At 42.6% G+C, this 57671-nt stretch carries 42 protein-coding genes (1 of these 42 cut by a window edge); 29 read left to right on the top strand and 13 right to left on the bottom strand.

Annotated features, from left to right (window positions below):
* Positions 1–101: 101 nt before the first annotated feature.
* The 3 genes from FHS24_RS09755 to FHS24_RS09745 all read right to left on the bottom strand — a co-directional run bounded on the left by FHS24_RS09755 (position 102) and on the right by FHS24_RS09745 (position 3769).
* Complete coding sequence (locus tag FHS24_RS09755; protein WP_183620957.1) at positions 102–1265, bottom strand: tetratricopeptide repeat protein; 1164 nt, start codon at positions 1263–1265, stop codon at positions 102–104.
* Positions 1266–1521: 256 nt separating this feature from the next.
* Entirely contained in the window at positions 1522–2160 is a 639-nt protein-coding gene (coq7, locus tag FHS24_RS09750) for a 2-polyprenyl-3-methyl-6-methoxy-1,4-benzoquinone monooxygenase (RefSeq protein ID WP_183620974.1), read from the bottom strand.
* A 268-nt stretch (positions 2161–2428) separates the two neighbouring features.
* Complete coding sequence (locus tag FHS24_RS09745; RefSeq protein WP_183620956.1) at positions 2429–3769, bottom strand: MFS transporter; 1341 nt, start codon at positions 3767–3769, stop codon at positions 2429–2431.
* A 324-nt stretch (positions 3770–4093) separates the two neighbouring features.
* On the opposite strand from FHS24_RS09745, the gene FHS24_RS09740 reads away from it, so the two are divergent.
* Entirely contained in the window at positions 4094–7645 is a 3552-nt protein-coding gene (locus FHS24_RS09740; RefSeq protein WP_183620955.1) for a BamA/TamA family outer membrane protein, read from the top strand.
* A gap of 105 nt (positions 7646–7750) precedes the next feature.
* The gene (locus tag FHS24_RS09735; RefSeq protein WP_183620954.1) at positions 7751–12760 is read left to right on the top strand and encodes a translocation/assembly module TamB domain-containing protein; all 5010 of its coding nucleotides are present in this window, start codon (positions 7751–7753) and stop codon (positions 12758–12760) included.
* A 118-nt stretch (positions 12761–12878) separates the two neighbouring features.
* On the opposite strand, the gene hemP is transcribed toward FHS24_RS09735, so the two are convergent.
* Positions 12879–13037 (bottom strand): hemin uptake protein HemP, encoded by a 159-nt coding sequence (hemP, locus tag FHS24_RS09730; RefSeq protein ID WP_227672156.1) that lies wholly within the window; start codon positions 13035–13037, stop codon positions 12879–12881.
* Between the two features lie 238 nt (positions 13038–13275).
* Between hemP and FHS24_RS09725 the strand changes: the two genes are divergently transcribed.
* From FHS24_RS09725 to FHS24_RS09635, 19 genes are all read left to right on the top strand, one after another.
* Positions 13276–14430: an NUDIX domain-containing protein gene (locus tag FHS24_RS09725; RefSeq protein WP_227671783.1), complete on the top strand. Its 1155-nt coding sequence runs from the start codon at positions 13276–13278 to the stop codon at positions 14428–14430.
* A gap of 515 nt (positions 14431–14945) precedes the next feature.
* Positions 14946–16358 (top strand): lipocalin family protein, encoded by a 1413-nt coding sequence (locus FHS24_RS09720; RefSeq protein WP_183620953.1) that lies wholly within the window; start codon positions 14946–14948, stop codon positions 16356–16358.
* 442 nt (positions 16359–16800) lie between these two features.
* Complete coding sequence (locus FHS24_RS09715; protein WP_183620952.1) at positions 16801–18246, top strand: glyceraldehyde-3-phosphate dehydrogenase; 1446 nt, start codon at positions 16801–16803, stop codon at positions 18244–18246.
* 349 nt (positions 18247–18595) lie between these two features.
* Positions 18596–19807, top strand: coding sequence for an Obg family GTPase CgtA (gene cgtA, locus FHS24_RS09710; protein ID WP_183620951.1), 1212 nt, complete (start codon positions 18596–18598; stop codon positions 19805–19807).
* Positions 19808–19946: 139 nt separating this feature from the next.
* Entirely contained in the window at positions 19947–21119 is a 1173-nt protein-coding gene (proB, locus tag FHS24_RS09705; RefSeq protein WP_183620950.1) for a glutamate 5-kinase, read from the top strand.
* 272 nt (positions 21120–21391) lie between these two features.
* Entirely contained in the window at positions 21392–22528 is a 1137-nt protein-coding gene (gene hemE, locus FHS24_RS09700) for a uroporphyrinogen decarboxylase (RefSeq protein ID WP_183620949.1), read from the top strand.
* 202 nt (positions 22529–22730) lie between these two features.
* Complete coding sequence (gene argC, locus FHS24_RS09695; protein WP_183620948.1) at positions 22731–23798, top strand: N-acetyl-gamma-glutamyl-phosphate reductase; 1068 nt, start codon at positions 22731–22733, stop codon at positions 23796–23798.
* 103 nt (positions 23799–23901) lie between these two features.
* Positions 23902–24798, top strand: coding sequence for a hypothetical protein (locus FHS24_RS09690; RefSeq protein WP_183620947.1), 897 nt, complete (start codon positions 23902–23904; stop codon positions 24796–24798).
* A 160-nt stretch (positions 24799–24958) separates the two neighbouring features.
* Complete coding sequence (locus tag FHS24_RS09685) at positions 24959–25366, top strand: ATP-dependent Clp protease adaptor ClpS (RefSeq protein ID WP_183620946.1); 408 nt, start codon at positions 24959–24961, stop codon at positions 25364–25366.
* A gap of 691 nt (positions 25367–26057) precedes the next feature.
* Positions 26058–28622 carry an AAA family ATPase gene (locus FHS24_RS09680; protein ID WP_183620945.1) on the top strand — a complete coding sequence of 855 codons (2565 nt, stop codon included), beginning with the start codon at positions 26058–26060 and terminating at the stop codon, positions 28620–28622.
* A gap of 115 nt (positions 28623–28737) precedes the next feature.
* Positions 28738–29475 carry a uracil-DNA glycosylase gene (locus FHS24_RS09675; RefSeq protein WP_183620944.1) on the top strand — a complete coding sequence of 246 codons (738 nt, stop codon included), beginning with the start codon at positions 28738–28740 and terminating at the stop codon, positions 29473–29475.
* A 91-nt stretch (positions 29476–29566) separates the two neighbouring features.
* The gene (gene tadA / locus FHS24_RS09670; protein ID WP_183620943.1) at positions 29567–30118 is read left to right on the top strand and encodes a tRNA adenosine(34) deaminase TadA; all 552 of its coding nucleotides are present in this window, start codon (positions 29567–29569) and stop codon (positions 30116–30118) included.
* Positions 30119–30305: 187 nt separating this feature from the next.
* Entirely contained in the window at positions 30306–31064 is a 759-nt protein-coding gene (cmk, locus tag FHS24_RS09665; RefSeq protein ID WP_183620942.1) for a (d)CMP kinase, read from the top strand.
* Between the two features lie 302 nt (positions 31065–31366).
* Entirely contained in the window at positions 31367–33058 is a 1692-nt protein-coding gene (gene rpsA / locus FHS24_RS09660) for a 30S ribosomal protein S1 (protein WP_183620941.1), read from the top strand.
* A gap of 254 nt (positions 33059–33312) precedes the next feature.
* Complete coding sequence (locus FHS24_RS09655; protein WP_183620940.1) at positions 33313–33618, top strand: integration host factor subunit beta; 306 nt, start codon at positions 33313–33315, stop codon at positions 33616–33618.
* A 278-nt stretch (positions 33619–33896) separates the two neighbouring features.
* Positions 33897–34307, top strand: a complete 411-nt coding sequence (locus tag FHS24_RS09650; protein ID WP_183620939.1) for a lipopolysaccharide assembly protein LapA domain-containing protein — start codon at positions 33897–33899, stop codon at positions 34305–34307.
* Positions 34308–34382: 75 nt separating this feature from the next.
* The gene (pyrF, locus tag FHS24_RS09645) at positions 34383–35081 is read left to right on the top strand and encodes an orotidine-5'-phosphate decarboxylase (protein ID WP_183620938.1); all 699 of its coding nucleotides are present in this window, start codon (positions 34383–34385) and stop codon (positions 35079–35081) included.
* A gap of 215 nt (positions 35082–35296) precedes the next feature.
* A complete protein-coding gene (locus tag FHS24_RS09640; protein WP_183620937.1) occupies positions 35297–36091 on the top strand; it encodes a metallophosphoesterase in 795 nt (264 codons plus the stop codon).
* A 103-nt stretch (positions 36092–36194) separates the two neighbouring features.
* The gene (locus FHS24_RS09635; RefSeq protein ID WP_183620936.1) at positions 36195–37031 is read left to right on the top strand and encodes a histidine phosphatase family protein; all 837 of its coding nucleotides are present in this window, start codon (positions 36195–36197) and stop codon (positions 37029–37031) included.
* Positions 37032–37204: 173 nt separating this feature from the next.
* Here the strand turns inward: FHS24_RS09635 and rpsT are convergent, their stop codons facing one another.
* On the bottom strand, positions 37205–37471 hold the full coding sequence (gene rpsT, locus FHS24_RS09630; RefSeq protein ID WP_010200097.1) for a 30S ribosomal protein S20: 267 nt from the start codon (positions 37469–37471) through the stop codon (positions 37205–37207).
* 575 nt (positions 37472–38046) lie between these two features.
* On the opposite strand from rpsT, the gene FHS24_RS09625 reads away from it, so the two are divergent.
* The 6 genes from FHS24_RS09625 to FHS24_RS09600 all read left to right on the top strand — a co-directional run bounded on the left by FHS24_RS09625 (position 38047) and on the right by FHS24_RS09600 (position 48454).
* On the top strand, positions 38047–38748 hold the full coding sequence (locus FHS24_RS09625) for an NAD-dependent epimerase/dehydratase family protein (protein WP_183620935.1): 702 nt from the start codon (positions 38047–38049) through the stop codon (positions 38746–38748).
* Positions 38749–38840: 92 nt separating this feature from the next.
* Complete coding sequence (rraA, locus tag FHS24_RS09620; protein ID WP_227671787.1) at positions 38841–39356, top strand: ribonuclease E activity regulator RraA; 516 nt, start codon at positions 38841–38843, stop codon at positions 39354–39356.
* Between the two features lie 238 nt (positions 39357–39594).
* Positions 39595–43332: a transcription-repair coupling factor gene (gene mfd / locus FHS24_RS09615; RefSeq protein ID WP_183620933.1), complete on the top strand. Its 3738-nt coding sequence runs from the start codon at positions 39595–39597 to the stop codon at positions 43330–43332.
* 251 nt (positions 43333–43583) lie between these two features.
* Positions 43584–44018 (top strand): HIT domain-containing protein, encoded by a 435-nt coding sequence (locus tag FHS24_RS09610; protein WP_183620932.1) that lies wholly within the window; start codon positions 43584–43586, stop codon positions 44016–44018.
* Between the two features lie 342 nt (positions 44019–44360).
* A complete protein-coding gene (locus tag FHS24_RS09605; protein WP_227671782.1) occupies positions 44361–46601 on the top strand; it encodes a neutral/alkaline non-lysosomal ceramidase N-terminal domain-containing protein in 2241 nt (746 codons plus the stop codon).
* Between the two features lie 425 nt (positions 46602–47026).
* Positions 47027–48454, top strand: a complete 1428-nt coding sequence (locus tag FHS24_RS09600) for an adenylate/guanylate cyclase domain-containing protein (protein ID WP_183620931.1) — start codon at positions 47027–47029, stop codon at positions 48452–48454.
* Positions 48455–48632: 178 nt separating this feature from the next.
* Here FHS24_RS09600 and fdx read toward each other — a convergent pair whose 3' ends face one another.
* The 8 genes from fdx to FHS24_RS09560 form a co-directional block, all read right to left on the bottom strand.
* A complete protein-coding gene (fdx, locus tag FHS24_RS09595) occupies positions 48633–48971 on the bottom strand; it encodes an ISC system 2Fe-2S type ferredoxin (protein ID WP_183620930.1) in 339 nt (112 codons plus the stop codon).
* A 99-nt stretch (positions 48972–49070) separates the two neighbouring features.
* Entirely contained in the window at positions 49071–50948 is a 1878-nt protein-coding gene (hscA, locus tag FHS24_RS09590; RefSeq protein ID WP_183620929.1) for a Fe-S protein assembly chaperone HscA, read from the bottom strand.
* Between the two features lie 290 nt (positions 50949–51238).
* Positions 51239–51832, bottom strand: a complete 594-nt coding sequence (hscB, locus tag FHS24_RS09585; protein WP_183620928.1) for a Fe-S protein assembly co-chaperone HscB — start codon at positions 51830–51832, stop codon at positions 51239–51241.
* Between the two features lie 140 nt (positions 51833–51972).
* On the bottom strand, positions 51973–52293 hold the full coding sequence (gene iscA / locus FHS24_RS09580) for an iron-sulfur cluster assembly protein IscA (RefSeq protein ID WP_149489769.1): 321 nt from the start codon (positions 52291–52293) through the stop codon (positions 51973–51975).
* A gap of 297 nt (positions 52294–52590) precedes the next feature.
* Positions 52591–53001, bottom strand: coding sequence for a Fe-S cluster assembly scaffold IscU (gene iscU / locus FHS24_RS09575; protein WP_183620927.1), 411 nt, complete (start codon positions 52999–53001; stop codon positions 52591–52593).
* 230 nt (positions 53002–53231) lie between these two features.
* On the bottom strand, positions 53232–54458 hold the full coding sequence (locus FHS24_RS09570; RefSeq protein WP_183620926.1) for an IscS subfamily cysteine desulfurase: 1227 nt from the start codon (positions 54456–54458) through the stop codon (positions 53232–53234).
* Positions 54455–54967: an Rrf2 family transcriptional regulator gene (locus tag FHS24_RS09565; protein ID WP_183620925.1), complete on the bottom strand. Its 513-nt coding sequence runs from the start codon at positions 54965–54967 to the stop codon at positions 54455–54457. Before FHS24_RS09565 ends, FHS24_RS09570 begins: the two co-directional genes overlap by 4 nt.
* A gap of 529 nt (positions 54968–55496) precedes the next feature.
* Positions 55497–56144 carry a hypothetical protein gene (locus tag FHS24_RS09560; RefSeq protein WP_183620924.1) on the bottom strand — a complete coding sequence of 216 codons (648 nt, stop codon included), beginning with the start codon at positions 56142–56144 and terminating at the stop codon, positions 55497–55499.
* 641 nt (positions 56145–56785) lie between these two features.
* Between FHS24_RS09560 and FHS24_RS09555 the strand changes: the two genes are divergently transcribed.
* Complete coding sequence (locus FHS24_RS09555) at positions 56786–57058, top strand: HU family DNA-binding protein (RefSeq protein WP_068404475.1); 273 nt, start codon at positions 56786–56788, stop codon at positions 57056–57058.
* A 481-nt stretch (positions 57059–57539) separates the two neighbouring features.
* Positions 57540–57671: the 5' end (the start) of a SurA N-terminal domain-containing protein gene (locus tag FHS24_RS09550; RefSeq protein WP_183620923.1), read on the top strand. 1743 nt of this gene lie beyond the right edge of the window; only the first 132 of its 1875 coding nucleotides appear in the window; it begins with the start codon at positions 57540–57542; its stop codon lies off the right edge, out of view.

Here is a 57671-nt window from a genome sequence, read left to right as displayed (position 1 = left end):
TTGAGCGCGATTTTTAACAATAAATAATGAATGTTACTTTTGTTGATATCTAAGTATTGATGTTCAATTAATTAACACTCAACTATTTGATAATCTACAAATTAGGTACTTGGTTTGACATTTACGTCTGGTGCAGGAATATCCCAAATATAGAACTTACCATCTTCGATAAGTTTGATTTGTTGGCGAATAACCGCATTGTCAGGTACTTGTTGTGCTAAACGGCGCAGACGCTCTAATGCTTTATCACGGCGATCGCTTAATACGTCAGATTGCGCTAAGCTTTGCTCGGCTTCGGTATAGCCTAGGCTGACTGCTTGATCGAGATATTTTTGACCTTCTTTAAAACCGCCGCCTTCTGAGAGCATCATGCCATAGATGAAATTGGCTTCACCACTATTAGGTTTCAGTTTAATCGCACGATCGACATATTGTCCACCGCGCACTGTATATTCTGAGCCTAAGTCTAAGTTACGTCCCATGCCATTAAGCTTGGCAGCACGAATCAAGACGTCATATGAGGCGTTTGACGCTTTGGCATACGGCTCAATCCATTCAGTCATGACTTTGATTTTTTCACGGGCGTTGTGACGTTGGGTGCGGTTAGGGAAGTTTGGCGGATAATGACGCGCATTTGGCGACACGCCCTTAATAAAGTCATCGAGTAAGCTGACGTCCAGCTTATCGGTACCAAGCCCTTGCTGCTGCGGTATTAGCACGGTTGGCACAAAGCTGATATCTGAGATATTTACTTGCGGAGCTGGAATGTTTGGCAACTGACCACCACGTAAATCAATACCCGTTGCAGTCATTGGTCCACGTTCATAAACACGTGTGGTGCCTGTCAATTCAGGGGCGTTTGGCGCTGGTACGGCTGGTGGCTGACCCATGTTAGTAGTATTTAAAGGCGCACGGTTTGGTTGGGCGTTAGCCTGTTGGGCATTGTTTGCTGGAGCATTCGTTGGTTGTGCCACGTTATTTGGTTGAATGGTATTCTGCTGGATGTTGTTTTGTGGAATAGCCGCATTCGCTTGCGCGTCAGTTTGAGCTGTGCTGACAGCAGTATTAGGCTTGGCTAAACGAATCACACGTTTAGTAGAATCGATTGCGCTAGGCACTGAAGTGCTAGAAGCAGCAGCTGCGGTATCTGCCTCTGCTGCATAAACAGGGGCAGATAGCATCATGGTGCAGGCAGCAGCTAATGCAGTTAAAGTCGCAAACTTCGGCGCTTTGTGGGGGATAGTAGGGTGGTTAATTGCTTTCATAAAAATAGTTACCTTATTTATTTAATAATCATTTTGTTTACTAAATCGTTAGTTATGAATCCATTGATTCGTCGTTATGTCTTAGCATTCCGTAAAATCGTACAAATTTTTCATACCCTAGCAAATTAATCTGAGTGCTAACAGTAGTAGGATTGTTAAAAGTGAATAATGACCCATTATCACTAGCTGTTATCGCAAAGACTTATCCTAATATAATAGTGGCTATGTCATATTGCTTAGTATAGATGATAAACGGTTATAGATGATAAGCGGTGGCTTTCATACGATTGGCCATCCAGCGCATGGTATGACGTACCGGTGGTGACAATGCCGCACCGCCATTGGCCAATGCCAGCTCACGATGGTGCAATTCTTCAATATCCATTTGCGCCAGTATTTCTCTTGAGCGTGTATCTTGTGGTGGTAATTGCCCAATATGGTCTTGCAAATGCTCACTGACTTGCGCTTCAGTTTCTGCGACAAAGCCCAAGCTAAACTCGTTAGAGATAGCACCTGCTACCGCGCCAAGCCCGAAAGACATGCCATACCATAAGGGCGTAAAAATACTAGGGTGGCTGCCAAGCTCATCCAAACGTACTTCGCACCATACCAGATGATCGACTTCTTCTTCAGCGGACTGTTGCATGGCTTGCTTGACGTTGTCGTCCTTTGCTGCAAACGCTTGCCCGTGATAAAGCCCTTGTGCACATACTTCGCCAGTATGGTTAATACGCATCAAGCCTGCGACATGACGCGCCTCAGTGATACTGAGCTCAGGAATCTCATCACTACTTACGGGCAGGGGACGGGTGCTAGGGTTTGAATGCGGTACGACCGCTCGTAATGCCTTGTCCACCCCAAGTAATAACTGGTCAATTTTTGATAAGGGACGCAGGGCCATGGTTCACTCCTGATGGCTTTGTTTATTATAAATACATTTACGATTAACAGGTTTTAGCTATCTGAATTTCTCTTACAACAGCACGTTTGAGTGTATCGCAAGCATTGCTTATAAGCTGCGTGATTTGCTCATGAGCCTTACTATAGCAAACAACTATAACAAACAATATAGAATGTAAGCAGCAAAATTATCAGCATTACTAGCTTAACGATTTACTTGTAGTATCTACCAGCAGGGCTGTTGGTTCATATTGCCAATATCTTTAATCTTGTCGATTACGTTCGTCATCATGAGTTTGAATGACTGCATGCTTGATATGTTTATTAAGCTTGAGGTATAAAAACACCCCAAAAACAAGATTCAATACGCCAGTAACTAAGAACAGTTGCGGTAGGGTCATACCTAACGCATTTAATACCACAATCGAAAATATCGCCGAGCTGACCATAAAGATTGCATTGAAGATATTATTGGCACCGACGATGCGTGCACGATGGCTTTTTGGCGCATAAGCCTGCATAGAGGCATATAAAGGCACGATATATAAACCGCCACTAAAGCCTAAAAAGAACAAGTCGGCAAATACGCGCCAGCTACCACTCATACCCCATAAATCACTGATACCGAGTAACGCTTCGGTATTAACGTTGATATTGAGCCCTGATAAAGAAAAATATAAATCAATGGCAAAGATGCTGAGGCCGGCGATACCAAACGGCAATAAGCGCAGACTGACTTGGTTTTTGGTCAAGGATTTACAAAGCAGAGAACCAATCGAGACGCCGACTGAAAATAGCGTCAGTAGGAATATAACCACTGATTCGTCGCCATGTAAAATGACTTTGCTGAATTCAGGTGTTTGGGTTAAAAACGTAGCACCATAAAACCAAAACCAGCTATTGCCAAGAATGACAAAGAATAAAAAAGGCAGCGAGTATAAATAACGCACCGTCGCCATGCTGGTGGTAATGATATTCCAGTTAATCTTAAGGTCAGGCTGCATGGCTGGCATGGTTGGAATAAAACGGGCGGCAAAATAACCTATCGCAGCTACGATTAGTACAGTGACACTAATCCAAAATAGCGGCTGCGTTATCTGGGTCAATACCCCAGCGATAATCATACCGAGCAAGATGGCAAGCGAGGTACCCATTTGGAACAGACCATTGGCACCGACTAGCTCATCTTCTTTCATCGCTTGCGGTAAATAGGCATATTTAATCGGACCAAAAAACGTCGATTGTGTCCCCATCAAGAAGAGCGCCACAAATAATAGCGCATACCATTCAAAGACAAAGCCGACGGCGGCAATAATCATGATAGATATTTCAAGCAATTTGATTAATCGCGTCAGTTTTGATTTTTCAAACTTATCGGCGATTTGACCTGCTAATGCCGAAAATAAAAAGTACGGCAAAATAAACAGCATCGCCGCTAAGTTATTTAAAATACTGACTTCCATGCCTAGCTGGCTGGCAGCGGTATAAGTCAGCACCAGTATCAGCGCTTGCTTAAAGATATTGTCATTGAACGCGCCCAAAAACTGGGTGAAGAACATGGCGCTAAAACGGCGGCGCTTAAATAATTGAAACTGATTGGCCATGAAAATTCCTACAGATGGGTCGCAGCTAGTATAGTGAGAACAATGTAAAATGTATTGATTGATATATGGACAATTATCAACAGTATCAAAAACTTATCGAAATATAGCATAGGTTTTATCAATGTTAAGCCGTATAATAGCAAGGGTTTGGTAAAAATACATGCGCCCGATGCTATGATTTGATAATTAACTAAGTTATGATTTGTAAATTTTAGCCGACCAAACCCATAATCTCAGTTAACTGCTCTACGTTTATTCACCGGTAAAACGGGGCGATTGCTATCGACCGTAACCTTGTGCCGCGTGAGGTGATAGGAACTAAATATGAAACATCAGCCTTCAACTCTAGCGCGCCACTTATCGGTCATGCCGCGTGATACGTCAGACCTGCCGCAGCACTCCGTTAAGCTTGCTCATCCGAGTCACATGAATCGTAACGATAATCCGCGCGTTTATTTTACGCGGACGGCGCTTTTTAGTGCGTTAGCCACCAGTTTGGTTGGTTTTGGCGTGAGTGTTGGTATGGCGCCTGCCGCCTTTGCCGCTACCGACTTAAACACTACTACTGCCAATAACCCAAGCAGTAGCCAAGTTATTAGAAACATTGAGAATGATGCGTATGAAGATAGTCAGCTTGATATCGCTTTGGATGCTTTGCGTCTAAAAAAGGCCGTTGAACAAGGTATTATCGATCAATCGGTATTGGATGATTATAGCGAGCAAAACTTAGGTATCAAAAAGCCTAATGCAAAAAAATCAGAAACTGACGCTAAGAAAAACCCTAACAAAAACGCCACTACCCAAGCAAATAACGCTGATAATTCGCAGTTATCAAATAATGATATCGATAGTGTTAATGACTTTGCTAATAATCTTGGCAATAGCATAGATAGTCTAGGTAACAACCAAGCATTTGATAGCAATGAAAACTTAGAGCAGCAAGTCAATAGCGTGCAGCAGCAAGGCTATCAAATGATGACGCCTGAAGAAATCGATCGTGAGCTGGAGGCGATGGATAGGCAAAACGCTCAAGATATTGACAGTCTTAATAGTAGCAATGGCGTGAATAATATCGATGGTATTCGTCGTAATGATAGCGACTTTGATGAATTGAATACACTGGATGGATTTGATGCGCCAGTGGCGACGTTAAATGATACGACGCCACCGATTGGGCTGGACGTGGACTTGGATGCGACTAATCTGCCAACACCAAGCAATCTTGATACCCTAGGTAAAAGTGAGACGGCTGCTAAACAGGCAGAGACTGCCGATGTAATGTCACGTCCTATTAATGTCAGTGATTCTGTCAGTAGCGGCAATACTGATTCAGAAGTAGATAACGCTATTTTAGTGAATGATGCTTTAGAAGATAGTAATGATGCTATTAATATAGAAAACGTGCAGTCAGATAGCATTAATCCTGATGATTATTTACCTGATTATGAAAATGATATTAATGCAGTCAAGGAAAGTATCGAGCAAGCGGCAAAACCCAAACCAAAGGCACGTAATAAAAAAGGCAATATCGTTAAGCGTCTTTACAATCGCTTCTTTAATGAGGGCGCGATAGCGTTACCACACGTCGAAACGACGATTTATTTGCAGCAAGCCTCGGCGGACAATTTAAATAGTAATACTGAGGACAATACTGCAAACAGTACCCGAAATGCTAAGCCAAAACTAACCAAAGCAGACGATGATATTCAACCCTTTAAGAATATCAAAGCTGCGCTCGATGACACTACCGTTCAGTCTGTGGTTGATTTTACCGCCGCACTGCCGCGTTTACGCCAAACCGCATTGGATGCCGCAAAAGCCGTTGGTTACTATGAAGTGACTTTGCGTTTGCGCCAGACCAATAGTGATACTATCGATGTAATCATTGAGAAATTGGGTGAGCCAGTACGCGTTGATAGCCGTATTGTCGACATCCGCGGCGAAGGCAGTGAGCAAACAGAATTTGCCGAGCTTGAGAAAGACTTACCGCCAAAAGAAGGCGATATCTTTAATCACCGCGTTTATAAAGACAGTAAAGCGGCGCTTGAGTCGCTCAGTAATACCTATGGTTACTTTGATCAATATTGGCTAAACAAGTCGGTCGATATTATCTTGCCGGACAATACTGCCGATGTGTCGCTGGTCTACAATACTGGTGAGCGCTATGAATTTGATGAAGTGGTGTTTTTTACTTATGATCGAGAGTCGGGTACGTTGACGCGTGACCCTGAAAAACTGCCGGTGGAATTGTCTTTATTACATCAGCTACTTGGTTTTAAAGCGGGTGACCCTTTTTATCGTCCAGCAGTGACTAAGTTTAGTAATGATTTATCAGCGACCCGTTACTTTAATACTGTCAACGTCGAGTCGATTTTGCCACCTGATGAACGCACTGAAAGCAGTACATTGGCGTTTGATAATTCACCTAATGCCAATATTGCTGATAATGGTACTGACGCTATTGATAATGTTTCTTATGTCAGTGATACTGAGCAATATGGCGATATCAATAGCCAAAATGAGGGTGAGCGCTACGCCAATAGTGGTGAGATCGTCAATTCAGCTGACATCGCGGCTATTGAGTTTAAAGCCGATGAAGAAACACTGGATAAACTGCAAGCCATCAAACAAAAAGCTGAACGTTTAAGCCGACTGCCAAACGATCGGGTACTGGACGAAAAAGACCAAGAAACCGATAGTATTTTGGGTAAAATTAGTGACTCTATTAGTAATATTGCGCAAAAAATATTCCCTGATGAAAAAAGTATCCTTGCTGATGAGAACTTTGTCCCACCGACACTTGCCGGACGTAAAACACCGCAAGACGTATTAGAAAATAAAAAAGTACCGCTATACGTCTTTGTCTCTGCCAATAAACCACGCGATGCCCAAGTTGGTATTGGTTATGGTACCGACACGGGTGTACGTGCAACCGCTAAGATAGATTATAATCTGCTCAATCGTAAAGGTTATCAAGCAGGGGCAGAGGCCGAAGTCTCCCGAATTACAAAAAATGTTGCCCTTTATGCCAGCCGACCATGGAAGCATCCGTTAAATGATAAGTTGGATGCACGTTTGACCTATGAAGAAGAGGTCATCGACCAAGGCGAAGGCAACTTTGATTTGTCTACCAGAACCTTAAAAGCAGGATTGGCACGAAATATTCGCCGTGAAAACGGCTGGGATCGTAGCTACTCTGTGCGCTACCGTTTAGATGAGCTAGAGACGGGCATTGATGAGGCAGAGTTAGACAATCTTCCGGTACGCTTTACCTCCTCTAAACCCAGACAGCAAGCATTGCTGTTTGGTTATGGTATGAGCAAGACAGATGTCGATAATGCCGCCAATCCTACTCGCGGTTTCCGCCAGTATTATTCGCTTGAAGCAGGTACGGAAAGCACGCTCAGTGATACGGATTTGGCAATGCTACGCGCTGGTGTGAGCGGTCTTTATAGCTTTGGGGCTGATGATAAACATCAAGTGCTGGGTAGTTTAAATACCGGTTATATTTGGGCAGATGATTTTTATGAAGTGCCTTATAAATTGCGCTTCTTTGCTGGTGGCGATCAAAGTATCCGTGGTTATGATTACGAAAGCTTATCACCGATTGATAAAGGTTACCTGACTGGCGGACAAATCCTTGCCGTCGGTAGCGCCGAATACAACTATGAGTTTAGACCGGGTTTCCGCGGGGCATTTTTCACTGACGTTGGTAATGCTTATGACAAAGATTTTGAGACAGACACCAAAGTTGGCGTCGGTGTCGGTATTCGCTGGGCGTCACCGGTCGGCGTGGTACGTGTCGATGTGGCGGCTGGTGTGACGGAAGAAAGTATTCCGGTGAGATTGCATCTGTTTATTGGTTCGCCTTTATAAACAGTAAGCAGTAATCAGCAAACAGTCCTAATTACAGTGTTAAGCACAGTTCTATTTTTTATTCTAGCGCATGCTGGTAATCATTCTTTAACGTAGCTGAGTGTCATGTTGACCAAAAATACCCCGCCAAACAAGCCCTCGGATGAAGATCCAGCACAACGCGATGCCCGCGCCGTAAGACGTTGGTATCCGCTGTCTTTTTTACTCAAATTGACGGTGCTTATTCTTATCGTCCTAGCGATTATGTTCGCCATTTTTTTATATGCGGCGGGTACTGAGTCAGGCACCAAGTTTATTTTAGAGAAAATCAGCGCCGAGACGGGTATCAAATTCAAATATGGACGCGGCAATCTGCGCGATGGTCTTTGGCTTACAGATATCGATATCGAGGCAAATGAAGACCTTGAGATATTAGTCGATAAGGCCTATGTTAAAATAGGCTGGCGCGCGGTATTCGCCAAAGAAGTGCATCTGCGTGACGCTGATATTCAAGCCATTGAGATTATCAATAACAAGCCGCCAACGGGCGAAGCGTTCGATTATCGAACCCTTAGCTTGCCAGTCAATTTGCGTTTTGATCAAGCAAAAGTACAAACCATCATTTATAAGCAAGTGACCAAAGAGCCTATCATCGTACACGATATTGAGGCGCGTGATTTGACGTGGGTCGGTAGCGTGGTGAACGTCGGTCGCGGTAAATTGCAGTATGCTGATATTGTCAAAGTCAGTGCCTTACAAGGTCATGCAGATTTACAAGGTGACTATCCTTTAGATTTGAGCGCTATAGCTGAGGTAAGCGCGCTAGGAAAGGCTTATATTGACCCATTGAACATTACCGCAACTGGTACGCTTAAACGTACCGTCGGTAAAGTCCGTAGCCGCTATAATGACAGCGATGTCAGCGGCGATTTTGTGGTACAGGGTTTAGATAGTGACTCGCCATTTCAGGCGAAGCTTGAATGGGATGATATTCTTATTCCTTATGCCGACAGCCAAAACATCCACCTTAAAAGCGGCATGGCGACGGCATCGGGTGTCATCTCAGAGATACGTCTACGTATCAATACTGAGCTGACAGCCAAAGATATCCCATCAGGACATTATCAAGGTCGCGGCATCATTGCTGATAGCCAACTGCGTGTTGATCGCTTAGATGCTCAGGTGCCAGCGGGCAATCTGGTGCTACAAGGTATTTTAGACTGGAAGGGCAGCTTTGATGCAAAAGTACGCGCTACTGGCAGTAATTTTGATATTCGACGGGCTATTCCTAAGGATTACGCGGACTTTAAAGCGTACGCGCCGCAAAAGCTCAATGGTCGCTTGTCAGTACACTATCAGCATAGAAACAAAGCTGGCAATCTAGAGATGGATGCGGATTTGCGCCAGCGTGATGGCGAACATATCAATGCCAATATTGTGCAGGGTAAACCCTTAGCACGTGGCAGAACATCTAAATCTAAACAAATAATGCCTTGGTATATCGATGCCAAATGGCAGAACCTTGTTCGTCGTAATGTGCCTAATATCGGTAATATCGACAGCCCAAGTGGACAAGCTAATGTCATCATGCGCGGCTCGAATTTATCCGTTGATGGCAAGGCTGTTATCAACGAGCTAAATGCCGCCCCTAAAGGCAACTACGATTTACGTGTGCGTAAAGCGGGCGATGTCATTGATATCAACCGTCTTAATTATAAAGGCATAGTAGGCGACTTATCTGGCACAGGACAAATTCAACTGGCCAGTAAAAAACGCCCGCTAACTTGGCAGATTGATGCGCGTACCACGGGTTTATTACCTAAGAAATATCGTAGTGATTTACCACTTGAGCGTCTAACAGGACGTATCAATGCACGCGGGCGCATGCTTAATATCAGTAAAAACCGTGTCAAAGGTCAGCGTCATATTGTCAGTTTTAATAATACCGACCTACAAGCAAACCTTGATGCCAGCCAAGATAGCCGCGCTATCGGTATTACGGGCAGCGGTGATGCCAGCGTCGATATTATCGGCGGCGAGCTATCTGTTTTTGATGCCCGTTTTGATGGTCACATTGATACCGCTGATGTGCCAAAAGGCAGCTTATCGATTGATGCCGCTGGGACGCCAAAGCTAATTCGTATCCGTAAACTTAATTACAACGGTGAAGCCGGCGCAGTAAAGGCAAACGGTGTTATTGACTTGCGTCAAAACATTGGCTGGACTGTCGATGGTCGCTTTGACAAATTTAACGTCGGCTATTTCTTACCTAATAACGCCGCCATTATCACCGGTGATTTAAAAACCAGTGGCGTATGGCAAACCGCGCCAAAAAACAATGCCAATGCGAAAGGTAAGCTTAAAAACTTTGTGGTAAATTTTGATGGTGTATTAGACGCTGAGCAATTGCCAGCTGGAAAACTCACCATTGATGCCAGTGGTGACGCCCAGCTGATTCGTATCAAGCGTTTCCGCCATGTGGGTGCGGCAGGCAGTATCGATGCTAATGGTACGGTTGACGTGCGTAAAGGGATCGCTTGGGATATCAAGGCTGTAATGAATCGTTTTAACTTGGGCTATTTCTTTAAAGACATCCCAAGTACCATCACTGGCAGCATCGATACCGATGGACGCTGGGGCGATAACCAGCAAATCATTAATATCAAACAAGTTAACCTAAGTGGTATGTTAAAAGGGCAGCCGCTGAGTGCCAAGGGTAGCCTAGCGGCAAAGCTGCGCTTACCAAAAGACTTAGCCAGTTATTTTAAGCGCTTGCAGGCACAAGGTGCGCAGGCGCAGTATAAGCAAGTCAATGCCTTAATCGACAGCTTAAATGCCAATAATTTGGTGCTGCGTTGGGGCGATAATTACCTTACTGCCAATGGTAATGCTAAGCAGCTACAAGCTAAGATTAATATCACCAGTCTCGACCAGCTATCAGACAAGCTGGCTGGTAAGGTGACGGGCGGGGCGACCTTATCGCAGCCAGCAGGACAAGCGCTACCAACGATTTATATCGATTTGGTTGGTGAGCGCCTTGCGCTACCAGGTTTTATTTTGCGTCAAGGTCGTATTCGCGGCAAGCTGGTCAATTTATTCAATAGCCCAAGTCAGCTTATTGTCAGCGCTGAAGGTTTAGACGTGGCAGGGCAAAGCTTCAAGAAGATTAATGCAACCTTTAACGGTACTGAACAGGCACATATAGTCAATCTTGATGTGGCTAATGACGAGCTTGATATCTCTGCTAAGCTCAAAGGTGGCTTCAATCGCGATAAGCTTAGCTGGTCAGGGGTGATTGGTAAAGGCCGCGTCAAATCAAAATATGCGACGTTAAATCAACTACAACCTGCCCAGCTCATTGTGAATTTACCCAAAAAACAAGGCAATCAATCAACGGAGCTAAAAGTACAGCTAGCTGCCCACTGTTGGCAAGCGACCGATCAAACGGGCAAGCTGTGTTTACGTGAAAACTTAATTGCTTCATCCGCCAGTGGTCAGGTCAATTTGGCCGTACAAAATTTGGATACGTCATTGTTTGCAGTATTTTTACCTAAAGACATTGATTGGCATGGCAAGATTAATGGGAAAGCCATCGTTGGTTGGCAACGCGGTCGTCCACCAACGATTAATACCACCCTCTATTCTGATAATGGCAAAATCGGCCTGATTCAAGACGGTGATAGTTTGCCAGTTACTTTGCCTTATAAGCGGATATCACTGATTGCCGTATCAGTACCCGATGGTCTAAAGATACGTACGGATATCAATACCGGTCAAGGTGCGCGTGGTTATGCTGAAGTCATCGTTGACCCTTATAAAACACCGAAACCCATCTCGGGCGCATTAGTACTTAACGAGCTTAATTTGGCGATATTTAAGCCATTCTTCCCTGGTATGCGGGTGCTCGAAGGTAATATAACTATGGCAGGTGGCTTAGGCGGCACGCTCGATAAGCCGCAGTTCTATGGTAATGTAAAATTGGTTAATGGTCGCATTGCGATGCTTGATTTACCCGTGAATTTAAGAAAGGTCAATGTCGATGCCAAAATTCGCGGTACGCAAGCGACTATCGATGGTACCTTTAATAGTGGTACCGGTACCGGTACGCTAACAGGTACGGTTGATTGGCAACAAAAACTACAGGCCAAGCTCAGTATTATTGGCGAGCGTTTGGTTTTAACCCAGCCGCCTTTACTGGTTGCTGAGGTTAATCCAGATATCGATATCATCGTGCGCCCAGGTGATCGTTACGTCAATATCACTGGCGCCGTGAGTGTGCCATCAGCGACCATTCGTCCACCAGAAGCCAGTGAGGACATCATTACCCAAACCGAAGATGCCGTCGTGCTTGATCGCCGTTTGATTGGTAATATTGAAGAGGTTTTAGCCATCTCAAAACCATGGTCAATCAATGCTGATATCGGTATCGATTTGGGTAATGATATCAATTTCCGCGGTTTTGGTGCCGTGATTCCTTTAGCGGGCGCGATTAATGTCACACAAAATGGCACGGGTATTATGCGCGCCAAAGGCGTGGTACAAGTATCACGTCGTACCAATATTGATGCCTTTGGACAGAATTTAGAGCTCAATTATGGGCAAGTACGCTTTAACGGCGATGTAATGAAACCCAATCTTAGTATTGAAGCCGCTAAAACCATTAGTGGTAAAACGGTTGGTGTGCGCGTTAAGGGCAATACAGAAAATCCAAATATCATTGTCTTTAATAACGCCGGTCTCACCCAGCAGCAAGCGATGAATGCCTTGATAACGGGTCGTATTAACAATAAGAGCGCCACGCAAATCAGTGAGCAGGGCTTTAAATCACAGGTGACCAATAACCTTGCGGCGGCAGGACTGAGCTTTGGGCTTAGTGGAACGCGCACTTTGACCAACCAGATAGGTCAAGTGTTTGGTTTACAAAGCCTGACGGTTGATGCTTCAGGCAGTAGCGAGGACACCAACGTCAACGTTACCGGTTACGTCACTCCTGACTTATATATTCGCTATGGTGTCGGTGTCTTTAATGCTCAAAATAGCCTGTCTATCCGTTATCAGTTGACGCGCCGGATTTATGTAGAAGCAACTTCAGCGGCAGAAAATGCAGTTGATGTGGTTTATAGCTGGCAATTCTAATGGTTTAATCGTCTAGCTATCCATTGGTCTGTCGATAGTTAGCAGTTGATATCATTTTATCCAATAAAAAACGCCTTTATCAAAAGGCGTTTTTTTATGAGATGGGCAGTCTTTTTATTTATTTGGTTAAAATTAAGCGATTGTTACGGGTTAAGCGTAAGCGGTATTCTTCGCCTTCATGCTCGATACGCACCTCTTTAGTCAGCGCGAATAGGTGCTGTGACTGTAAAGTAGGCAAGCGGTTTTCACGGCAGTTTAAATAACGAGAGATGACCATGCTCATAGTAAACTCCTTTTGATAAAATAGTTGAGTACAAAACAGCGAGATAAAGTAATTTATTAACGATAATAATTATCATTTACATTAGCGATTTTTGCAAGCTATTTGATAAAATAAATGACAGCTATTATGTAAACTTATATAAAGCCTCATTCATAAAAGCTATAAACCAAAATAATAAGCTATCGATGCATCCATAAGTGCATTGATAAATACATTTATAAAGGGCATTAAGATGGCAAATTCAACAATGAAATCAATAAAGCATTCACCAGGAAAAAATGAGATAAGAAAAATCAATGCAATAACTTACGTCAATGTCGCCGTGGCAGTCATTTATCATCAAAATCAGTATTTGTTAGGATTCAGAGATGGCTCACAGCATCAAGGCAATCGCTATGAGTTTGTCGGCGGCAAGATAGACGGTCATGAAACTGCCAAGCAAGCACTCATACGTGAAGTCGCTGAAGAGACGGGCATCGATATTGCGAGTAATATCGCAGTAAAGCTTGGGCGACTGCATCATGACTATGGTGATAAGCAAGTATGCTTACTGGTTTATAAAGTAGCGCTGAGCACACAACAATACGAAGCGCATAAACATCGTAAGCAAGGCTTAGAAGGGCAAGCGCTAACATGGGTGGATAAATCGAAGTTACTGGCGGGAGATTATAATTTGCCAGCTGCCAATAAGACCATTCTTGAATGGTTGCGCTTACCGGCACAAATAGCGATTACCTATCCATTGGCACATTTTAGCGATGCAGATCATTCGGCAACAGCATGGTTGCAGTATCACGCGGCGCATCTGGCGCAAGATACTTGGGTATATGTCCGGCCAAAAGCCACAAATAAAGATACAGAAAGTAATGTAAAGCAGTTGTTACGCTTACGTCCAGATATCCATGTGATTATGCCTAGTGCGTTAACTGAGGCATTAACTGAATCATTAAATAGCAACGAGGCGAATGAGATAGCCATAAACTGCCAAATCGTCGCGAGTCATCTAACACAGACGCAGCTTATGCAATGGTCAGACAGTCATCAGGGCAAGGATGTATCTGAATGCAACAGCGCTTTAAGCTATTATTCAAGTTATCCATTAATAATAAGTTGTCACGATGCTGAGAGTATTTATGCGGCAAATAAGTTGGCACATGCGCGTTTAGAGCAGCAATTATCACCTATCATCGGTATATTTCTGTCACCTGTTTTAGTGACCAAAAGTCATCCTGAAACTACGCCGCTAGGCTGGCAAGCATGGGCAGAATTGACCGCATTAGCAGATATGCCAGTGATTGGTTTAGGCGGTTTGTCACCAATGATGAGTGTGCAAGCCGTACAATATGGCGGCGTTGCTGTCGCTGGCATACGACAGTTTTTCCAATAGTATTTTGAGAGGTTTTTATGCTATTTTTTAGCTGTTTCTATAAGAGTTAATTAACGTGGAAAAGCCTATTAATTAAGTGGCTGATGCAAGAGATTAAGGTGCATGAGAGTGGACGTTAACTTATGACAAAACACTGATTTTTAAACTCTTTTAACAGTGAGTAACTATGTGTTCGTTCTATGCAGCAAACATAGAATTACTTACAAACCGTTGCGTTTTCCTACATTGCGACACTGTTCTCATCGAGCCATTGCCATTATTATAAACCATCAAATTATCAAAAGGCGCTGAGTTGGTTTTTCGCAAGCATTTGCTAAATCCGGCTTATCTTTTATTATCCTTTATCCAGCGCCTCTAAGGTTATGACGCATATTCGTTATAACCGCATTTAATTTTCAGTTATTCTTCTTTTTATACTGATAGTGACTATTGAAAATTATTTTGCACTTATCTGCTAAACAGACAATTTGTTCATAAAGAATTTTTAACTATTACTATTAATAAATGGTACTCCTATGAAAACCAACAAGTTACCTAAGTCAGCATGGTCTGATTCTCAGGCAGCTGGTTCTCAATCGCAGCAGACTGGCCAGTCAAGTCAGCACTATCTTAGAAAAGATTATCTTGAAAAAAGCTATCTTAAGAAAGGTTATGTAAATAAAGATTATCTAAGTAAAGGTCGTCTAAAGATAGATAGTGCTTCACAAACGGGTCATGCCAGTAATGACGCTAGCTATCATTATGACCACTATAATAATGGTCATAATGAACACTCCAACCATTTGGCAACAGATACGTCAGCACATGACAGCTATTTTGGCTACAAAAGCGTTGAAAAAAGCCTTGCCGAGGCAACAGAGTCTGCAATGATTAAGAAGAGCAATCGTAAAGCCAGTAGCAGCCTTAAAGCTAGTGATATGAAAAGATATCCTATTACCAATAATGTGAGTAACAATAACAATAATAAAAGCTCACAACATGATCACGGATATAAAAAAGCCCATAGCTATCAGAAGGTGAAAAAAGCGACTGCAATACATATTAATGAAAGCGTAGATACAAATACCGAGTCATTAATGCTGCAGTCTATTAAAGATGATATGACAGCGGGACAGGCTGATGTTATAAATAGCCTAACTAAAAAAAATAAGTCTAAAGCCAAGCACTCTAAGACTAACAATCATCTTTCTTCTGAAACTGCCGAAGCAGCTATAACAGAGATACCGGAGCGCATATTTATGAATGGACTGATCAAGCACACAGGTATTGCTTTAGCGATTATCATACCGCTGGCGGCGTTTTCAGCGTATGCGGCAACGCCACCCTTCAATACCGCGGCTAGAGCTAATGTGACGGCTAATGCGACGACGGATAAAATTAGCACAGAGACATTATCCATCAAGCCGAGTGCTATCATTCATAAGTCTGCAAGTGTACCAACCACAGTTGATAGCGTTGATCTTAAAAAATACGCGGGCACCTGGTATGAGATAGGTCGTTTACCGATGTATTTTCAGCGCAATTGTGCCAGTGATGTGACGGCAAATTATGTTGAAAAAACAGACGGTTCAGGCATCAAAGTAATTAATCAATGCAAAGCGCAGGATGGTTCAGGTATTACTGCTGAAGGCTTAGCTAAACCAGCAGATGGTACTGGCAGTAAATTAAAGGTGACTTTCTTACCCTCTTGGATTCGCTGGTTGCCCGTCGGCCGTGCCGATTATTGGGTGCTTGCACGTGATGCAGATTACAAAACTGCTCTAGTTGGTACCCCCGATAAAAAATATCTATGGTTGCTAGCGCGTTCACCAAATGTAAGTCAAGAAACCTATGCCAAATACCGCCAGATTGCTCAGCAACAGGGCTATGATTTAAAAGAGTTTAAACTTACCACGCAGACCAATCAAACGGTGAAGTTGGTTCCATAAACAAGCCATTGCCTATTATTTATGACTAATTATCAATTACTAATAGTCTATTGTTCATATCTAGTTATTGGTAGCTCGTTACTGAAAGCCATTTAAGTATTTTATATTAATCAGGTTTTTACATTGATTTTAGTCGATTAAAAATGGGACGGTAGCATAAGCTGTTTTATTTTTTATTAAGTAACTTATAGAGTAATGAATAGAACAATGAATAGAGAATGAAAAATGCGATAAGTTGGACAAATTCGGTTATCACTAGCAAAATAGGGCGTTTTAAGCTAAAATCTCCCTTATCTAAAGACTGCGCTGATAAAAACGGTGACGATAACCACTGCCGCAATAGTCGAGCGTTATCGTTTTAGAATCATTACCTAACTTAGTAATGACCTATCTATTTATATTTCTTTATACTTTACTGATTACCTAATTACTGACCATAAGGATGTTTCTCGTGAGCAACGCTGATACCTTACGCCAATTACATCAAGACCACTTGAGCAATTATAACCAACAAGAGCAACAAGCCATTGAGCTGATGGGACTTTTGAATAAGCTTTATAACGAGCAAGATGTACAAGTGACTTTGTTTGGCGACACGCTAGATACGACTTCTGTAGGTCAAATATTGGCATTGCATCAAAAAGTAGCGCTACGCGAGCAAGATGCCAAATCTATCGATATCGCCGATACGTTAGCGATGGTGAAAGCGCTTGCAGAGAGCAAAGATATCCAAGCAGCGCGTATCGATGTCGGTCAGCTGATTGCTAATGACAGTGATTTACAAGCGGCTTTACAGTCTATTGGTACTGATAAAGGCGCTAGCAATGGCGCAACTGACGTCGTGCTATATGGTTTCGGTCGTATTGGTCGTATCTTAACGCGTCTATTGTTGTCACAAGCATCAAGTGCCAAGGGTATGCAGCTAAAAGCTATTGTTGTACGTCCTGCAGCTGCGGGCGATTTGGCCAAGCGTGCTTCATTGCTTGAGCGTGACTCAATCCATGGTAACTTCGCTGGTGGTGTCGTTGTCGATAACGAAAACAACGGGTTGATTATCAATGGGCGCTTTGTGCAAGTTATCTATGCTAAAGACCCAAGCGAGATTGATTATACTGCTTATGGTATCAACGATGCATTGGTCATTGATAACACAGGCATTTGGAAAGATGAAGCCGGTCTTGGTAAGCACTTACAGTCTACTGGCGTGAAAAAAGTATTGCTAACGGCTCCTGCGGGCGGCGATATCAAAAACGTCGTCTATGGCGTAAATAATGATACCGTTGGCGATGATACTATCGTCAGTGCAGCGAGCTGTACGACTAACGCGATTACCCCAACGCTAAAAGTCTTAAATGACGAATACGGTATCGAAAATGGTCACGTTGAAACCATTCACTCGTTCACTAACGATCAAAACTTAATTGATAACTATCATAAGGCCGATCGCCGTGGTCGCAGTGCGGTACTCAATATGGTTATTACTAGTACTGGTGCGGCAAAAGCAGTTGGTAAAGCGCTACCAGAGCTTAGCGGTAAATTAACTGGTAACGCCATTCGTGTACCAACGCCAAACGTTAGCTTAGCAATTTTGAACTTAAACCTCAAAACTGCGCCAGCTAGTGCTGATGCGTTAAATGAGTTTATGCGTAAAATTTCTAATAGCAGTCAGTGGCAGACACAGATTGCTTATACGGATTCTACTGAAGCGGTCTCGACTGACTTTGTTGGTGATACTCATGTCGGTATCGTCGATGCACAAGCAACGATTTTGACCGATAACCATGCTATCGTTTATATTTGGTATGATAACGAAGTAGGCTATAGCACGCAGGTATTACGTTTGGCAACGCAAATGGCTGGCATCAGCTATACGCAGATCCCTGCGTAAAACATTACACGGCTACTATTTTAGCTGCTTCTATTTAGACGAAACAGCGATACAAAAGTAAGCTTTATTTTAGATAGATCGGTGTAAATGGTTAAATGTAGTACTCAAGCACCCGATAGTCCGAATGGTTATCGGGTGTTGTTGTCATAATAAATGCTAATTAAGAATGACATTACATTCTAACTGGCACACTTTTTAAAGAATTTTTTATATCTCGAGATATTTGATAGTTATCGTTTTTTATAACTATTAAGTTTTTCACAATTACCCAAACAAATAGCTATAACCTAAAATACAGTTATTGACTGTAACCAGTTTATAAACTGGATGGTAAATAAAGGAACGTAAGATGCGATTTATTGATGAAGCCGTCGTAACGGTAAAAGCAGGTGACGGTGGTAACGGAATCGCCAGTTTTCGCCGAGAAAAGTATGTCCCACGCGGTGGCCCTGATGGTGGTGATGGTGGCAAGGGCGGCGATGTCTATGTTATTGCAGAGGACAACACCAATACCCTAGTTGACTATCGTTATACCCGTCGTTATGACGCCATGCGCGGTGAAAATGGGCATAGTAAGAACTGTGCCGGTAAAGGTTCTGATGACATCTATTTGCCAGTCCCAATTGGTACGACTGTGGTCGATACTGAAACTGACGAAGTGTTGGGTGATTTGATTGAGCTTGGTCAGACTTTACTGATTGCCAAAGGTGGCGACGGCGGTCTGGGTAATACCCATTTTAAAAGCTCGACCAACCAAGCACCGCGTAAAGCCACATCAGGTTTTGAAGGCGAATTAAAAGTCCTTAAATTTGAGCTAAAAGTAGTGGCTGATGTGGGTTTAATTGGTTTGCCTAATGCTGGTAAGTCGACTTTTATCCGCCAAGTCTCTGCTGCTAGACCAAAAGTGGCCGATTATCCATTTACCACGTTAGTACCAAATTTAGGCGTGGTCGATATTGGTCGTCATCGCTCATTTGTCATGGCCGACATTCCAGGTTTAATCGAAGGGGCTTCAGAAGGCGCAGGACTTGGTATTCGCTTTTTAAAGCATGTCGCTCGTACGCGTCGTCTGTTACACTTGGTTGATGTAAAACCAATCGATGGCAGTGACCCAGTAGAAAATGCCCGTATCATTTTAAATGAGCTTGAGCGTTTTTCACCTGAATTGGCCAATTTGCCACAGATTTTAATCTTGAATAAAATCGATCAGGTTGCCGAAGAAGACTTAAATGAGCTTTGTACCCATATTGTGGCTGAGCTTGGTTGGACAGGTATTGTATTCCGTACCGCGACATTGACTGGCGAAGGCGTCGATGCCGTTAAATACCATTTAATGAATGAGATTGAGCGTGAACGTGAGCGTGAAATCGAAGATCCTATTTTTGCTGAAGCACAAAAAGAGCGTTTTGAGCGATTAGAAGCAGAAGTACGTTTGAATACCGAAGCACAGCGTGAAGCATATCGTGCAGCCCGCAGAGCGGCGCGTGAAGGCATTGACTTAAACGATGAAGATGACGACGACCTAGATGATGATGGCGTTGAAGTGGTTTACGTCCCTTAAGTATATTTAATTTACCTCATGAGCTTTAAGTTCAAAAGTTTTAACGTTAGGTGCTTTAAGTTTACGTTCTTTAAATAGGTGTGCGCACAGTTTTTAATTTAATCCCCGTAATCACTTTATACTAGCAACAGGAGTTTATATGGCAGTTGACATAGAGAACACGACCGAAGAAGCAAGGTTTGTTAAGCAAGCTCGCAACTTTGATATTCAGCGCGTTATTGTCAAGATTGGCTCATCGTTATTAACCAATAATGGGCGAGGGCTTGATCGAACTGCCATTTACGAGTGGGCAAAGCAGATTGCCAAGCTGCATAAGCAAGGTGTTGAAGTATTACTTGTATCTTCAGGTGCGGTTGCTGAAGGCGTGGTGCGTATGAATCTTGAAGAGCGTCCTAGGAAATTGGCGGCGCTACAAGCTTGTGCGTCTATCGGTCAGATGGGCTTGATTGAAACCTGGTGGTCAGCATTAATTCAGCATGGTATTCAAAGCTCGCAGCTGCTATTGACGCATGATGATTTGTCCAACCGTAGTCGCTATTTAAATACCACTGGGGCGTTGACGCAGTTATTAGAATGGCGTGTGCTGCCAGTGATTAATGAAAACGATACCATTACGATTGACGAGATTAAATTCGGCGATAATGACACCTTAGGCGCGATGGCAGCGGCGATGGTCAATGCCGATTTATATATTATCTTAACCGATCAAGAAGGTGTTTTTACCGATAATCCTCGTAATAATCCGAATGCTAAAATGATTCGCCAAGAGCGGGCAATGGCTGATTATTTATTTGATATCGCCGGTGACGGCGGCAAACTTGGTCGCGGTGGTATGTTGACCAAAATCCGTGCCGGTCGCTTGGCTGCCATGGGCGGTTGTCCGACGGTCATCGTTAGTGGTGCTATCGACGATGTTATTACTCGCGTGGTTTCTGGAGAAGCCGTCGGTACCTTACTGACCACTAATGATGAAGATAAAATCATTGCACGTAAACAGTGGCTAGCCGCGCATTTGCGCATGTCAGGTTCTTTACTTGTTGATGCAGGTGCTGCCAAAGCAGTGGTCGAACATCACAAGAGCTTGTTACCAGTCGGTGTGGTAGAAGTCCGCGGCGATTTTGATGAAGGCGATGTGGTTGAAATTGTCCATCAAGATACGGGCGAGCGTATCGCTGTCGGTCAAGTGAACTTCTCATCGCGCGATGCTTGCCGTGTGGCTCGTGAGCGTACAGAGCAGTTTGATAGAATCCTTGGTAACAATGAAGAGCGCGTGGTCATGGTACACCGTGACAACTTAGCGCTGACCATGTAGAACTTATACTATCCACCCTATTTTATATGTAAGCACGATATTATTGATTAAAGGCTAACAGCAAATGATGCTCTGAAAATTCTAAACATTATTTGATGATGGTTAATCTGATGTCTGTTAACCAATCATTTAGTATGTTCGGAATTTTGTAATAGAGTGTCGCTATCTGAGCGTTTTAATATTCTTTTCTTTAACTTATTTTATCCAGCCTTGTTATTCAATTGCTTAACTGTTCATTTGAATAACGATGGGGCTGTTTTGGAGATTTGTACATGAGTGCTTCAGACAATAATAATGCGCTAGAGCAGAATTTTGCGCCTTTAAAGAACGATAGATTGCTACGCGCCTTGCGCTTTGAGCCAATAGATACCACGCCTGTGTGGATGATGCGCCAAGCCGGTCGTTATTTACCAGAATATAAAGCCACCCGCGCTGAAGCTGGTGACTTTATGAGTCTATGTAAAGATACCGCGCGAGCTACCGAAGTCACTTTGCAGCCATTACGTCGTTATGACTTAGACGCTGCTATTTTATTTAGTGATATTTTAACCATTCCTGATGCGATGGGATTGGGCTTATACTTTGAAACCGGTGAAGGTCCAAAGTTTAAACATCCTATTCGTACGCAAGCAGATTTAGATAGATTACCGGTACTCGATGTCAATGACTCGCTTAATTATGTGATGCGTGCGGTAACGAGTATCCGTACCGCGCTCAATGGTCAAGTGCCGTTATTTGGTTTTTCTGGCAGTCCTTGGACGCTAGCGACTTATATGATTGAAGGCGGTAGCTCAAAAGATTATCGCTATACCAAAGGTTTTTTATATAGTAATCCTGAGTTTTTACATCAATTATTAGACAAGTTAGCAACGTCAGTGATTGATTATTTGGATGCACAAGTGGTCGCTGGGGCGCAAATTTTACAGCTATTTGATAGCTGGGGCGGGGCGCTTGGCCATCGTCAATTCGTCGATTTCTCACACGCTTATAATAAGCGCATTGTCGCTGAGCTAAAGGTACGTCACCCCGAAATACCAGTGGTATTGTTTACCAAAGGTGGCGGATTGTGGCTTGATATTCAAGCAGATAGTGAGGCCGATGCCTTGGGTTTAGATTGGACAATGCCCATTGATCGTGCCCGTCAAGTCTTGACTGAAAGTCAGCGTCAATTGACCAAGCACCATAAAAAACTACAAAGTAGCAAAGCCATTCAGGGTAATTTAGACCCTGCGACCTTATACGGCTCGCCTGCGACTATCCGCGCTGAAGTCAATGCTATGCTAGATAGCGCTTATGCCAATGGCGAAAAAACAGGCTATGTGGCAAACTTAGGGCATGGTATTACCCAGTGGGTCGACCCTGATAATGCTAAAGTCTTTATCGATGCGGTACATGACTATAAGATTTAATGTGGCTAGTTTTTAAAAGCAGCTAACATTAAAAAACGTGAGTTTATTAAAAGCGATAAATTTAGACGCTATTAAATTTAGACCCTATTAAATCTAGACCCTATTAAATCTAGACCCTATAATGTTTATACTTAGGTGTAGACATTATAGCTATCTACCATCAATTGAGTAAGAAACTGAATAAAAGAAAAAGGGATATCTTATGATTTCAGCAGCGATTGTCGGCGGCACAGGCTATACAGGTATTGAGCTGATTCGCTTATTATCTGCCCATCCTGAAGTGTCTATTGATTTGCTAACCTCACGTAGCGAAGCTGGCACCCGAGCTGATGAGATATTCCCAAGCTTACGTGGCATCTCAGATATCGTTTTTAGCGACTTAGGTGATGAGACGCTAGCGACCTTGCAAAAATGCGACGTGGTATTCTTTGCGACCCCACATGGCGTAGCAATGAAGCAAGCAGAAGCGTTAACCGCAGCGGGCGTAAAGGTCATTGATTTGGCGGCGGATTTTCGCTTACAGTCATTAACGGAATTTGAGCACTGGTATCAGCAAGCGCATGCCTGTCCTGAATTATTAAAGACAGCCGTTTATGGTTTACCTGAAGTCAATCGTGAAAAACTTTCCGATGCTTTGGTGGTCGGTAACCCTGGCTGTTATCCAACCACAGCTATCTTAGGCTTAAAACCTATTATCGATGCGCAAAATAAGCAAGCAGAAAGGTTGGTTGAATCACGTATCGTTATCGATGCTAAATCTGGTGTTTCGGGCGCGGGTCGTCAAGCAAAGCTTGCCCTTAACTATGCTGAAACCACAGACAATTTCAAAGCCTATAGTGTTGAAGGTCATCGGCATTTGCCAGAGATTGAACAGGGCGTTGCTCAGTTATTAGAGAGTCAATTTAGCCATCGTATCCGTTTTTTACCGCATCTAGTGCCAATGATACGCGGGATGCTCAGCTCCATTCATCTTGAGCTGACTGAGGCAGGCGCTGCTTTTGATTGGCAGCAAGTATTTGAGACAAGCTACGCTGCGGAAGCGTTTGTAGATGTGATGCCAAAGGGTCTTTATCCAGATACGCGCAGCGTGCGTGCCAGTAATCGCTTACGTATTGGTATCCATCAAGACAATGCGCGTGCTGAGCTGACGGTGATTGTCGTGCAAGACAACTTGGTGAAAGGTGCGGCTGGGCAAGCAGTGCAAAATATGAATGTGATGTTTGGTTTCGATGAATCAATGGGCTTAAACTTTGCCCCTATCGTTCCTTAACAGATGTTTATTTATTATCCAATCCATCATGTTTATGGCGCTAGGTATTGATTATAAATTCCGCTATAATAACCTGCCCTTACTGTTAAGAGATACTGTCTAAATGCGTTTGAAGAGTGTACTACGCCTTTGCCCACAGCCAGCACGTTTATCGTGCCAAGACTCTATTTCTCATGATTTGGAGGGTAGTCTGCATCTCTCTTATCATGATTATCGCAATTGTTATCGTAGCAGTGCTACGGCTACCGATAGTCATTGCATCAGTCAATCACAGCAAGGTGCGTCTACTTTAGTATTGGCATTATTTGTGGTGGCGATATTGGTAACAGCGGTGGTTGGGCTGTTATTTGGTCATAAGCTCGGCTATCAGCGCGGCTATTATTCGATGCAAACGGAAGCTAAGCAAGCGGTTATTACCAGTAAAGAGGCGACGCAAGAGTTAAAAGATTTACGCCTTAGCAGTAAAATTGCAACCAATGAAGCGGCTACTGCTAAACAAGAGCTGGAAATAAGTTTGGCAAACTTAAAAGAGTTGCGTGAAAATCAGCAAGAACTGACGGTTGAAAACAAACAAGTGGCGCAGCTTAATGAGATATATGCGGAAATCATTAGCGAGCAAGGCGGTATGCCATTACAAATACTTGGCGCGAAGATTGAACCTTTACCTGAAAACGCTTTTGAATACGGCTTCGATATTGGTATGCTTGCCAGCGATGGTAAAGCGAAGCGCTTAAAACCGACGTTAACATTACTCAATGACGATGACTTGGTAGAAGTGCCATTAGAACCAGCAAGTTATACTATCGAAGGTATTACGCGTATTCGTGGGCGCTTTATGATGCCGTCAGGCTTTAAGCCTTTGCAAGTTAAGCTGAGCTTGCGAGCAGGTGGTCAAGAAGTAGAGCAATTGTATGATTGGAAGCTTGGCGACAAGGTTGATAATATGCCGCTGTCGTTATTAGACTTACCAGAGGTTGATGAAAGCCCGATTGAACCTTAACCTTTTAAGGTTTGATTGAGCCTTACTGTTTGCATCTTTTACTATTTTTATGTCGCTGTGTCCAATAGCTGACGCTTAATGATACATTGATATGTCTGCCAATCTTTTTTAATCCCCCTTTATGCTGTTATAAACGCACCTATTAATTTGTATTCTAATTATGATAAAACAAACCCTATTACAATCAACGCCTACCGTTGCTGATTGGCATTTTCCCAATATGCCGATGCATTTTGCGCAAGATGGCGATCCCGAAGGTGAAACGACACCGCAAGCTGACGTGCTAGTAGCTGAGCCAGAAGTGGCGAAGCCGCCGATGTATGCTGTGGTGATGTATAACGATAACTACACGCCGATGGAGTTTGTCGTTTATGTGCTGCAGTCAGAATTTCGTCACAGTATGGATTCAGCGGTTGAGATCATGCTGACTATTCATAATAGTAGCAAAGGTATTGCGGGTATTTATCCAAAAGATATTGCTGAAACCAAAGCCAAAAAAGTGAATAGTCTGGCACACCGTGAAGGCTATCCTTTATTAACTCAAATCGAGCCACATCAGGGCGAATAATTTTTTAGCCCGCTTTTGTGGTAAGTTTTTTCCCTATTTATATGTCCGCAGTTTCTACGTCAATCGTTAGTATCTTATTTGTACCCTACCTTTACCAGTTAAAATATTTTCTAACTTAGAGTGGTAGAGTAAGCCTGTTCAGTTATTTAATGGTTTGCTCTAATATATTGACTCACTTTAAGCCTGATTCCTGTAGATTTAATATCTAGCTATTTATTGTCTCTTTAATATGTCCAACCCTTTCGTTTTAGGCTTGATTTTCCTCTTATACAGCCCTATATATAAAAGTATACTCTTATACACTTAATTTTAGTTTACCCCTCGTTTTTCTCAAATCGTTTTAGCGTTTTTATCTCTTTCATATTCAACAGCCAATCTCGAAAATATACGCTCACATTACTTTATTGATCATGGTTTTATTGGCTGTATCAACGCCCGTAACAAGGTTAATGGACACTTCGATACATTTTAATCAGTGTTAATAGATTGACTATCTTTAAGTATCATGTTGATATAAAGGTAAGCTGAAAATAATGTCTACGTCATGGAAGTCAGTATTGAATAACATTGAGTAAAGTCTCTTAATAAACCTAACATAGCCCTTGAACAATCCATCTACCGCCCTGATTTAGTTACTAACTCATTCATAAAGCTATCAATAATAAGATAGGTACAACCGTAGGAAGTCCTTATGTTAAGTCGTCATCTTGAAGTTTCTTTGCGTTTAGCAATGACACTTGCGCGCCAAAAATCGCATGAGTATCTCACTGTTGAACATCTACTACTGGCATTATTAGAAAATACCAATGCTGCCAATACGTTGACTGCTTGCAATGCCAATGTTTCAACCTTGCGTAGTGAGCTTGAAGCTTATATCAATAAGCATACGCCAACGGTCGATGCTGATACTGAGCAATCACCACAACCGACCCAAAGTTTTGATCGCATCCTGCAACGGGCTATTTTTCATGTGCAGTCTATCGGTGGCGGTCGTTTGGTCGAAGGTTCTGATATTTTAGTATCGATGTTTTCAGAACACGATACTTACGCGGTTTATTTGCTCAAAAAACAGGGCATCAGTCGCCTAGAGTTGACCCAGTATTTATCACACGGTCAAGATAAAGACGAGCCATCTGAGCCACGTACTTCGATGACAGGTGAGCGCCGTAGTGCTTCAGAAAAAACTAGCAAAGACCCCTTGGTCGAATTTGCAACCAACTTAAACCAACGCGCCGCTGAAGGTAAAACGGATCCATTAATTGGACGTGCCCCTGAAATTGAGCGCGCGGCCCAAGTGCTTTGCCGTCGCCGTAAAAATAACCCGCTATTGGTCGGTGAGCCAGGCGTGGGTAAAACCTCAATTGCTGAAGGTTTAGCGTGGTTGATTATCAATGATAAAGCACCGAAGCCACTTAACGGCTGCGTGATTTATAGCTTAGATATTGGCTCATTAATCGCAGGTACTAAGTATCGTGGTGACTTTGAAAAACGCATGAAGTCGCTGCTTGATGCGCTGAAGAAAAAGCCGAATGCGATTTTGTTTATTGATGAGATTCATATGATTATTGGCGCAGGTTCGTCAATGAGCAGCAATATGGATGTGTCAAACCTAATCAAACCGGCGCTTGCCAATGGTGAGCTACGTTGTATTGGTTCGACGACCTTTACAGAGTATCGTCAGGTGTTTGAAAAAGACCATGCATTATCACGTCGTTTCCAAAAGATTGATGTAAAAGAACCCAGTGTTGACGACAGTATCGATATCTTACGTGGTCTTAAATCACGTTATGAAGAGTTTCATAATGTCGAATATACCGATCAAGCATTGGTGACAGCCGTTCAATTATCGGCCAAACATATTCATGAGCGTTTTTTACCGGATAAAGCCATCGATGTAATCGATGAAGCTGGTGCGTATAAGCGTTTGGGTATTGTCGCTGATTTGGACGATATTGATGCCGAAGAAAGCTTTATCGCTGATTTAGAGCAAGATTTTGATGCGCAAATAGATGCTGATGAAGAAGGTTTTGAGGGCGTTGATGATGACAGTATTGATGAGACAGGCACGGTCAATGAGATGCAAGACGAAGCAAATGCTGCAAAAGCAAACGATAGAGCGAAAGCTGATGGGGCTAAAAAGCCTAAAAGCAAACGTGCACCGATAAAAATCGATGTCGCCGATATTGAAGCTATCGTTGCCAAGCTTGCGCGTATTCCACCCAAATCCGTATCTAGTGATGATAAAAGCATTCTTCAGCATTTAGACCGTGATTTGAAGCACTTGGTGTTTGGGCAAGATGAAGCGATTGAAACCTTAGCCGATGCGATTAAGTTATCGCGTGCTGGTCTTAAAGCACCAGATAAGCCAATCGGCTCATTTATGTTTGCCGGTCCTACCGGGGTTGGTAAAACCGAAGTCTCTCGTCAATTGGCAAACTTGCTGGGTGTCGAACTGGTACGCTTTGATATGTCAGAGTATATGGAAGCGCATACTGCATCGCGTCTGATAGGTGCGCCTCCTGGCTATGTCGGCTATGATCAAGGCGGTTTGCTGACCGAAAAAATCAATCAACATCCGCATTGTGTCCTATTGCTTGATGAAATCGAAAAAGCCCATCCAGATGTCTTTAACTTGTTATTGCAAGTGATGGATCATGGTACCTTGACCGATAACAACGGTCGCGTCGCTATCTTTAAGCAAGTGATTGTGATTATGACCACCAACGTCGGGGCGGATAGCATCAGTCGTTCTTCTATGGGCTTCACGCAGCAAGACCATAGCCGAGATAATACTGAGTCACTGAAACGCGTGTTTACGCCTGAGTTCCGTAACCGTTTGGATGCCATTATTCAATTTAATCCATTGGATACCTCAGTCGTCGTCTCTGTGGTCGATAAATTCTTGGTTGAGCTACAAGTCCAGCTTGATGATAAACAAGTAACGCTAGAGATTGATGATGAAGTACGTGATTACTTAGCAGATAAAGGCTATGATCGCCTAATGGGTGCGCGTCCTATGCAGCGTCTGATTCAAGACGAAATTAAGAAACCATTGGCAAGCATGATTTTGTTTGGCGACTTGGTAAATGGTGGGGTCGTCCATCTAACCTTGGAGCCTGAAGACGCTAAAGATCAAGACGGCAATGCAGTTAAGCTTGAGAAAGGATCAGATAAAGGCTCATCGGACAGTCGTATTATTCTAACGGTCGTTGAGACGCATGAGCCGCATCCAGACTCTGAGTCATTAGCTAGCTAAGTTTCTACTACTAATATAATAAGAACGGTTACTGCGGTAGCCGTTTTTTTATTGCTATAATTTATATAGTGAAAGTATTTCTTATTAATCTATAAAAAATAAAAAAGGACATTCCATGGAATTGTTTGACGAAAAATCTGCAAAAACCGATGCACAAAAACAAGCGATTTTAGACAATGTGCGCTTACCAGAAGACTGGAAAAACGCCTTAGCAGAAGAATTAACTTCTGACAATATGGATAACTTGCGTGCCTTCTTAAAGGAAGCCTATCAATCAGACGACAGTATTTATCCACCAGCCCCTTTGATGTTTAATGCGTTGAATCTAACGCCTTTATCGCAGGTCAAAGTCGTGATCTTAGGTCAAGATCCTTATCATGGACCAGGACAAGCAATGGGCTTATCATTTTCAGTGCCTAAAGCCATTCCAAAGCCACCGTCACTAAATAACTTACTAAAAGAGATGGCGAGTGACATTGGTATCGTGCCGTCAAAGCATGGCGATCTGACTTACTGGGCACAGCAAGGGGTATTATTATTAAACAGCTCATTGACCGTGAGAGAAGGGGAGCCAAATAGTCATCAGAATAAAGGTTGGGAGCAGTTTACCGATGCGGTCATTGATGTGGTTAATGAACAAACAGAGCATACGGTATTTATATTGTGGGGTAGTAAAGCGCAGAAAAAAGGCAAATATATTAATACTGATAAACATCTGATTTTGACAGCTGTGCATCCTTCACCGCTAGCTGCTAATCGTGGTGGGTTTTTCGGCTCTAAGCCATTTTCTAAAACCAATGATTATCTGTTACAGTATGGTCGAACGCCAATTGACTGGCAACTGCCACAGTAGCTATTAATAGTTGCTGTTAAACATAATCGTCAAAGGTGTTTTTTTAAAATAATAGATGTACTGATATTCAAAACAATAGTTGTATTAATAAATGAAACATAGACAAACGATAAGCTTGCAGCCTTATCAATTAACGAGCAGCCTGATATCGACGAGTACATTTTGGTCACTTGAAGATGTTAGCTGGATGCAACAAGCCCTTAGTCTGGCTAAACAAGGTGCTGCACGTGAAGAGGTGCCAGTAGGGGCGATACTGGTATACAATCAGCAGATAATTGGGCAAGGGTTTAATGAGCCGATTGGACGCCATGATGCGACCGCTCATGCTGAAATTGTCGCTTTAAGAGATGCTTGCATGCGTTTAAGCAACTATCGTTTACCATTACAGACGACGTTATATGTGACCTTAGAGCCTTGTACCATGTGTATCGGGGCGCTGATTCATGCTCGCGTGGATAGACTTATCTATGCGGCCAGTGAGCCGAGGGCTGGCATGGTTGGTAGTCAAATGAACCTGGCTACCCAGCCATTTTATAACCATAGTATTCAAGTACATCAAGGTTTGTGTGGTGAGCATAGCAGTCAGATGCTAAAGGGTTTTTTTCGTCAGCGCCGCCAAGCGCTAAAAAACAACAAGCGTTAAAAATAACAGTCAGCATAAACCATTAACAAGATATTATGCTCATTGCTAGTGATAGGAAGGTTTGTTTGCTATACTATCGCCCTATTTGCTTACGAACAAGTTTATTGGCATGCAAGCGTTTGATAAACCAGTGGAAATTTACGCCATTTACCATTTTGTACGCTGTGCCGACGATTAAGTGACTGTTATGACTACTTTTACATCTAATACTAATGATAATAATAGCGACATTTCGTCATTACGCTATCCAGTTATCTGTATTGATGGTCCAAGTGGGGCAGGTAAAGGCACGGTTACTTGGCGCTTAGCACAGACGTTAGGGTATCAGTTGCTTGATTCAGGGGCGTTATATCGCATTGTTGGTCTAAAGGCATTTGAAGCAGGTTTGCTAAATGTAGATGGCGAGCAAAGTATCGATGAGACGGCGCTGTTAGCATTGACTCAAAGCTTGCAGATTGTTTTTGAGCCTAATATTGATTCAGGACGTGTAGACATTATTGTTAATGGCGCTAAGATTGGCGAGCAAGTACGCAATGAAACCGTCGGTGGTTATGCTTCACGAGTTGCAGTTTATCCAAAGGTACGTCAGGCCTTGCTGAAATTGCAGCAAGATATGGCGAGCCAATCAGGGTTGGTTGCCGATGGTCGCGATATGGGCACCGTGGTTTTCCCAGATGCCGATGTTAAAGTCTATCTAACGGCAAGTGCCAAAGCTCGTGCTGAGCGCCGCGTGGCACAGCTTTTACAGGCGGGGCAAGCTGCCGATTTCGAAGCGATTCTTGCGACGATTAAAGCGCGTGATGATCGTGATGAAAACCGTGCAACGGCGCCTTCGAAGCCTGCAGAAGATGCGCTGGTTTTAGATAGCTCTAACCTGGACGCTGATGCAGTTTATGAGCTTGTGAAAAAACATTGTCAAGATCAAGGTATTTGCTTTAATCGTTAATAAAAACAACATATTAAGTACTAAAAAGTTTCCTATGGCTTTCATTTTAGTATAAAATTATAATAAGTGTAAGACAGTTGTTGCTAATGATTCCGATAAATATGCTGTTTATGAAGCTTTATTTATAGAAATGCTTTTATAAAATCATGTTTATGTATGTCTTTAGGCATAAAGCGCTTATTAGCAACAAACGTTTTTTTATATGACTGCATAGGATATAAAACCAGTATTCTCGTTTTATGCAATCATACATTTGATCCGTACTGTGCTGGACAGGATACGGCTATACAAAGGTAGACATAATGGAATCATTTGCTGAACTATTTGAAGCGAGCATCGAAGAAACAGGTCTGGATATCGAGCGTGGCTCGGTTATCACCGGTACTGTTGTCGCCATCGATAACGACTGGATCACTGTCGATACTGGTCTGAAATCTGAAGGTATTGTCGCTCGTGAAGAGTTTTTAAGCGAAGAAGGCGAACTTGAAGTCGAAGTTGGCGATACAGTAGACGTAGTGGTTGAAGCAGTCGATAACGGTATGGGTCAAACCTTACTGTCACGTGAAAAAGCCAAACGCGTTGAGACTTGGAATTTCCTTGAAAAAATCTCTGACAATGATGAGATCGTTAAAGGTATTATTTCTAGCAAAGTTAAAGGCGGCTTTACCGTAGATATCGGTTCAGTTCGCGCGTTCTTACCAGGTTCATTGGTAGACGTCCGTCCGATTCGTGATACCACGCATCTAGAAGGCAAAGAGCTAGAATTTAAAGTTATCAAACTTGATCAAAAACGTAACAACGTTGTGGTAAGTCGCCGCGCTGTTATGGAAGCTGAAAACTCAGCTGAGCGTGAAGAGCTATTGAACAAGCTTGAAGAAGGTATCGAGATCGAAGGTATCGTTAAGAACCTAACTGATTACGGTGCATTCGTTGATCTTGGTGGTATTGATGGTCTATTGCACATCACTGATATGGCATGGCGCCGCATCAAGCACCCATCTGAAGTTGTTGAAGTTGGTCAAGACCTTAAAGTTAAAGTACTTAAATTTGACCGTGAGCGCAATCGCGTAAGCCTAGGTCTAAAACAACTAGGTACTGATCCTTGGGATAACGTTGGCGGCACTTACCCAGTGGGTAGCGTTGTTAAAGCTCGCGTAACCAATTTGACTGATTATGGTTGTTTCGCTGAAATTTCTGAAGGTATTGAAGGTCTAGTACACGTATCAGAAATGGATCACACCAACAAAAACATCCATCCATCGAAAGTTGTTCAAGTGGGTGACGAAGTTGAAGTGATGATTCTTGATATCGACGAAGAACGTCGTCGTATCAGCTTAGGTATCAAACAGACTCTAGCTAATCCATGGGATGAGTTTGATAAGAAACATGAGCGTGGTGATAAAATCACTGGTACGATCAAATCTATCACTGACTTCGGTATCTTTATTGGTCTAGATGGTGGTATTGATGGTTTGGTTCACTTGTCAGACATTTCTTGGAATGAAACTGGTGAAGATGCTATCCGTAACTACAACAAAGGCGACACCGTTGAAGCAATGGTATTGTCTGTAGATTCAGAAGCCAACCGTATCAGCCTAGGCGTGAAACAATTGACTTCAGATCCATTTAACGAATACCTAGTCAACAATGACCGTGGTGCTATCGTTAACGGTAAAGTAAAAGAAGTAGACGCTAAAGGTGCTACCATCGAGCTTGCTGACGAAGTGGAAGCGTATCTACGTGCCTCTGAGATTCAACGTGACCGCGTTGAAGATGCGACTAAGCATCTAACTGTTGGTGATGACGTTGAAGCTAAAATCATCAGTGTTGATCGTAAAACTCGTAATATCAGCTTGTCAATCAAAGCAAAAGACGAAGCTGAAGAGCGTCAAGCGATTAAAGAGCTAAGCAGCACTAGCACAACTAGTACTACTGCTGGTTCTGATGCACAGCCAAAAACTATTGGTGACTTGATCAAAGAACAAATGCAGTAAGCTGTATATTGTTGATATAATTAGTATATAAAAAGAAAGCGACTCCGGTCGCTTTTTTTTGTGATTAAATTTGGGTATGAAGCAAATGCTTAGAGATTTCCTGTAAAAGGGGAAACTCTTATTTCCATTTGCGCTAATATCCGCTATCATTTGCAACATTGAGTAACGAGATGTGAACGTAAACCTAAATATTCATAAAATGACAATTTACCTCACAACCATCTTATCCATTAATCAATAAGGCCAGTGTGATAATGCAGCAAGCAATTAACAAGTCCGAATTTATTAGTAATCTTAGTGCGAATTGTGACAACATGACAGACACCGTTGTCGATGATGCAGTACGCGAAATATTAAATTTGATGACCGATACTTTAGCCAACGACGGCCGAGTAGAGGTGCGCGGCTTTGGTAGTTTTTGTCTCCATCATCGCCGTGCACGTATGGGGCGTAACCCTAAAACAGGGGAAAGCGTACCAGTACCTGCCAAAGCCATTCCGCACTTTAAGCCTGGCAAAGCACTACGTGAAGCTGTCAACGATAAAGTAGCCCACGGTTAGTAACGTAAATAGGAGGGTAAGACGTTTATTTTTCTGACTTATTAAAGTTAGTGATTACTAAGGCGTCTTACTACTAAAGCTGCTTCTGATAAAAGCCTCTTACTATTAGCTGTTTTTACAGTTGAGGTTTTTATCATTAACCAAAACGAATAAGCTCAGAGATATAAAACCAGTCTCTTTACATAAGAAACTAAATATTGAAAGTCTTTACTAGCAGTCGGTATGGCTGCTTTATTTGCTAAACTGTTCATACTATTCAACACACAAGGATACGTCTGATGCGCATTTTACTGCTGGTATTACTGTTTTTAAGCTTCGCTTATTCGCTAGGTTTAGTATTAGCCAATAATACTGAAGTTGGGGTGAACTTATTATTTTCCCAAGCACCGACGATGAACCTGGGCTTATTGCTGATTCTGTGCCTGATACTCGGCATCATTATTGGTATGTTATTAGCCTTACTCATGTTCCGTGTACTACAAAATAAGTGGGAAATCTCACGTCTACAAAAATTAAATGCCGATCTACAAGAGCAAGTGGCACAAGCCAATATTGTTATTGACCGTCAAGCAAACGCGCCGTCGTTAGAAGAAGCAGTCTATGGCGCGACAGCGACCAATGTACAAGATGGTAGCGTCGGCGATGTAGACGACGGTGCAACGTTAACCAAGCAAAAGCGAGACTATTAGTTGGTTAGACGATTATTCTATTGCTAATAGCTCTATATACAATCATTTGATAACCCGATAGAAAGTGGCATAACTATGAATCAAGCAAATACCTCTCCCGTCGTCGTTGCTTTAGATAACATGACGAGAGATGACTCGTTAGCACTGGCTGACCAATTAGATCCGGCGTTATGTCGCTTAAAGGTAGGTAAAGAGCTGTTTACCCGCTGCGGTCCTGAGATAGTTAAGGCGCTACATCAGCGTAATTTTGAAGTATTTTTGGACTTGAAGTTCCATGATATCCCTAATACCACGGCACAAGCGGTATTGGCAGCAGCTGAGCTTGGCGTATGGATGGTCAATGTCCATGCAAGCGCGGGCTTAGAGGCGATGTCATTAGCCAAAAAAAGCTTATTAGACGGTAATTTTGAGACCCTGCTAATAGCTGTTACCGTGCTGACCTCTATGGACAATCAAGCATTGATGCAAACGGGCATCACGGACGGCTTAGATGTACAAGTAAGCCGCTTAGCACAATTGACCAAGCAAGCAGGTCTTGATGGGGTGGTATGTTCAGCGCAAGAAGCCAAAACGCTTAAGCAGCTATGCGGTCAAGATTTCAAGCTAATTACTCCGGGTATCCGCCTGTTAGACGACAATGCCGATGATCAGAAACGCATTTGCACACCGAAACAAGCGTTAAATGATGGCTCTGATTATTTAGTAATTGGGCGCTCTATTACCCAAGCAACAAATCCTGCGGCTAAATTACAAACGATACTTCAAAGTATCTGATTATAGATAGAGCGTATAAAATTTTATAATCTGTTTAGATGTTTTTAGCAGCATATCTATAGAAAAGACAGCCTAACAAGCTGTCTTTTTTACTTTTTGCCAGTAATGAAAAAAGTGCTACACTGGTTAAATTTATGTTGATAGCAAGCGTAGCAATAGGCAGTTTTTTATCTTCAAGTTTTTGCAAATGGCATGATGGGACAATAGTAAAATATATGAAACTACAGATCTTAAGTGACTTACATATTGATAGCTATGCTCGTCAGTCGCATCCGCTAGGACATATCCCGAAAACGGACGCAGACGTGGTGCTAGTAGCAGGGGACACTGCCAACAGTGATAGTGGAATGCCATGGCTACAAGAGCAAGCAGCGCGCTTACAAGTGCCATTAATTACCATCTCTGGTAATCATGAGTACTTTAATGAAGATGTGCTGCATTTTGATAAGAAGCTGGCAACTTGGGATAATTATAATGCTGAGTTAAAGCAAGGCATGCGCGTGTTGCAGTGTCAGCATATCGATATTGGTGAAGTGCGAATTTTAGGCTGTACGCTATGGACGGATTATCAATATCAAGCCAACGAAGATACCATGGCAGTTGCTAGGCGTTTTATGCGTGATTATAAGCAAATTTACGCCGGTAGCGAGCTGTTTTCACCTGAACTATCAATGCAAATCCATGCTGAGCAGCGCCGATGGTTACAGCAAGCATTGAAAACGGCTAAAGTAATGGGTAAAAAAACTGTGGTCATGAGTCATCATAGTATCAGTCCGTTATCGGTGTCTGAGAAGTATGCTGAGCTGCCAAGTAATGCCGCTTTTGTCAGTGATTTATCAAGCTGGATGTATGAGGATTGGGCGCCCACGCTTTGGGTGCATGGTCATACCCATGAAGCTTTTGATTATCAAATCAATAAAACGCGAGTCATCGTCAATCCACGTGCTTATCCGAATGAGGTGAGTAGTACTGAATTGGCATTTGCTTGGGATAAGGTGATTGAGATTTGATAAATCGTCTTAACTAAGCGCTTAAATTTATAAAGATACGCTATATTGCAACTGAACTTATATTTTGTTCATTGATGTCAAAAAATCTGCTACGCTTGCTATCATGAGTAAACTGCCTAATAACACCCTATCAAAACTATCCGCTGCGCAGCGTGCGAGTCACACGCCAAGTGCACCAGCGCCCTCGCACTTACCTGACAGTATGATGTCTTCGGTCGGCTTACTGCCTACGGATAAACGGCTGATTTTATTTACCAGGCATTCTTTACGTGAGCGCTCTGACGGTAATGGTTTTGCCAGTTATCAGTTGCCGCTGACCCAAAAAGGTCGCGTCTTAGCGAAGTCTTGGGGACGTTGGTTGGCAGGACATCTGCCGTATTCGCTCGATGTCGATAGTATCTCAAGCCCAATTGGTCGCTGTATTGATACCGCGCAGCTGATGCAAGCAGGCGCGGGGCTACAACGTGATATCTCGCATCAATCATTATTGGTTGAACCGGGTAGTCTGGTGACTGAACCTGAGATTGCCAATCCCATATTTAAAGAGATTGGCGTGCTCAATTTTATCAATCGCTTTTTACAAGGCAATCTTGAAGGTACCAAAAATGCCTATCAAGGTGGGCTTGATCTTTTATCACTGTTTTACCAGAATCAGCCTGAGCATGGGCATTTAATGCTTGCCGTCAGTCATGATACCTTGCTGTCAGCATTTTTGGCAGTGATGTTTGATGTGACTGAGATTGATTGGAATGATTGGCCAAAAATGATGGAAGGGGTGTTTTTGTGGTTTGATGATAAGCCATTTGAGCAGGCCAGTGCTTATTTCGTCTGGCGCGGTGAAGTTTATGTGCGTCCGATTCATACTTTGCTTGACAGTTACCGTGCGGCTGGCTTCCATCCGAATAAACTGCTGTTGCCACCAGAAGTAAAATGGACCTAAGCATTATTTGCTAAACATCATTTTCTAAAACTGTTAAACACTATTAAAAACTTTTAAGCAGTTATAAATGATAAATAAACAGGCATAAAAAAACCTTGCCCCAGTATTAGAACTGGTAACAAGGTTTTAGTCATCACACTATAAAGCGAAATGCGGTCCAAACGCAACCAATCTTAAGCTTGTAAGCCTTTGATGGTTTTGTTTAGGCGGCTCTTACGACGAGCAGCTTTATTCTTATGAATAATACCTTTGTCAGCCATACGATCAAGAACCGGTACCGCTTTTTTGTAAGCTTCGGTAGCCGCGTCATAATCTTTAGCAGCGATAGCCGCGTCAACACGTTTTAGATAAGTACGAACCATAGAGCGTTGTGACGCAGAGTTCTGACGACGTTTGGTGTTTTGACGGGCGCGTTTACGAGCTTGTGCAGTATTAGCCACGCGTATCTCCTTGATAAAGACAGATAAAAATATGAATGTTGATTGCAATAATAATGGGTTTAACAATCATCGGTGACGAGCAGCCTCTCGCCAAACATGATGTCGATGTCTGATATTAGAGTACCTATCTGTTATTAAAGGCACCTAAATTAGTAATAGATCATCGCAAGCGCCAGAACTGTTTGGAATAATTAAACAGCGTTGACGTGTAAAGCCGGTTATCTTAGCAAATTATTGCGCTTAGAACAATATATTTGATGATTAATGCGTAAAGAAGTTATGCTAGCACACGGATTGCTGGTTTTTAGGGTTGTTTATAAGCGTTTTATTAAGCAAATGAGCAAAATAACTAGCAAAAGTGGAGGCGTAAAACGTGTGATTGGTAAAGTCAATTTGATAGCTGATAAAATCTCTTACAATAAATTGTTTAGAATAGCGTCAGTTATCTCTGAATTTAGGTATGATACCTATGATACAAGGGGCAAAGACGTTAGTGAAAAGCGTTGATACTAGGTGTTTGCATCTCATTTTTCTTCTGATTATACATATTCCAACATTATATAAATGGATAGGCTATGCAACGAAAAGCGATTTTGATTGGCGCAACAGGACTGGTCGGGCAGCATCTTGTGAAGCAGCTTAGTGAGCTTTATGACACGTTAATTGTGATTGCACGGCGACCGCCACGCTATATTAACGCCAGCATGCGCTTTTATCAGGTGAATGATTTTGATAACTTGGCTGAAATATTTGCCAGCGTTGGGGCTGATAGTAAGACAGATGCTTTTAGTTGCCTTGGTACCACCAAAAAGCAAGCGGGTAGTGATGAGGCTTTTCGAAAAATCGATCATGATTATAATGTCAATTTTGCCAAACTCTGCCAAGATAAAGGCGTAGAAAACTTCTTTTTATTGTCCTCAATGAATGCGGATATCGACAGTCGATTTTTATACAATCGGGTCAAGGCGGAAACTGAGCAGTCTATTATGGCGCTAGGTTTTAAACAGTTGGTCATCCTCCGTCCTTCTTTATTGTTGGGCAAACATAAAGGTCGTCCGCTTGAAAGCTTTGGTCAAAAAGCGTTTAAACTTATTTCGCCTTTGGTATCAGAGTCATTATCATTACACCCTATATCTGCAAAGCGCGTTGCTAGTGCCATGGCAATGAGTGCGCATGAGGTTTATCAGCGTAATAAATACCGTAGTGAGCCTGCGATTCAAACCACAGATATTATCGAAAATAAACAAATGCTAGCGATGACTAAAGTCAAAAAATAGCCTAAGTATTAAATTAGAAAATTAAACTCAAAACCTATCTATCAATAGCCTAAACATGAATAACAAGGAGCGTCGCCATGCCAGCATCAACGATGAATAAAGAGAATTTTGTGACTTGTGATTTATTGGATGCCAATCCTGAATCACAGGTGTGTTTACCCAATATCGAAGGCAAGTCTTTTTATAGCTTTGGTGGCAAAGACAGATTTTGCGGTGAAATCGTGACGGTGAAATGCTTTGAAGACAATAGCCGCGTAAAGTCATTGCTGAACAGCGATGGCAAAGACAAAGACGGTAATGGCAAGGTATTGGTCGTTGACGGTGGCGGTTCGATGCGTTGTGCGCTGTTAGGCGATATGATTGCACAGTCGGCGATTGATAATGGCTGGGCAGGGGTTATAGTGTATGGCTGTGTCCGTGATGTTGATGATATGGCAGCAATGGATATCGGTGTCATGGCACTTGGCTGTATCCCGCGTAAATCGAATCGCCGCGATGAAGGTCAAACCGATCTTGAAATCAGCTTTGGTGATTTAACCTTAAATTCAGGTATGTTTGTTTATGCAGATAATAACGGTATCATTGCTAGCGACAAACCATTAATTTAAAAACAGCTTTTATTTTAAAAACAGTTTAACAATTAAAACTCAAAAACCTCAGCTTAACCGTTGAGGTTTTGATATTTGACTATCATGTCTTTGCATACGAATATAAGTTTTATCAGCTATTTAGCTATTAGACTTTTAATAAAAATGCTAAGTGACAAACCGTTACGGCATAAATTTTGGTAATTGCCAAAATATTCGTATAATAGCTTTCTGACTCTTAACCTTGATCCTATCCTTTATGCCTATCACTGCTTTGACTGACGCCTTTGAACCGATTAACCAGCAGTTGTTTCCTATCCAGAATGCCCAGCGCCGTTGGCTGGCACCTGTGCATGGGGCAGTCAGTAGTTTGTGGCTGGCAAGTCTGGTGCAAACATCACTATGGAATGTTGCTGACCGTCTGAAAGTTGTGGTAACCCGTGACCAAAACCAGCTTAATCAGATAGAGACAGAGTTGGCATTTTGCGGCGTTGATGCTTATGTATTCCCTGATTGGGAGACGTTGACCTATGATGAGCTGTCACCGCATCAAGATATCGTCAGCGAGCGTATCAATCTATTAACCGATATGCCAACGTCAGGCGTGCTGCTAATCTCGGTACAGGCGCTCATGCATCGGGTCGCACCGCCAAGCTGGCTGATAGGTCAGCATTTTGATTTGAGTGTGGGTGATCGATTTGATATCAATACCCAACGTGGCTTATTGGCAAAGGCCGGTTACCGAGCGGTTGAGAATGTTTTTGAGCCGGGCGAATTTGCCGTACGTGGCAGTATCATTGATATCTTTGCAATGGGTCAGCCGTTTCCGCTACGTTTGGATTTATTCGACGATGAAATTGAAACCATTCGATTTTTTAATCCACAGACTCAGCGCACACTGACCATCGATGACCTCAAAACGATGATGAGTGGTAACGATAGCAGTATGGGTAAAGAGTCACTGTCGCTACTACATAAACTGCCAGACATCTCAAAACCCATCGAACAATTTCAAATACTACCTGCCAAAGAGTTTCCGCTTGATGAAGGGCGCGAGACGTTTCGTACCAACTTTGCCGCCATGTTCCCTAATACCAGCAGCCGTAAGTTTGAACTACACAAAGATGTCATGGCAGGTATCGCCAGTAGCGGACTTGAATACTACCAGCCGCTATTTTTTGACTTAAAGGATTGGCAGGCTGAGAGTAGCTTATTTGCTTACTTACCAAGTGATGCTTTATTTATAACAGATGAGCTAATTAACGAAAAACAGGCAGATTACTGGTCACAAATCCAGCGCCGTTATGAAGAGCGTCGTCATGATATTGATAAGCCCATCGTCGCACCTGAATTATTGTATTTATTATCAAATACTCTAAACGAGCACCTAAATCATTATCCACGGGTAATATTAAGCGCGCGTAATGAATTGGCTACCATGACCGATGTGGCTGTAATTGATAGCAACGATTCATTATTAGCACTTGAACAACAGCTGGATTCAAAGCCAGGACTACCGCTTACGGCAAATAAACAGCAAGGCTTGGTGACGTTAAGTGCGCAAGAGCCGCCACAATTATCAGTCAATCATCAAAAAGCTGAGCCACTTACCGAACTGTTAGAATTTTTAGCGCTGCAAGCGCAAACAGCAACACCTGTATTGATTGTCGCTGAAACAGCTGGTCGCCGTGAGATTCTCATTGAGCTATTTAAATGCAAAATCGATATCAAAGCTTATGACAGCTTTGAGGCGTTTTTAGCCGCCGATAAAACTACTGGGCTTAATGCTAAAGAACTGCCACAAGTTGGACTCACGGTTGCACCTATTGAACGCGGAGTATATGTTCCTGAACGTTTGGTTCTGATTAGTGAGACCCAATTGTTTGGTCGACAAGTATTGCAAACGCGCAGACGTCGTCAAAGCGGTGTGTCAGAAGAGTTTTTGGTTAAAAGTGTTACCGAGATAACCGAAGGTAGCCCAGTGGTACATATCGAGCATGGTATTGGGCGTTATCACGGACTGATTACGCTAGATGTCGGTGATGGTGAGCAAGAGTTTATTCACTTGAAATACGCTGATGATGCTAGTATCTATGTGCCTGTTGCCAATTTACAAATGATCAATCGCTATAGCGGCGGTGACCCAGCGCTTGCGCCATTGCACAAAATCGGCAGCGGTAAATGGGATAAAGCCAAGCAAAAAGCGCTTGAGCAAATCCATGATGTGGCGGCTGAGCTACTCAATATGCAAGCACGGCGTGAAGCCAAAGTTGGTATTCATTTCAAAATAGACCCATCGCAGTATGAGCTCTTTGCCAGCCAATTTGCTTTTGAGGAAACGCCCGACCAAGCCAATGCCATTCATGCGGTGATGGAAGACATGAGGCAAAATCAGCCAATGGATCGTCTTATCTGCGGCGACGTAGGTTTTGGTAAAACAGAAGTAGCTATGCGAGCCGCCTTTATTGCGGTTAGTGCTGGCTATCAGGTAGCAGTATTGGTGCCGACCACCTTGCTAGCAGGTCAGCATGAAGACAATTTCCGTGACCGTTTTGCTGATTGGCCAGTACGTATTGAAACCTTGTCGCGTTTTGGTGGTAAAAAGCATCAAGAAACAGTGCTAACAGACCTCGCAGCAGGCAAGGTTGATATCGTTATCGGTACGCATAAATTATTACAACCCGATGTGAAATTCTCTAATTTGGGCTTGATGATTGTCGATGAAGAACATCGCTTTGGCGTGCGTCATAAAGAGCGTATCAAGGCGATTCAGACCGATGTAGATAGTATGTCGATGACTGCGACGCCCATCCCTAGAACGCTTAATATGGCGCTCTCAGGTATGCGTGACATGTCGATTATTGCGACGCCACCTGCTCGCCGTCTAGCGATTAAAACTTTTGTCATGCAGAAGACTGACGCTTTGATGAAAGAGGCTATCTTACGTGAGCTACTGCGTGGCGGGCAAGTGTATTTATTGCATAATGATGTGGCGAGTATTGAGCGTATGGCAGAAACTATACGTGAGTTGGTTCCTGAGGCGCGAGTAGGGGTCGCACATGGACAGATGCAAGAGCGCCAACTTGAGCAAGTGATGCAGCAGTTTTATCATAAAAAGTTCAACGTGCTAATATGCTCGACCATTATCGAAACAGGTATCGATGTACCCAATGCCAATACTATTATCATAGAGCGCGCCGATAAGTTTGGCTTGGCGCAATTGCATCAGCTGCGTGGTCGTGTTGGCCGTAGTCATCATCAAGCCTATTGTTATCTGCTAGTGCCTTCTATTAAAGGGCTTAAAGGCGATGCTAAGCGCCGTCTGCATGCGATTGAGCGTGCCAATACCTTAGGTGCAGGTTTTATGCTGGCTAGTGAAGATTTAGAGATTCGCGGTGCTGGTGAGATACTGGGTAAGCAGCAAAGTGGTAACATGCAAGCGATTGGTTTTAGCTTATATATGGATATGCTCGAGCGGGCAACAAAGGCGATTAAGGCGGGTAAAGAGCCTGACTTGAGCACACCTTTATCGCTAACTAGCGAGATTAACTTGCATAGTTCGGCGCTGATACCAGAAGAGTATCTACACGATGTCCATCAGCGTTTGTTGTTCTATAAACGCATCAGTAATGCCGATGATAAAGAAGCTCTGACTGATATCCGTACCGAAATGATTGACCGTTTTGGCATTTTGCCAGATCAGACCAAGCAGTTATTTGCTATTCATGGACTGCGAATACAAGCTGAGCCGCTAAAGATTAATAAGATTGATGCTAATAGTAATAGCATGACATTAGAGTTTGCACCTGATACTCCAGTTGATGCACTAGCGATTATTAAGTTGATTCAATCAAATGGGCAGCGTTATCGCATGAATGGTGCGTCTGGAATTCGTTACCAAGATGCCGATAAACTGGCAACGCCGCAGCAGCGTGTCACTGCGATTCAAGAGTTACTACGCTATTTTAATGAGCATATGGTGGCAGATTCAGCATAGTTGTATTGGCATTTCGGCATTTTGAGAGCTTAGCAGTGATTTTCAGTAGATTAAATCAGCTAAGTTGGTCAGTTAGTCCGTACTCAAGTAAGGCGTTAAGACAATCAGTCATGGCGCTATTTTATCGATCGGATAACTGATAAAATAGCGGCATCCTATATTTAGCCTATTATTTTTATGGCTCATTAAGCTTTTAATTAATTTCACTTTACTTCCTTTTATCTAAGCGTCATAACAAGAGAACCGTCATTATGTTCCAACTTCATCATAAACTTGCTGCTGATAGTTTTTTAGTGGGTGATTTCCCATTATCGACCTGTCGTTTAATCAATGATTGTCAGTTTCCTTGGTTAATCTTAGTGCCTCGTGTATCGGGGATCAAAGAATTGTATGAGTTGTCTGAGGCCGATCAAGCACAGTTTTTGCGTGAATCAAGCTGGTTATCAAGCCAACTGGCCAAGACCTTCCAAGCAGATAAAATGAATGTAGCAGCACTGGGCAATCAAGTACCGCAGCTACATTTCCATCATATCGTTCGCTATCAAAACGACATGCAGTGGCCAAATCCAGTATGGGGTGTCCCTGCCATCCCTTATACTAAAGAAGTGTTGGCGCAGATGCAGCAGACATTAATGATGGCGCTACGTGGTCATCATCAAATGCCGTTTGATTGGCAAATGCAGTAAAACCTGAGAATTAAAATTTAAAATGAACTATTTATAACTTTTCATTTAAATTTTCTGTTCCAAACGATTTTTATCTAAATGCATTTATTTAAACAAACTGTAAAGCCAGCTTTAATGATGGTTTAAGTTGTTTTAATCATAAAGTGTTTTACATTTGTCTGTTATTCATTATATTAGAGAGTAGGTTGGTTAAATGGATATAGCCAACTTATCTGCTCACAGTCATTTTTTTTGCGTATTAATCAGTATGATTAATGTGGCGCTTTGGAAATGGTTTGAGCTATTTAATCTTAGATTAGAAATATTCAGTCTGAGATTTCACTCTATGTTAAGGATAACAAAATGACTATTTCCTGTGTTGCACCACCATTATTACGACCCTCTATGTTACTCATCTCTATTTGTAGCGCTGCTCTCAGCCTGACTGCCTGTGAGACGGACTCAACTGAATCTGCTGCCGTACAATCCGCCTCATCGTTGCCTTCTGATTCAAGGCAAGCCATAACTGCAAATACTACTTCTTCCTCCTCAGACAGTGCTATGACGTTAAATCATAGCGCTTCTGCCATGTCTATGAGAGCAATGCCGACAAGTCAGTATCTCGTTGGTAGCGGTAAAGCAGATATCACGGGTGCTGCTGCTGAAACTGGCATGTTTGGCTATGCTTCTGGTCAAGTAGTACAAGGGATTAATGACCGCTTGTATTCTCATGCTTTTATTATCGGAGAGGAAGACAGTAGTCAAAATCAGGGCAAACGTGTCGTCTATGTATCGGCAGATATGGGGGCAATGTTTACCGCGGTAAAGCTTGAGGTCATCAAACGCTTGCAAGCGGACTATGGCGGGCTATATAACGACGACAATGTCATGCTCACCGCCACTCACACCCATGTGGGCAACGCTGGCTACTCGCACCAACAGCTTTATCAAATAGCCAGTACCGACGATACCCTATCAGGCTATAGCAGCCAAAACTTCAATGCTATCGTCAATGGCATTGTTACCTCGATTAAGCGTGCTCATGATACCTTGGCTCCTGGGACGCTATCTTTGGCGCAAGGCGAGCTAAAAGGTGCGACACTTAATCGCTCAGAATTTGCTTATAACAAAAATGTCGATGCAAAAGACTTTGATAGTAATGTCAATGAAACCATGACCCAACTGCGCCTAGATGCTGCCGATGGCACACCAGTGGGCCTGATTAATTGGTTTGCCTTGCATCCAACCAGTTTCAGTAATCAGTTCATGCATCTAAGTGCTGATAATAAAGGCTTTGCCCAGCGTGGTGCAGAAAAGGTTTTTGCTGGAGATTCCAATAAGAAATTTGTCGCGGCTTTTGCCAATGCCGATGAGGGTGATGTACTGGCGGCAGGTGGTAATGCCAACTCAAAACCTGGCTATCAAGGTAGCGACAATGAGTGGGAAAATGTCAGGCGTGATGGGCAACTGCAGCTTGATAAAGCGACCGAGCTTTGGAATCAAGGTGTCCCTGTTGCTGGACCTGTGGACGTACGTGCCCGTTGGGTCGATTTAAAGGGCTACCAAGTAGATGGTAAGTTCACCAATGGCGCAGGTAATAAAGTCTTATGTATGCCAGCGCGAGGTTATTCTTTTGCTGCTGGCGGTGAGAATGGTCCATCGGACATACCAGGTATGTATGAGGGCATGACGCGAGAAAACTTCCGTATTAATGACGATATCAATAAAGTGGATCAATCTTTTCTGGGTAGTTTAACGCGTGGTGCCTTTGGTATTGTTTCAACCGTCAGCCAAGATGACTGTCAGGCGGAAAAACAGGTGTTATTACCTACGGGTAGCTGGGGCTGGATTAATACTCAGCAACCCGTCCAGCTCATGCGTATCGGCAATATTGCCATCGTTGCTATCCCTGGTGAACCCACTACCATGGTTGGCCGACGGATGCGCGCCGCAGTGCTGGCCCAGCTAAAAGACTCAGGGGTCGATACCGTTATTATTAATGGCTTGGCAAACAACTATAGTGGCTATTTGAGCACTCGTGAAGAGTTTGCCACCCAACATTATGAAGGAGCGTCTACTGAATATGGCCCTTATCAAACCGCTGCTTATATCCAAGAATATACGCAACTGGCCGAAGCGCTACGTGATGGCGTAGAGGTTTATGACACTGCAACACCGCCTGATCGCTCAGGTAAATCATTTAATGAGCGTCCGGGTGTGGTATTTGATGATAAGCCTTTGCACCAAGCTTGGGGACAAACCCTCACTCAGCCTAAAGCCAGTTATCAAAAAGGTCAGGTCGCTACGGCGATATTTCGCGGTGCTCATCCTAAAAATAATTTACGTACAGAAGACAGTTTTTTAAAGGTGCAACGTTTTGAAAATGGCCAATGGGTCGATTATCTAAGTGATAGCGACTTTGAAACCACTTATACTTGGAAGCGTGAAGGGGCGGCTTATAGTAAAGCCATTGTTGATTGGCGAATCAGTAATGGTACTCCAGCGGGTACGTACCGATTGACCCATCAAGGCGATTGGAAAAGTGGCTGGACGCGTAAAATAAAGCCGTATTCAGGCGTTTCTAATAGCTTTATCGTTCAGTAATAAATTTTATTATATTTTTATAAATTCACTTTCCACTTAATCTTTATGTATAGAAAAGCCAGATAGCCACTATCTGGCTTTTTGGTCTTTATTTTTGGTATACCTTATTGCCAATTTTAAGGGTGTTAACTTAAAGCAGGGCTACCAAGCTTTGGATTCAAAGGGGTTTTTAGGCAAATGAGCGATAAGTGGTATGCTTTTGCTTACCAGTGACCTAGGTGCTATGGGAATAAAGCAGTATAATGTATAGATTTACTATCTAGTTATATTATCAGTTGTTTATAAAGTTGAGCGTTAGTTATCAACCTTTTATCAAAAAATAGGAGCTGCTTAATAAGAGCTACCTAAAACTTCAATGATAATATTAACGTTATTTTAATGTTCATTAAAATCTCTGATGGTTTTTCTCTAGGCGAATAGCGACCATGGCATTTTTAGAAACCTCAAGTCCAAAGATTCCGCTACAGGATGGTAATAGCAATGCCTATCGCTTTGACTATCCAGAAATATACGTTTTAATACTGACGGTCATATTACTCGCTATACATTTCAATTTTAGTCCGACCTCAATGGCGCTAGTGGTCATTGTTTGTCTACCTAGCTTGATGCTTTTAATTTATAACTATCGTCGCCAAACCAGTTTTTGGACTTCGAATATTGTCATTATTTTATTATCAGCGGTCATCGGCTCGATACAGTTTTGCCCCATTATCTCGCTCAGCTTAGCGGCGCTCATCGGCTTGCGAGTTATTCTTAGTAGTCCAGAAAACCATCTAAAACTTATAGCGGTTTCTGTAGTCACGGTCATTGTTTTTTATTATGTGAGTGTCACGTTAAGTAGCGCTCAGATAGATTGCCACGAAGGCTTGATTACCCCCGTCATCTTACTGGCCAGTATGCTTGTGATATTGTGCCATTTTCGCCAGGTTTATCATGACTATATAAACTATGAAGCACGAGCACAGCAAGCAGTTGGGCGTCTAAATACCATGGTTTCTGTGATTAATAAATTGACACGCTTTGTGCCGTTACAAGTGTGGGAGCCAATCGTAAAATCTGACAGTCCTGTTAACGTCGATAATAAACGCGCCAAACTGACGATTATGTTTTCAGATATCGTCGGCTTTACTGAATTGTCTGAGAGTTTGAGCGCAGACAATCTAGCTGATATCTTAAATACCTATATGCACTGTATGACGTTGATTGCCAATAAGCACGGCGCGGTATTAGATAAGTTTATTGGCGATGGGATGGTGTGTTTTTTTGGTGAACCAAACAGTCGTGGACCGCGTCAAGATGCACTAGACTGCGTGGCAATGGCGATAGATATGCGCCGTGAGATGCGCACCTTGAGACAAAAATGGCGCTTGTTGGGCTTTGAGGGTCTATATATTCGTATTGGTATTACCACGGGCTATTGTCATGTCGGTAACTTCGGTAGTAACAGCCGCCTAAGCTATACCCTCATTGGTAAAGAAGCCAACTTAGCATCAAGGCTTGAGGCGGTCGCTGGTAAAGGACAGATATTTATCAGCGACAGTACCTATGATTATATCTCGCATGATTACGACTGTGAATATGCTGGTGCTTTCCAGCTCAAGGGTTTTGATAATAAAATAAACGCTTGGCAAGTACTTGACCCTGATGAAAATAAAGGCCAGCTATCAAAGTGGGTTGACCACACCTTACCGGGCTTTAACTTGCATCTAAACTTTCGAGACATGCAAGATAATGATTATCAAGATATTAGAAATCGCTTAAATCTGGCGCTTGCACGAATTGAGCAAGAAGAGCAGACGGTAGCGCTTGAGATGATAGAGGCAAATAAGCAAGAAAATAATCTGTATAAATAAGCATAGAATGAAATCGATTTGAGCGATTTGTAGAAAACGAATTTTTATAGTATAACAGTGAAATTTGCACGCAGGATTATTAGAAGTAAAAATAGAAAAAGCCAGTTATGATAAATAACTGGCTTTTTCAGTCTACTGTCAGCATGTTTTCGACTAAATCATAAAACAGTGTAAGTGTTTAATGATTTTCTTTGGCATGGTTTAACGTGTACTTAGGAATCTCAATAGTTAAATCTTGATCATCAAGCATGACCTGACAAGATAGGCGCGAATCAGGCTCCAAGCCCCAAGCGCGGTCTAGTAAGTCGGCTTCGATATCGTCCATCTCCTCTAAGCTATTAAAACCTTTACGTACCACCACATGACAAGTCGTACAAGCTTTTGACATCTCACAAGCATGTTCAATCTTGATGCCCTTTTCTAGCAGCGCTTTACATAGATTTTCACCTGCTTCTAGTTCGACTTCGGTACCTTCAGGGCAAATTTCATGATGGGGTAATATAGTAATTTTTGGCATAAGTTATTTGTCCGGTGCTAATCAATTAAAAAATGAAAAGGGTCAACCTAGTATAAGAACTAAGTTAGTTTCTTAAACGCATATTATTAACGGTATCTGCTACCAATCTTGGGCACTAGTACCTGCCATACTGGCTTTAACACTTTGATTCATAATACGGGCGGCAAAGGCATCACTGTGTGGTTTTAACTGGGCTTGTTTGGCTTCGATAGTGGCTAAATCGTCAGTGCTGAGCGCGCTTTGCAATTCTTCCATGGTTTGCGCCAATGACTGCTGCTCTTCAGCTGACACCAATGCCGCAAACTCATTAAGCGCCGATTGTAGTGCCAATAATTCACGTTCAGCTTCTACTTTGGTCTCAATTAAAGAGCGCGCATTTTTATCTTCTTCAGCGTATTTAAAGCCAGCAATCAATAGCTGCTCTTTTTGCTCATCAGACAGACCATAAGAGGGCACAATCTCGATTTTACTTTCAGTCTTAGTGGTGGTTTCTTGCGCACTGACGGTTAGCTGCCCATTTGCATCAATACTAAAGGTCACTTCGATACGTGCAAAGCCGGCTTTCATTGGTGGAATACCGTATAGCTCAAAGCGTCCAAGTGAGCGGCAGTTATCAACCGTCTCACGCTCGCCTTGTACCACATGGATGACCATGCCGGTTTGACCATCTTGATAAGTGGTAAAAACTTGGCGTTTTTTAACCGGAATAGGGGTGTTACGCGGAATCAATACTTCAACCAGCCCGCCCATGGTCTCAAGGCCGAGCGATAAAGGCGTTACGTCAAGTAATAACAAGCTGTTATCACTATCGCCATTGACCAATTGATGCGCAGTTTGTGCTGCACCTAAGGCGACAACTTCATCTGGATTCAAGCGGCAAAGCGGCTCTCTAGCAAAAAAGTCTGCAACCACTTGTTGGACTGCAGGCATACGCGTAGAACCACCGACCAAAATCACTTCATCTAAATCAGCGGCAGATAACTTGGCATCACGCAGGACTTGCTCGCAGACGCTCAACGTACGACGACTGACAGGCTCTGCAATCGTTATCAAATCTTTGCGACTTAAGACGCCTTGATAAGATTGCTCATTAACAACAATGTCGATATCAACTTGTTCAGCATCGGTCAATGCTTGCTTATAAGCTTTGGCTTGTTGAGCAAGTATTGATTTGTCATGCAAGCTTACGTCTTTGGGGTCGATGTTTAATTGCTTAATCAGCCAATTGGTCAGTAAGCGGTCAATATCATCACCACCAAGCGCACTATTGCCGCCCGTGGCCAATACTTCAAATACGCCATCGCTTAACTTTAAAATAGACACATCAAAAGTACCACCACCCAAATCATAGATTAAGTAGTAGTTTTCAGTATCATCATCAGTAGGTTGGTCGAGACCGTAAGCGACTGCCGCGGCCGTAGGCTCATTTAATAGGCGTAATACATTGATACCTGCCGCCTGAGCTGCATCTTTAGTGGCTTGACGCTGTGCTTCATCGAAATAGGCTGGTACGGTAATCACCGCACCCTGTATGCTCTCATCGGGTAAGGCACTTGCGGCACGTTGTTCTAGTGCTGCTAAAATACGCGCTGAAACCTCAACGGGAGAGACTTCCCCTTGCGACGTAACAAACGCTGGCATCGCATCTTTGCTGCCACTTAACTCATAAGGATGAGAGAATTTAATATCTGCTTGGCTACGACCCATAAAGCGCTTAGCCGAGATAATCGTATTTTTTGGATCATCTGCTAAGTGAGCAAGTGCATCATAACCGACCACTGGGTTTCCCGAGCTTGGATAGTAGACCACAGAAGGTAACAAGGTATCTGTCGTTGTCGCTGCTTGCAAAACTTGCGCCTTGCCTGAGCGTACCACAGCGACCAGTGAGCGCGTGGTACCAAGGTCGATTCCTAGACCAAAACGATGCTGGTGAGGTTGGGCACTTTGATTGGGTTCGGCAATTTGCAATAAAGACATAAGAAAACTCAAAGATAAAATGAATAAGTGAAATGGAACAAAGGCAATATACGGGCGACTATCATTTAACCGCTGTACTATTAACTGCTATTAATAATCTAATTGCTATTAATAATCAAAAATAGTTAAACATAGGCGTTTAAAACATACGGACTTAGAAAGCCATGGTAAAAATGTTAGTTAAAAGGTAGTTAATATCTGCAATTATACGGGATAGCAGCTGTCATTTTAACCATACCCTCATACAAACTTGTCACTCGTAAAGTTAAACAGTGCTACTTAGCATGAGGTTAAACGTATAAGTCATCATCGTCTAAATGCTCAGCAGACGCGACTTCATCAAGTCCTGTGGTCACATCGGCATCTAACTTTACTAAGAACTTTAACTTTTGTGTGGCATCAATCGCCGTTTGCCAGTCTTGGTTTTGGTAAGCAGTGTTAAAGCGCTCTGACTGTTTGGCTAGACGCTCGATAATCTGCGGGTGTAGTTGTTTCAATGCTGCCAATTCTTTAGCATCAATCGCCTCATCTAAGTCAATACGCATTTGCATGGCATCTTCTAAGAAGTCTAAATCGGCAATAGAGTGCTCCAAATTTTGGGCTTGACCTGCGATATCTAACAAATAACTGGCACGACTATCGGGCACACTTAGCGTTTGATAAGCTTGATTGATAAGGGCTGATGCCTGCTCTGACTGTTGCTTAGCTTGCGCACTATCTGCCGCACTTTTATCATTTGCTACCGATAGGTTATCCGGATGATAGCGTTTTTGTAGCAGACGCAGCTGCTGATCAAGATGTTCTTGATTCACAGCAAATTGTACAGGCTGTTCAAATAGAGCAAAGAAGTTATCAAACTGTGCTTCTGAGGTGAGGTCTGTCATATCGTCTGCCTTCATTTCTATTTGTTATTGTGAGGACTTTACTGTTTTAATGGTTGTTTTAAATACTTTTTTTTAATAACTCAGTATTTAAGCGCTAATCGCTTGAGTGTCAATCGTTTAGCGCACTCTCGTTTAAGCCTTTAAACCGTAAACGATTCACCGCAGCCACATTCACCTTTTTGATTGGGATTAGTGAATTTGAAGCCTTCGTTAAGACCTTCTTTTTCATAATCCATCAATAAACCATCTAAATAGACCAAACTTTTAGGGTCAATAAAAATATTAACGCCAAGGCTTTCATAACGGGTGTCATTTTCATCAGGTGTATCAACAAACTCTAAGACATAAGCCAAGCCTGAGCAACCCGCTGTGCGGATACCCACTCGAATGCCTTCACCTTTACCGCGATTGTCCAAAAAATCTCGAACATGCTGAGCGGCGCGTTCTGTCATTTCAATCATGCCAACTCCCATTGACTCTCAAAATCGATAATAATAATTCATGCAAAATGCTTATTTTGTTTAAATCATGATATGAAGAACATGATCCTAATAAAGCCTTGCGATTAATACATTGCCAATAAAGCGTTAAAAAATAAATAAAAGGTGACAATTACATGAGCGTTATTGTCACCTTATTAGCGTTAGTAGCTTCTAACGTTACTGCTCATGATTTTTATTAAAGTATTGCTGCTAAAGCACTGCTACTAAAATATGGCTACTAACACTCATTACATTAATAAGCGAATACGCTCTAAATTAGCTGGTTGCTTCTTCAGTTACCGCAGCAGCACTATGCTTGCCTTTATAGTCGCTAATCGCGGCTTTAATGGCGTCTTCTGCAAGTACAGAGCAATGCACTTTAACTGGTGGCAATGCCAATTCTTCAGCAATGTCCATATTTTTAATTTCGCCAGCTTGATCCAAGCTTTTGCCTTTTAGCCACTCGGTGACGAGTGAGCTTGACGCAATTGCTGAACCGCAGCCATAGGTTTTAAAGCGTGCATCTTCGATGATACCGTTATCATCGACTTGGATTTGTAGACGCATCACATCGCCACATGCTGGCGCACCGACCATACCTGTACCAACGTTTTTGGCATTTTTGTCAAGATTGCCGACGTTGCGTGGGTTTTCGTAATGATCAATAACTTGGTCACTATAGGCCATGGGATTTTCTCCTAGTTAGATGATGAGTAAGCATTTAGACGATGAAACTGAATTAGTCACTTACTAACGCTAAATGGTTGTCTACTCATCGATAATTGGGGTCAAACATGTCGTTCATAAAACTGTATTTATAAAAACTAAATGTATGATTGTCTAATTAATGGTTCATCTAATGGTTATATTTGATAACCATTAAACGTTTTAACTATTAAAAGTTTTACTGGTAAATATTAATGCTCAGACCATTCTACCGAGTCTAAATCAACGCCTTCTTGATACATATCCCAAAGTGGTGATAGGGCACGTAGCTTATCAACCGCTTCATGCATTTGCTTGATAACTGTATCAATGTCTTCTTCAGTAGTATAACGACCAAAGCTAAAGCGGATTGAACTATGCGCCAACTCATCTGGGCGACCAATAGCACGCAATACATATGATGGCTCAAGCGTTGCTGAAGTACAGGCTGAACCTGATGATACCGCTAAGTCTTTTAGCGACATCATGAGCGACTCGCCTTCAACAAAGTTAAAGCTGATATTAACAATATTTGGCACACTGTTTTCTAAATCACCGTTTAGATAAATCTCTTCGATATCTTGTAGACCGTCCCACAGTTTTTGACGTAGCTTTGCCGCGTGGGCATGGTCTTCTGCATAGCGCTCATTGGCTAAAGCAAATGCGGCACCGATACCAACGATTTGGTGCGTTGGCAACGTGCCTGAACGCATACCGCGCTCATGACCACCGCCATGTTGTTCCGCTTTTAGGCGAACACGTGGCTTACGGCTGACGAATAATGCGCCAATACCTTTAGGACCGTAGGCTTTATGACCTGAGAAGCTCATTAAGTCAATTTTCATCTTTTCAAGGTCGACCAATACTTTACCAACTGACTGTGCACCATCGACGTGGAAGATAACGCCGGCTTCGCGAGTAATTTCACCAATCGCCGCGACGTCAGTAATCGTACCAAGCTCATTATTTACCATCATAAGCGATACTAGAATCGTATCATCACGTAGCGCTTCTTTAACTTGCTCTGGTAAAATCAAACCAGTGCTTGGCTGCGGTTCAAGATATGTAATCTCAAAACCTTCTTGCTCAAGCTCACGGCAGGTATCTAAAACAGCTTTATGCTCAATTTTACTGGTAATAATATGTTTACCACGAGACTGATAAAAGTGAGCTGCGCCTTTAATGGCTAAGTTATCTGATTCTGTCGCACCTGAGGTAAAGACGATTTCGCGTGGGTCAGCATTAATCGCTTCAGCTACTTGCCCGCGAGCCGTTTCTACCGCTTCTTCCGCTTGCCAGCCATAGCCATGTGAGCGTGATGCTGGGTTACCAAAGATGCCGTCTACCGTCAGATATTCGCTCATCTTGGCAGCGACTGACTTAGCAACTGGCGTAGTGGCGGCATAATCTAAGTATATAAGGGTGTTATGTTGGCTCATGCTGGGTTTGCCTCGCTGGTCGATAGAGTAATAGTATTGATGTCTTTCATAGAAGTTTCTTTTGGAAAAGAGAGGTGCTGACGGTCTGAGACTGACTGCACGTGTTCCATGTCTAATAATTGCGCTAGTGTTATATTTTTCAAGTACTGTTCAACATGATTAGATAGAGCGCACCATAAATCATGCGTTAGGCACATTGTACCACTTTGACAGTCGCCGCGTCCGCCGCACTGCATCGCATCCACAGATTCATCGACGGCAGAAATGATGCTCATCACATCAATCTCATTAAGTGGCTTAGCCAGATGATAGCCGCCTGCTGCACCGCGAATACTGGTGACTAAACCACGTTTACGCAGTTTGGAAAATAACTGTTCAAGATAAGAGATAGATATCGATTGCCGCTTGGCAATGTCTGATAAAGAGACGGCGCTCTCTTGTTGGCTGGTTTGCAGTGCCAAATCAAGTAAAGCGGTCACGGCGTATCTGCCTCTAGTAGTCAAACGCATATGTTATCTCCAAACCTTTTAAGGATAAATTTATTTAACAACGATCTTAGTCATGTCGTATTTTTAGAAGTGTGCTGCTAGCAATCAAACGTTCAACCATTTATGAGTCATAAGTAGTTTATTAGCAGCTAACTATTAATATTTAATAGCATTGACACTTCTATGAAGGGAAATCATCTATCGACTAAGTGGTGTCTTGTCGCTATTAAACAGCAGATGGTTTACCCGATGTGTGCAACGATAGAGTCATTATAATCAATCCCGAGTAATTTAGTCAAGATTAAAGTGTGGTTGAATGGTGAGCGAAACTTATGACCATGATTGATAAAAACAATGACGCAGATATTAAGGAGTAATCGCGGGGAGAAAAAGTGCACAATAACGTGGCCGCTATATATTAGAGAAAGATATTAGAGCAGACCTATATATAACAAAACGCGTTTAATAATGCTGAGTATTATTAAACGCTACATCTAGCGGAAAGAAGCTTAGTAGCCGTACATTATTGTAAAGCTACTTCATTATCGAATTAGGTCATTATAAATAGAGCGATGATGGCAGCAATAGCGATAATAGCAGCGACTATGCTAGTAATAATAAAGGTCTGCTGTTTACTTTGTAATTCTTTTACCGTGGTTTCAAGCTCACGGTTTTTGATGGTTAAAGTGGTAATTTGAGTTTGCTGCTCTTTAATACGTAGCTTATAGCTCTCTTTTTTATCGGCCTTTTCAGCTTCAGTAGGCTTGGACTTGCTTTTGCCACCCTTAATCTTTTTAATCAAACCTTGAATCAAACTACCAAGACCCAATTGCATAATGAACTGCTTCACCAGCTGCACTTGCACCGACTCACCACGCATTTGCAGCTTGTCAGTCGTTTCGCTGTCATGGGTGATGATGGCATTAATGACTTGAATGCTATAAGCATTGATAATGACGTCAGGCTCAGTACGTCCGATAGGTAGGCGGTCGTCCAATAAAACGCCCTTGGTGCTAAAGGTAGCAAACACCTCTACATGCGGTAAATACAGTCGTAGCGCGACGACAGTCTCTTGCTTGGCAAGCGGATAAGCGGCTTTACGGAGCTCTGGGTCTAAACGTAACAGCAGGGTCAGTGCCGACTCGATAAACACTAATATGATATTAAGCAGAGAGTGAGACAACGTAGAACGCTTCATGTAAATAATCCGTTTTTATGGTGTAAATGAAAGACAAAAGGATAGGCAAGGATCAAAGTCGACCCAAAATGTACAATAGAATTGCGCTTATAGTAACGCCTTTATAATAAAAAGTAACGCCCGTTTCTGTCAGTTGCTAATTTATTACCTTACAATCTGCCAGTCAATAAAGACACTGGTATTTATGACTGATAATGTATTAGTATGGCTTGGTAGTTATTTTAATCGATAAAAATTGGTTTTTAGCGGCGCAGTCAGGTTATTAGGCGCTTTAATAAGCGTTTGATGACATTGTTTATGCGCAAGCTAAATTGTTTGTGCACAAGCTATAGTGTTTAACTGGCTAAGCTGATTTTCTACGTCAAATGACACAAGACCTAAGCCAAATACACAAGCTAAAATAGCGATTTTGCAAAAAAGTTGCAGCAGTTTTGAGTAACATTGGGTGTCAAATACGTAGTAGAGTGCACAAAAATATGTAAAATCGCTTGCGCTCCTTATGCTGCCTTGCTATAAAGACGTTAACAAAGCGAAACCTGTTTATACGCCAGTCAGGTGGTTTTCATTGCTTAAGTACTCTGAGAGCGATACAATACTTGGCGTGAGCGTTTTTTTACCCCCTAAAACTTGAAGGAAATTTTATGAATAAGTCAGAATTAATTGATAGCATCGCCGAGAAAAGTGGTCTAAATAAAACTCAAGCTGGCGAAGCTTTGAATGCAGTAATGGAAAGTGTTGGCGAAGCTCTAGAAGCTGGCGATAGCATTTCATTGGTTGGTTTTGGTACTTTTAGCGTAAAAGACCGTAAGGCTCGTACTGGCCGTAACCCTAAGACTGGTGAAGAGCTTAGCATTCCAGCAAGCAAAGTACCAAGCTTCAAAGCAGGTAAAAACTTGAAAGAGCGTTTAAACTAAGCCGTTTAAAACAAGCCGTTTTATTTACGCCATTTCATTCAATCTATTTTATGATACACAAATGCTCGTTGACGACGTGATACACGAATAACAACAGCGTTTGTTGGCAGTAAATTGATGATGGCAACTCATGGCTTAAAGCACAATCAAAGTACAATTTAAGTCATGAGTGATGTAGCAAAAAAGCACCTAGAGATTAGGTGCTTTTTTTAGTGCTATAGTTTGTGTCAATTAGTGTGAATAGTAGAGTGAATATTTTGAGTCTGCATTAAAAATCACGTATCATAGGGCGCGCGATAGATGTGTTGTTTAAACAAGAGGTTTTAAAAGCCTTGCTATATGCTTTGTTAATAAATCTTGTTTTGCAACGATAAAATGCACACGTTCTTCTTCTTACCATTGCCTGCTTATACAGCGTTGATATTATTAATAGTATTACAATGGTCTTTCATCAATATAGGTTAATAAAGCAGAGATAACTATGGATAAATTGCGCGATTTTTTAAAAAGCTGGCCAGGTCGCATTTTATTGATTTTATGCCTATCGCCGCTCGCTCTATTGGGTGTCGAAAGCTACTTTGGAGGCGGGGTCGATCCCAACCAAATCGCTCAG

This window comes from Psychrobacter luti, from assembly GCF_014192115.1.
In the GTDB taxonomy this organism is placed as follows: Bacteria; Pseudomonadota; Gammaproteobacteria; order Pseudomonadales; family Moraxellaceae; genus Psychrobacter; species Psychrobacter luti.
Note: the sequence above shows the minus strand (reverse complement) of the source record. Positions and strands in the feature narration are given on the sequence as shown.

What these genes read in the sequence shown, in the direction of transcription:
- FHS24_RS09755 (WP_183620957.1), bottom strand. Translation starts at nt 1,265, where the DNA reads ATGAAAGCAATTAACCACCCTACTATCCCCCACAAAGCGCCGAAGTTT.
- FHS24_RS09745 (WP_183620956.1), bottom strand. Translation starts at nt 3,769, where the DNA reads ATGGCCAATCAGTTTCAATTATTTAAGCGCCGCCGTTTTAGCGCCATG.
- FHS24_RS09740 (WP_183620955.1), top strand. Translation starts at nt 4,094, where the DNA reads ATGAAACATCAGCCTTCAACTCTAGCGCGCCACTTATCGGTCATGCCG.
- FHS24_RS09735 (WP_183620954.1), top strand. Translation starts at nt 7,751, where the DNA reads ATGTTGACCAAAAATACCCCGCCAAACAAGCCCTCGGATGAAGATCCA.
- hemP (WP_227672156.1), bottom strand. Translation starts at nt 13,037, where the DNA reads ATGGTCATCTCTCGTTATTTAAACTGCCGTGAAAACCGCTTGCCTACT.
- FHS24_RS09725 (WP_227671783.1), top strand. Translation starts at nt 13,276, where the DNA reads ATGGCAAATTCAACAATGAAATCAATAAAGCATTCACCAGGAAAAAAT.
- FHS24_RS09720 (WP_183620953.1), top strand. Translation starts at nt 14,946, where the DNA reads ATGAAAACCAACAAGTTACCTAAGTCAGCATGGTCTGATTCTCAGGCA.
- FHS24_RS09715 (WP_183620952.1), top strand. Translation starts at nt 16,801, where the DNA reads ATGTTTCTCGTGAGCAACGCTGATACCTTACGCCAATTACATCAAGAC.
- cgtA (WP_183620951.1), top strand. Translation starts at nt 18,596, where the DNA reads ATGCGATTTATTGATGAAGCCGTCGTAACGGTAAAAGCAGGTGACGGT.
- proB (WP_183620950.1), top strand. Translation starts at nt 19,947, where the DNA reads ATGGCAGTTGACATAGAGAACACGACCGAAGAAGCAAGGTTTGTTAAG.
- hemE (WP_183620949.1), top strand. Translation starts at nt 21,392, where the DNA reads ATGAGTGCTTCAGACAATAATAATGCGCTAGAGCAGAATTTTGCGCCT.
- argC (WP_183620948.1), top strand. Translation starts at nt 22,731, where the DNA reads ATGATTTCAGCAGCGATTGTCGGCGGCACAGGCTATACAGGTATTGAG.
- FHS24_RS09690 (WP_183620947.1), top strand. Translation starts at nt 23,902, where the DNA reads ATGCGTTTGAAGAGTGTACTACGCCTTTGCCCACAGCCAGCACGTTTA.
- FHS24_RS09685 (WP_183620946.1), top strand. Translation starts at nt 24,959, where the DNA reads ATGATAAAACAAACCCTATTACAATCAACGCCTACCGTTGCTGATTGG.
- FHS24_RS09680 (WP_183620945.1), top strand. Translation starts at nt 26,058, where the DNA reads ATGTTAAGTCGTCATCTTGAAGTTTCTTTGCGTTTAGCAATGACACTT.
- FHS24_RS09675 (WP_183620944.1), top strand. Translation starts at nt 28,738, where the DNA reads ATGGAATTGTTTGACGAAAAATCTGCAAAAACCGATGCACAAAAACAA.
- tadA (WP_183620943.1), top strand. Translation starts at nt 29,567, where the DNA reads ATGAAACATAGACAAACGATAAGCTTGCAGCCTTATCAATTAACGAGC.
- cmk (WP_183620942.1), top strand. Translation starts at nt 30,306, where the DNA reads ATGACTACTTTTACATCTAATACTAATGATAATAATAGCGACATTTCG.
- rpsA (WP_183620941.1), top strand. Translation starts at nt 31,367, where the DNA reads ATGGAATCATTTGCTGAACTATTTGAAGCGAGCATCGAAGAAACAGGT.
- FHS24_RS09655 (WP_183620940.1), top strand. Translation starts at nt 33,313, where the DNA reads ATGCAGCAAGCAATTAACAAGTCCGAATTTATTAGTAATCTTAGTGCG.
- FHS24_RS09650 (WP_183620939.1), top strand. Translation starts at nt 33,897, where the DNA reads ATGCGCATTTTACTGCTGGTATTACTGTTTTTAAGCTTCGCTTATTCG.
- pyrF (WP_183620938.1), top strand. Translation starts at nt 34,383, where the DNA reads ATGAATCAAGCAAATACCTCTCCCGTCGTCGTTGCTTTAGATAACATG.
- FHS24_RS09640 (WP_183620937.1), top strand. Translation starts at nt 35,297, where the DNA reads ATGAAACTACAGATCTTAAGTGACTTACATATTGATAGCTATGCTCGT.
- FHS24_RS09635 (WP_183620936.1), top strand. Translation starts at nt 36,195, where the DNA reads ATGAGTAAACTGCCTAATAACACCCTATCAAAACTATCCGCTGCGCAG.
- FHS24_RS09625 (WP_183620935.1), top strand. Translation starts at nt 38,047, where the DNA reads ATGCAACGAAAAGCGATTTTGATTGGCGCAACAGGACTGGTCGGGCAG.
- rraA (WP_227671787.1), top strand. Translation starts at nt 38,841, where the DNA reads ATGAATAAAGAGAATTTTGTGACTTGTGATTTATTGGATGCCAATCCT.
- mfd (WP_183620933.1), top strand. Translation starts at nt 39,595, where the DNA reads ATGCCTATCACTGCTTTGACTGACGCCTTTGAACCGATTAACCAGCAG.
- FHS24_RS09610 (WP_183620932.1), top strand. Translation starts at nt 43,584, where the DNA reads ATGTTCCAACTTCATCATAAACTTGCTGCTGATAGTTTTTTAGTGGGT.
- FHS24_RS09605 (WP_227671782.1), top strand. Translation starts at nt 44,361, where the DNA reads ATGACTATTTCCTGTGTTGCACCACCATTATTACGACCCTCTATGTTA.
- FHS24_RS09600 (WP_183620931.1), top strand. Translation starts at nt 47,027, where the DNA reads ATGGCATTTTTAGAAACCTCAAGTCCAAAGATTCCGCTACAGGATGGT.
- fdx (WP_183620930.1), bottom strand. Translation starts at nt 48,971, where the DNA reads ATGCCAAAAATTACTATATTACCCCATCATGAAATTTGCCCTGAAGGT.
- hscA (WP_183620929.1), bottom strand. Translation starts at nt 50,948, where the DNA reads ATGTCTTTATTGCAAATTGCCGAACCCAATCAAAGTGCCCAACCTCAC.
- hscB (WP_183620928.1), bottom strand. Translation starts at nt 51,832, where the DNA reads ATGACAGACCTCACCTCAGAAGCACAGTTTGATAACTTCTTTGCTCTA.
- iscA (WP_149489769.1), bottom strand. Translation starts at nt 52,293, where the DNA reads ATGATTGAAATGACAGAACGCGCCGCTCAGCATGTTCGAGATTTTTTG.
- iscU (WP_183620927.1), bottom strand. Translation starts at nt 53,001, where the DNA reads ATGGCCTATAGTGACCAAGTTATTGATCATTACGAAAACCCACGCAAC.
- FHS24_RS09570 (WP_183620926.1), bottom strand. Translation starts at nt 54,458, where the DNA reads ATGAGCCAACATAACACCCTTATATACTTAGATTATGCCGCCACTACG.
- FHS24_RS09565 (WP_183620925.1), bottom strand. Translation starts at nt 54,967, where the DNA reads ATGCGTTTGACTACTAGAGGCAGATACGCCGTGACCGCTTTACTTGAT.
- FHS24_RS09560 (WP_183620924.1), bottom strand. Translation starts at nt 56,144, where the DNA reads ATGAAGCGTTCTACGTTGTCTCACTCTCTGCTTAATATCATATTAGTG.
- FHS24_RS09555 (WP_068404475.1), top strand. Translation starts at nt 56,786, where the DNA reads ATGAATAAGTCAGAATTAATTGATAGCATCGCCGAGAAAAGTGGTCTA.